At 38.8% G+C, this 57,671-nt stretch carries 43 protein-coding genes, 2 tRNA genes and 2 riboswitches (1 of these 47 running past the window's edge); of the genes, 22 read left to right on the top strand and 23 right to left on the bottom strand.

Annotation, left to right across the window (positions count from 1 at the left end; genetic code table 11):
• The 7 genes from metH to VKY50_RS06145 form a co-directional block, all read right to left on the bottom strand.
• Positions 1-1,889, bottom strand: partial view of a methionine synthase gene (gene metH / locus VKY50_RS06175; RefSeq protein WP_324299944.1) — the 5' portion only. The gene continues 814 nt to the left of window position 1, outside the view; only the first 1,889 of its 2,703 coding nucleotides appear in the window; it begins with the start codon at positions 1,887-1,889; the stop codon falls past the left edge of the window.
• A gap of 42 nt (positions 1,890-1,931) precedes the next feature.
• A complete protein-coding gene (locus tag VKY50_RS06170) occupies positions 1,932-2,945 on the bottom strand; it encodes a homocysteine S-methyltransferase family protein (RefSeq protein WP_324299942.1) in 1,014 nt (337 codons plus the stop codon).
• Positions 2,946-3,055: 110 nt separating this feature from the next.
• Positions 3,056-3,172, bottom strand: a riboswitch (SAM riboswitch).
• A 168-nt stretch (positions 3,173-3,340) separates the two neighbouring features.
• Positions 3,341-4,396: an NAD(P)/FAD-dependent oxidoreductase gene (locus VKY50_RS06165; protein WP_324299940.1), complete on the bottom strand. Its 1,056-nt coding sequence runs from the start codon at positions 4,394-4,396 to the stop codon at positions 3,341-3,343.
• 50 nt (positions 4,397-4,446) lie between these two features.
• The gene (locus VKY50_RS06160; RefSeq protein ID WP_324299938.1) at positions 4,447-5,034 is read right to left on the bottom strand and encodes a precorrin-2 dehydrogenase/sirohydrochlorin ferrochelatase family protein; all 588 of its coding nucleotides are present in this window, start codon (positions 5,032-5,034) and stop codon (positions 4,447-4,449) included.
• Positions 5,035-5,052: 18 nt separating this feature from the next.
• Positions 5,053-5,814: a uroporphyrinogen-III C-methyltransferase gene (cobA, locus tag VKY50_RS06155; RefSeq protein ID WP_324299937.1), complete on the bottom strand. Its 762-nt coding sequence runs from the start codon at positions 5,812-5,814 to the stop codon at positions 5,053-5,055.
• A complete protein-coding gene (locus tag VKY50_RS06150) occupies positions 5,801-7,909 on the bottom strand; it encodes a nitrite/sulfite reductase (protein ID WP_324299935.1) in 2,109 nt (702 codons plus the stop codon). Before VKY50_RS06150 ends, cobA begins: the two co-directional genes overlap by 14 nt.
• Before the next feature lie 280 nt (positions 7,910-8,189).
• Complete coding sequence (locus VKY50_RS06145; RefSeq protein WP_324299933.1) at positions 8,190-9,224, bottom strand: glycosyltransferase; 1,035 nt, start codon at positions 9,222-9,224, stop codon at positions 8,190-8,192.
• A gap of 476 nt (positions 9,225-9,700) precedes the next feature.
• Here VKY50_RS06145 and glf point away from each other — a divergent pair, with 476 nt between their 5' ends.
• Positions 9,701-10,807 carry a UDP-galactopyranose mutase gene (gene glf / locus VKY50_RS06140; RefSeq protein ID WP_324299931.1) on the top strand — a complete coding sequence of 369 codons (1,107 nt, stop codon included), beginning with the start codon at positions 9,701-9,703 and terminating at the stop codon, positions 10,805-10,807.
• Positions 10,808-11,004: 197 nt separating this feature from the next.
• Here the strand turns inward: glf and VKY50_RS06135 are convergent, their stop codons facing one another.
• The 3 genes from VKY50_RS06135 to metK form a co-directional block, all read right to left on the bottom strand.
• Positions 11,005-12,174 (bottom strand): trans-sulfuration enzyme family protein, encoded by a 1,170-nt coding sequence (locus VKY50_RS06135; protein WP_324299929.1) that lies wholly within the window; start codon positions 12,172-12,174, stop codon positions 11,005-11,007.
• Between the two features lie 98 nt (positions 12,175-12,272).
• A complete protein-coding gene (gene thrA, locus VKY50_RS06130; protein WP_324299927.1) occupies positions 12,273-15,668 on the bottom strand; it encodes a bifunctional aspartate kinase/homoserine dehydrogenase I in 3,396 nt (1,131 codons plus the stop codon).
• 136 nt (positions 15,669-15,804) lie between these two features.
• Positions 15,805-15,933, bottom strand: a riboswitch (SAM riboswitch).
• A gap of 105 nt (positions 15,934-16,038) precedes the next feature.
• Complete coding sequence (metK, locus tag VKY50_RS06125; protein ID WP_324299925.1) at positions 16,039-17,313, bottom strand: methionine adenosyltransferase; 1,275 nt, start codon at positions 17,311-17,313, stop codon at positions 16,039-16,041.
• A gap of 393 nt (positions 17,314-17,706) precedes the next feature.
• Here metK and VKY50_RS06120 point away from each other — a divergent pair, with 393 nt between their 5' ends.
• From VKY50_RS06120 to VKY50_RS06110, 3 genes are all read left to right on the top strand, one after another.
• Positions 17,707-18,321, top strand: coding sequence for a deoxynucleoside kinase (locus VKY50_RS06120; protein ID WP_324299923.1), 615 nt, complete (start codon positions 17,707-17,709; stop codon positions 18,319-18,321).
• 409 nt (positions 18,322-18,730) lie between these two features.
• Positions 18,731-19,390, top strand: a complete 660-nt coding sequence (locus VKY50_RS06115) for a hypothetical protein (protein WP_324299921.1) — start codon at positions 18,731-18,733, stop codon at positions 19,388-19,390.
• A 90-nt stretch (positions 19,391-19,480) separates the two neighbouring features.
• Positions 19,481-20,194, top strand: a complete 714-nt coding sequence (locus tag VKY50_RS06110) for a pirin family protein (protein ID WP_324299920.1) — start codon at positions 19,481-19,483, stop codon at positions 20,192-20,194.
• 98 nt (positions 20,195-20,292) lie between these two features.
• Here VKY50_RS06110 and kynU read toward each other — a convergent pair whose 3' ends face one another.
• Positions 20,293-21,558, bottom strand: coding sequence for a kynureninase (gene kynU / locus VKY50_RS06105; protein WP_324299918.1), 1,266 nt, complete (start codon positions 21,556-21,558; stop codon positions 20,293-20,295).
• 331 nt (positions 21,559-21,889) lie between these two features.
• On the opposite strand from kynU, the gene VKY50_RS06100 reads away from it, so the two are divergent.
• Positions 21,890-22,555 carry a M15 family metallopeptidase gene (locus VKY50_RS06100; protein WP_324299916.1) on the top strand — a complete coding sequence of 222 codons (666 nt, stop codon included), beginning with the start codon at positions 21,890-21,892 and terminating at the stop codon, positions 22,553-22,555.
• A 25-nt stretch (positions 22,556-22,580) separates the two neighbouring features.
• On the opposite strand, the gene VKY50_RS06095 is transcribed toward VKY50_RS06100, so the two are convergent.
• Positions 22,581-24,101 (bottom strand): GH3 auxin-responsive promoter family protein, encoded by a 1,521-nt coding sequence (locus VKY50_RS06095; protein ID WP_324299914.1) that lies wholly within the window; start codon positions 24,099-24,101, stop codon positions 22,581-22,583.
• A gap of 38 nt (positions 24,102-24,139) precedes the next feature.
• Here VKY50_RS06095 and VKY50_RS06090 point away from each other — a divergent pair, with 38 nt between their 5' ends.
• Positions 24,140-24,946, top strand: coding sequence for a DUF2797 domain-containing protein (locus VKY50_RS06090; RefSeq protein ID WP_324299912.1), 807 nt, complete (start codon positions 24,140-24,142; stop codon positions 24,944-24,946).
• 28 nt (positions 24,947-24,974) lie between these two features.
• Here VKY50_RS06090 and rpsU read toward each other — a convergent pair whose 3' ends face one another.
• Both rpsU and VKY50_RS06080 read right to left on the bottom strand, forming a co-directional pair.
• Positions 24,975-25,169: a 30S ribosomal protein S21 gene (gene rpsU / locus VKY50_RS06085; RefSeq protein ID WP_324299910.1), complete on the bottom strand. Its 195-nt coding sequence runs from the start codon at positions 25,167-25,169 to the stop codon at positions 24,975-24,977.
• Positions 25,170-25,228: 59 nt separating this feature from the next.
• Entirely contained in the window at positions 25,229-25,423 is a 195-nt protein-coding gene (locus VKY50_RS06080; RefSeq protein WP_324299908.1) for a cold-shock protein, read from the bottom strand.
• Between the two features lie 379 nt (positions 25,424-25,802).
• Between VKY50_RS06080 and VKY50_RS06075 the strand changes: the two genes are divergently transcribed.
• Positions 25,803-26,279, top strand: a complete 477-nt coding sequence (locus VKY50_RS06075) for an ankyrin repeat domain-containing protein (RefSeq protein WP_324299906.1) — start codon at positions 25,803-25,805, stop codon at positions 26,277-26,279.
• 19 nt (positions 26,280-26,298) lie between these two features.
• Here VKY50_RS06075 and VKY50_RS06070 read toward each other — a convergent pair whose 3' ends face one another.
• Positions 26,299-26,997, bottom strand: coding sequence for a Crp/Fnr family transcriptional regulator (locus tag VKY50_RS06070; protein ID WP_324299904.1), 699 nt, complete (start codon positions 26,995-26,997; stop codon positions 26,299-26,301).
• Between the two features lie 78 nt (positions 26,998-27,075).
• Between VKY50_RS06070 and VKY50_RS06065 the strand changes: the two genes are divergently transcribed.
• The 8 genes from VKY50_RS06065 (at position 27,076) to VKY50_RS06030 (ending at position 35,569) form a co-directional block, all read left to right on the top strand.
• Positions 27,076-29,445, top strand: coding sequence for a heavy metal translocating P-type ATPase (locus tag VKY50_RS06065; protein WP_324299902.1), 2,370 nt, complete (start codon positions 27,076-27,078; stop codon positions 29,443-29,445).
• Positions 29,446-29,507: 62 nt separating this feature from the next.
• Complete coding sequence (gene ccoS, locus VKY50_RS06060; RefSeq protein ID WP_324299900.1) at positions 29,508-29,693, top strand: cbb3-type cytochrome oxidase assembly protein CcoS; 186 nt, start codon at positions 29,508-29,510, stop codon at positions 29,691-29,693.
• Between the two features lie 12 nt (positions 29,694-29,705).
• Positions 29,706-31,916 (top strand): cytochrome-c oxidase, cbb3-type subunit I, encoded by a 2,211-nt coding sequence (gene ccoN, locus VKY50_RS06055; protein WP_324299898.1) that lies wholly within the window; start codon positions 29,706-29,708, stop codon positions 31,914-31,916.
• Positions 31,913-32,101 carry a CcoQ/FixQ family Cbb3-type cytochrome c oxidase assembly chaperone gene (locus VKY50_RS06050; protein ID WP_324299896.1) on the top strand — a complete coding sequence of 63 codons (189 nt, stop codon included), beginning with the start codon at positions 31,913-31,915 and terminating at the stop codon, positions 32,099-32,101. Before ccoN ends, VKY50_RS06050 begins: the two co-directional genes overlap by 4 nt.
• Positions 32,098-32,970: a cbb3-type cytochrome c oxidase N-terminal domain-containing protein gene (locus VKY50_RS06045; RefSeq protein WP_324299894.1), complete on the top strand. Its 873-nt coding sequence runs from the start codon at positions 32,098-32,100 to the stop codon at positions 32,968-32,970. Before VKY50_RS06050 ends, VKY50_RS06045 begins: the two co-directional genes overlap by 4 nt.
• Positions 32,971-32,982: 12 nt before the next feature.
• Positions 32,983-34,404: a cytochrome c oxidase accessory protein CcoG gene (gene ccoG / locus VKY50_RS06040; RefSeq protein WP_324299892.1), complete on the top strand. Its 1,422-nt coding sequence runs from the start codon at positions 32,983-32,985 to the stop codon at positions 34,402-34,404.
• 11 nt (positions 34,405-34,415) lie between these two features.
• Entirely contained in the window at positions 34,416-34,865 is a 450-nt protein-coding gene (locus tag VKY50_RS06035; protein WP_324299890.1) for a FixH family protein, read from the top strand.
• A complete protein-coding gene (locus VKY50_RS06030; protein WP_324299888.1) occupies positions 34,862-35,569 on the top strand; it encodes a sulfite exporter TauE/SafE family protein in 708 nt (235 codons plus the stop codon). The genes VKY50_RS06035 and VKY50_RS06030 overlap by 4 nt, the downstream gene beginning before the upstream one ends.
• Before the next feature lie 20 nt (positions 35,570-35,589).
• On the opposite strand, the gene hemN is transcribed toward VKY50_RS06030, so the two are convergent.
• The 6 genes from hemN to VKY50_RS06000 all read right to left on the bottom strand — a co-directional run bounded on the left by hemN (position 35,590) and on the right by VKY50_RS06000 (position 47,300).
• Entirely contained in the window at positions 35,590-36,948 is a 1,359-nt protein-coding gene (gene hemN / locus VKY50_RS06025) for an oxygen-independent coproporphyrinogen III oxidase (RefSeq protein ID WP_324299886.1), read from the bottom strand.
• A gap of 130 nt (positions 36,949-37,078) precedes the next feature.
• The gene (locus tag VKY50_RS06020; RefSeq protein ID WP_324299884.1) at positions 37,079-38,770 is read right to left on the bottom strand and encodes a SusD/RagB family nutrient-binding outer membrane lipoprotein; all 1,692 of its coding nucleotides are present in this window, start codon (positions 38,768-38,770) and stop codon (positions 37,079-37,081) included.
• Positions 38,771-38,780: 10 nt separating this feature from the next.
• On the bottom strand, positions 38,781-41,915 hold the full coding sequence (locus VKY50_RS06015; RefSeq protein ID WP_324299882.1) for a SusC/RagA family TonB-linked outer membrane protein: 3,135 nt from the start codon (positions 41,913-41,915) through the stop codon (positions 38,781-38,783).
• Positions 41,916-42,240: 325 nt separating this feature from the next.
• Positions 42,241-43,353, bottom strand: coding sequence for a putative glycoside hydrolase (locus VKY50_RS06010; protein ID WP_324299880.1), 1,113 nt, complete (start codon positions 43,351-43,353; stop codon positions 42,241-42,243).
• Between the two features lie 13 nt (positions 43,354-43,366).
• Positions 43,367-44,437: a carbohydrate-binding family 9-like protein gene (locus tag VKY50_RS06005; protein WP_324299878.1), complete on the bottom strand. Its 1,071-nt coding sequence runs from the start codon at positions 44,435-44,437 to the stop codon at positions 43,367-43,369.
• 166 nt (positions 44,438-44,603) lie between these two features.
• Positions 44,604-47,300: an AsmA-like C-terminal region-containing protein gene (locus VKY50_RS06000; RefSeq protein ID WP_324299876.1), complete on the bottom strand. Its 2,697-nt coding sequence runs from the start codon at positions 47,298-47,300 to the stop codon at positions 44,604-44,606.
• 454 nt (positions 47,301-47,754) lie between these two features.
• Here VKY50_RS06000 and VKY50_RS05995 point away from each other — a divergent pair, with 454 nt between their 5' ends.
• The 3 genes from VKY50_RS05995 to VKY50_RS05985 all read left to right on the top strand — a co-directional run bounded on the left by VKY50_RS05995 (position 47,755) and on the right by VKY50_RS05985 (position 50,786).
• On the top strand, positions 47,755-49,869 hold the full coding sequence (locus tag VKY50_RS05995) for a ribonucleoside triphosphate reductase (RefSeq protein WP_324299874.1): 2,115 nt from the start codon (positions 47,755-47,757) through the stop codon (positions 49,867-49,869).
• An 85-nt stretch (positions 49,870-49,954) separates the two neighbouring features.
• Positions 49,955-50,116 carry an anaerobic ribonucleoside-triphosphate reductase gene (gene nrdD / locus VKY50_RS05990; protein ID WP_324299872.1) on the top strand — a complete coding sequence of 54 codons (162 nt, stop codon included), beginning with the start codon at positions 49,955-49,957 and terminating at the stop codon, positions 50,114-50,116.
• Positions 50,076-50,786, top strand: coding sequence for an anaerobic ribonucleoside-triphosphate reductase activating protein (locus VKY50_RS05985; RefSeq protein ID WP_324299870.1), 711 nt, complete (start codon positions 50,076-50,078; stop codon positions 50,784-50,786). The genes nrdD and VKY50_RS05985 overlap by 41 nt, the downstream gene beginning before the upstream one ends.
• A gap of 33 nt (positions 50,787-50,819) precedes the next feature.
• Here VKY50_RS05985 and sppA read toward each other — a convergent pair whose 3' ends face one another.
• Positions 50,820-52,583: a signal peptide peptidase SppA gene (sppA, locus tag VKY50_RS05980; RefSeq protein WP_324299868.1), complete on the bottom strand. Its 1,764-nt coding sequence runs from the start codon at positions 52,581-52,583 to the stop codon at positions 50,820-50,822.
• 124 nt (positions 52,584-52,707) lie between these two features.
• Between sppA and folK the strand changes: the two genes are divergently transcribed.
• Positions 52,708-53,868 (top strand): 2-amino-4-hydroxy-6-hydroxymethyldihydropteridine diphosphokinase, encoded by a 1,161-nt coding sequence (gene folK / locus VKY50_RS05975; RefSeq protein ID WP_324299866.1) that lies wholly within the window; start codon positions 52,708-52,710, stop codon positions 53,866-53,868.
• A 146-nt stretch (positions 53,869-54,014) separates the two neighbouring features.
• Here folK and VKY50_RS05970 read toward each other — a convergent pair whose 3' ends face one another.
• Positions 54,015-54,545 carry an RNA methyltransferase gene (locus tag VKY50_RS05970; protein WP_324299864.1) on the bottom strand — a complete coding sequence of 177 codons (531 nt, stop codon included), beginning with the start codon at positions 54,543-54,545 and terminating at the stop codon, positions 54,015-54,017.
• A 237-nt stretch (positions 54,546-54,782) separates the two neighbouring features.
• Here VKY50_RS05970 and mutS point away from each other — a divergent pair, with 237 nt between their 5' ends.
• From mutS to VKY50_RS05955, 3 genes are all read left to right on the top strand, one after another.
• Positions 54,783-57,350: a DNA mismatch repair protein MutS gene (mutS, locus tag VKY50_RS05965; RefSeq protein WP_324299964.1), complete on the top strand. Its 2,568-nt coding sequence runs from the start codon at positions 54,783-54,785 to the stop codon at positions 57,348-57,350.
• A 134-nt stretch (positions 57,351-57,484) separates the two neighbouring features.
• A tRNA-Gly gene (locus VKY50_RS05960) sits at positions 57,485-57,557 on the top strand.
• A gap of 25 nt (positions 57,558-57,582) precedes the next feature.
• Positions 57,583-57,668 (top strand) — tRNA-Leu (locus VKY50_RS05955).
• Positions 57,669-57,671: the final 3 nt, after the last annotated feature.

The raw sequence follows: 57,671 nt of genomic DNA, 5'->3' as shown, positions 1-57,671 counted from the left end.
TCCCAGGATCTAAAAAATGGCGTCCAATCAATATAAGGCAATAATTCTTTTAAATCGAGTTGAATTTCTTTCACCCCAATAAAATTGGGTTTAGGTACAGCATACGCCTGCCAATCAAGTTGCATCTTATTTGCTCTGGCCTGCTCGAGGGTTAAATAATTCTTTATACGAGTTCGTTTCAAAAACCCTGCTCTTACTGTGTCATATTCCTCTTTTAAGTCAGCTTTATACTGCTGATTTATCTTTGGATTTAATAGATTACTAGCCACACTTACAGATCTTGAAGCATCACTCACATGGACAACTGTCTTGGAGTACACTGGAGCAATCTTCACGGCTGTATGCGCTCTAGAGGTAGTTGCACCACCGATCATCACGGGGATGCTTAGATTGAGTTTTTCTAATTCCTTGGCCAGGTATACCATCTCATCCAAAGAAGGAGTAATTAATCCACTCAGTCCTATTAGATCCGCTTTTTCATCTAACGCAGTTTGAATAATTTTCTCGGGCGGAACCATCACACCAAGGTCTATGATCTCAAAATTATTACATGCCAATACTACTCCTACAATGTTTTTACCAATATCGTGTACATCTCCCTTTACGGTAGCCATGACAATTCTACCTGCAGAACTGGAGTTTTCCTCCTTGGTAGCCTCGATAAAAGGAAGTAAATAAGCAACAGCCTTTTTCATCACTCGAGCCGATTTCACCACCTGGGGTAAAAACATCTTTCCACTACCGAATAAATCACCTACCACATTCATTCCCTTCATCAGATTGACCTCAATAACTTCAATAGGCTTGTCTGCTAATTGACGGGCTTCCTCTACATCTTCCTCAATGAATTCTAGGATTCCTTTAACCAGTGCGTGAGTGATTCGATCTTGAAGACTACCACTTCTCCACTGGAGTTGTTGTTTCTCGCTCCCTTTGGTATTTCCTTGGACAGTCTCGGCATAATCCAATAGGCGTTCGGTTGCATCGTCCCGGCGATCTAAAAGCACATCCTCAATATACTCTAAAAGCTCTTTATCAATTTGATCATACACCTCCAGCATTTCTGGATTGACAATACCCATGGTCATACCATTTTTAATTCCATGGTATAAAAACGCAGCGTTCATTGCCTCACGTACCGTGTTGTTCCCACGGAAGGAGAAGGAGACATTACTAACACCTCCACTGATTTGTGCATGAGGTAAGTGCTCCCTTATCCATTTTGTAGCACGGAAAAAATCAACCGCATTTTGACGGTGTTCCTCCATACCTGTCCCCACTGGAAAAATATTAGGGTCAAATATAATATCTTGTGGCGGGAATCCTACCTTATTTACAAGGATGTCATAGGAGCGTTTACATATATCGATTCTTCGTTGATAATTATCAGCCTGTCCTTCCTCATCAAATGCCATCACGATGACTGCTGCCCCGTAGCGTTTAATGAGTTGGGCATGATGTATAAATTCAGCCTCTCCTTCTTTTAAACTTATTGAATTTACAATTCCTTTACCCTGAACAACCTTTAATCCCGCCTCAATAATCTCCCATTTGGAGCTATCAATCATTATAGGAACTCTTGCAATATCAGGCTCCGCGGCAATTAAATTTAAAAATTTCACCATGGCGTACTTGCCATCAAGCATCCCTTCATCCATGTTGACATCGATAATTTGGGCGCCTCCTTCTACTTGTGCCCTGGCAACTTCCAAAGCCTGGTCGTAATTCTCTTCCTTAATCAGACGAAGAAATTTTCGAGATCCTGTTACATTGGTTCGCTCTCCAACATTTACAAAATTTGTATTTTCATCAATAATTAATGGCTCTAATCCAGATAATGCCAAAGGCAATCGTTTACTTCGCTCTTCTATATTTTGTTGGTCAATCATTTTTTTCTACTTCAAAGATCAATAATGCTAGGGGATAACTTTTTAATTCGCCAGACTTGTATTGGGTAGCTTTCTAGGGCTGAACTCCGCAGCGAATTCAGCAATTAAGCCAATATGTTCTGGGGTCGTTCCACAACAACCACCTATAATATTTACCACGCGCTCTTCGAGGTATTTTCGAACCAAGCTTTGCATTTCTTCTGCAGTTTGGTCGTACTCCCCAAAGTGATTCGGTAGCCCAGCATTCGGATAAGCTGAGATATAAAATGGTGATTGATCGGATAATCGCTTAACATAAGGAAGTAATTGATCTGCTCCAAGAGCACAATTAAACCCTACACTCAGTAAGGGTATATGGGAAATGCTAATTAAAAAAGCTTCCGCTGTCTGACCTGAAAGTGTTCTCCCAGAGGCATCGGTAATTGTTCCACTAACCATAATAGGGACGTCTATACCGCGAGCGTCTTTAACCTCTTCTATGGCAAACAATGCTGCCTTGGCATTTAGGGTGTCAAAGATGGTTTCAACTAGTAACAGATCTACTCCTCCATCAATCAAGCCTTCGATTTGCTCGGTATAAGCCAAGCGCAGTTCATCAAAGGATATTGCTCGAAAGCCTGGATCATTGACATCAGGTGACATACTTGCCGTACGATTCGTAGGACCCATTGCACCAGCGACAAAACGAGGTTTGTCCGGCTGCTTTGCAGTGAACTCATCTGCTACCTTTCTTGCAATTTTTGCAGATTCGAAATTCAGTTCATACACCAAATCCTCCATGTGGTAATCGGCCATTCCAATACGAGTACTAGAGAAGGTGTTGGTTTCAACAATATCAGCACCCGCCTCAAAATACTTGGCGTGTATCTCAGCAATAGCCTGGGGTTGGGTAATCGATAGAAGGTCGTTATTTCCTTGAAGTGGATATTCAAAGGTTTTAAATCGCTCGCCACGAAAATCTTCCTCGGTAAATTTGTAACGCTGCAGCATGGTTCCCATTGCGCCATCTAATACCAAGATTCGTTTTTCTAACGCCTTTTCAATATCCTTTTTCATATCATTTCTGTTAATAATTATTCGATATATTTACGTGTCCCTTTTATTTTTATTTAAAAAAGGTCGTGTGTATTATGCGGTAAGTATCAAGAAAAAAAAGAAAAGTCTTTTAGTTATCTTTCCACTATACATGTGGTAGAACGTAGCACCTTCTCTAATTTTCCATCGAAAATAAAAGGGTTGCTAAGGCTTCTACGGGTCTATCCCTTCACCTTTCTTGATAACACACAGTACAATTAAGGAACTTATAAGCTGCAAATATAACGTAGATTTTAGTGGTAAACAAGCTGAGCCTGATTTAAAACCACTGCGCTTTAACCACTATAAAACTTATAGGGTATATTAAGTAAAACAACCTTAATATACCCTATGAATTTATTACTATATCGGGTGGGTTAAACGATACTTTTAACCACTTCCTTTTTGGCTTCTTTTTTGGTTCCATCAAACCCTTCTACCCCACCTACAGTGGTGTATTTCATGATGTATTTCTTATCAGGGAAAATTCGCTGATAAGCACTCTGACACATCACTGCAGCCTCATGAAATCCAGAGAGAATTAATTTTAATTTTCCAGGGTAGGTGTTCACATCTCCAATAGCATACACCCCTGGTATATTGGTTTGATAATCATAGGAATTATCAACCTTAATGGCATTTTTTTCAATCTCCAAGCCCCAATCGCCTAATGGCCCAAGCTTTGGCGATAATCCAAAGAGCGGAATAAAATGATCCACCTCAATATAAGACTCCCCATTTTTAAGATGTTTTACAGTCAGGGCTTCTAAGTGCTGATCACCGTGTAATTGGGTCACCTCCGCTTCGGTAATGAGTTCGATCTTCCCTTTCTTAGATAGTTCTGCTACTTTTTCTACAGAATCCAGGGCACCTCTAAATTCATTTCTGCGGTGTACTAGATAAACCTCTGAGGCCACATCCGCCAAAAATATAGACCAATCTAAGGCAGAATCTCCCCCTCCAGCGATGAGTACTTTTTTATCTCTGAATACCTGCGGATCTTTTATCATATAAGAAATCCCTTTGTCTTCAAATTTGTCGATGTTTCCCAGTTGTGGTTTTCTAGGTTCAAAACTTCCTAGGCCACCAGCGATCACCACTACGGGAGCATGGTGCTTGGTCCCTTTATTGGTGGTCACAATAAAAGTCCCATCTTCCAATTTATCCAAGGTCTCTGCGCGCTCACCCAGGGTATAACCCGCATTAAATGACTGAATCTGCTCCAGCAAATTCTTCACCAAATCTCCAGCGAGAATCTCTGGATATGCTGGAATATCGTAAATGGGTTTTTTAGGATAAATCTCCGAACACTGTCCCCCAGGTTGTGGTAGAGCATCAATTAAATGACACTTGAGCTTCAACAATCCTGCCTCAAAGACCGTAAAGAGTCCCGTAGGTCCAGCTCCGATAATTAATATGTCTGTTTTAATCATAACCAGGTGTGTTTTAGTGCTTTTCTAAGCCTAACATTGTTTTTTCTTTTTCACTTTTCTGATTTAGAAACTAAACTTTTGGTAAACTCATTTAGTTTCTCAACTTTTTCCCCAAAATCTCCTTTGATGGTTTTTCTATAGCTATTTAAATTCTTGACTAATTCATCGATATTATCTGGGATAACCTCTTCGAAGAATTGTCGAAGTCTTTTTGCGGTTGTCGGTGATTTTCCGTTAGTAGAAATTCCGATTTTCACATTTCCTTTGGTCACAATCCCGCCCATATAAAAATCACAATAAGGCGGATTATCTGCAACATTGATCAAAATATTTTTTTCTCTACAATCTTTATAAATCTGTATGTTGACCTCTGGATCATCCGTGGTGGCAATAACAATATGCGCTCCGCTGAGATACTTTGAGTGGTAGGTATCGTGTATTAATTTCAAATTCTTCTGCGATGCCATCTCGATGACCTGAGTGTCAAATGAAGGAGCTACAAGACGCACCTTGGCATTTGGACTGGATTTCAAGAGGAAGCCTAGCTTTTCCAATGCAACTTTTCCACCCCCTACTATCAGGGTTTCCAAGTTGTGTACCTTTAAAAATACCGGATATAATTCGTTGCGCTCCTCCATTTCTACTTCACCGGTCTGTTAAACCGCCTCAACCTTTTGTTTTACTTTCAATAATATTTCTCGCTCTCTTACCACCTCACCGATCACAATAATAGCAGGATTACTCAAGCCTTTTTCGCTTACCACGTTTTCGATGGTCGCTACTGTTCCAATTCCAATTTGTTCGTAGGTCGTGGTACCATTTTGAATGATCGCCACAGGCATTTGATCCTTTTGCTGATTTTTAAATAAGCTTACAATTTCGCCCAATTTGCTCATCCCCATCAGTATGATAACTGTGGCGTTAGACTTTGCTGCCATAGCCACATCTTTTGAGAGTTTATGCTCTTTGGTGGTACCGGTGATGACCCAAAAACTCTCTGATATTCCTCTTTGGGTAAGAGGAATATTTTGCGAGGCTGGTACGGCTAGTGCCGAGGATATACCAGGAATAAATTCTGTAACTATCCCTTTTGATAAGGCAAATTCTAATTCCTCGGATCCTCTTCCAAATACAAATGGATCGCCGCCTTTTAGCCGTACCACATGTCCATGGGACTTGGCGCGACTTACAATAAGCTCATTAATTTGATCCTGTTGATAGGCATAGCAACCCTTTCGTTTACCAACAAAGATACACTCGGCTTGAGGGGCGTACTCCAAAAGCTTTGGATTCACCAGTGCGTCATATAAGACTACATCAGCGGTCTGTAAAGTTTTCATACCCTTAACAGTAAGCAAATCCGGATCGCCCGGACCTGCCCCTATTAAGGTCAGTTTTGGTTGGTTATTTGTCTGCATCTGCTAATTCTAATGTTCTAAAGGCCTTTGCTTTTTCATAGAATGCCTTAGCATCCTCCATATACAATTTTGCGAATTCCTTAGAGGGTTTATTCCTATTAATCTGATAAACGTAATCAGGAAAGGTTGTGGTGTTTAATGAAATTCTCCCGTTTGCGACAAATAATTCTTCAAACTGATTTATAATTTCTACTTGGGTGTTGGTTTTTTTATTTTCACTAATCAATAACGCCTTAGCAGTATTGATCATAGAGGAATAGGAGTTATAGATACTATGAGCCCAATTTCCTTCTTCCCATGAGACGAGTGCTTTATCTGTTTTCTCTTCACTCTCCAGAAGAAGGGTTGCTACCAGGTCAATTACAACCCCTGCACATTCTCCTACTCCGATTTTCTGTTCGTATTTCTCTACATTACCCCAATCCACAAAATCCTCAGCGGTAAGATCTTCCGCGCTCGATAAATGTTTTAGGTAATCGTAAAAATAGGTTTGTTCTTTACGATCGTAATAATTCATAAAGTTCTCCCCCTCTTGTTTGTTTTTCTGGTAATCATCAAGAATCAAACGAAGTGCTTGTGGACCTCGCTTGGAAGGTATTTTCACGACTTTATCCGCAAATCTTCCTTCTCCATTTCCAAGAGCCCCTCCTCCAAGCAACACCTGCAAAGCGGGTGCTACTCGCTTATCAGGGGTTCTCATAGTCATCCCTTGAAAACCAATGTGAGCCATATTGTGTTGTCCACAGGCATTCATACATCCGCTAATTTTAATATAAATATCACGGTTGTTTTTATATTGAGGATATTCTTTATCAATCACATCTTCTAAAACATCGGCAATCCCAGTACTACTTGCAATTCCTAAGTTACATGTATCTGTACCTGGACATGCAGTAATGTCAGATGTTGCATTAAAGCCTATTTCCGTAAAACCAAGTTCTTTAAGCTCCAGGTAAAACAAAGGAAGTAGTTCAGTCTTTACGTGACGTAAAAGAATATCCTGTCGAAGGGTAAATCGAAGCTCATTGGCGGCATATTCTTTAATAAGATTGGCAAGTTTTCTTGCTTGAGGTGTATAGAAATCCCCCAAACGCACCTTAATACCTATGGAATGTAAGCCAGCTTGTTTTTGATCAAACACATTGTGCTTGAGCCATTGCTGGTAACCTTCGACATCTTTAATGTCAATCTTAGGCACTTTAATGCCATCAACCACTGAGCGGTCAAATTCAAAACCTTCTTCGCTAATAGGGTAGGACTGGTACGCTAGTGCTAATTTTTCTTTTTCAACTAAGTCTAAAAACGCTTCCAGTCCAATATCTTTTATTAAAAATTTCATTCGAGCTTTCATTCGTTTAGAACGTTCCCCGTAACGATCGAAAACACGAATAACGCCCTCTATAAAGGGTATAATTTGATCTGTTGGCAAAAAGTCGTGTACAAGCTCCGCTGATCTAGGTTGGGATCCAAGCCCCCCACCAACGATTACCTTAAAACCTTTTTGTCCATCTTTTATTTTCGCAATCAATCCCACATCGTGAATGTATGACAATGCAGTATCTCGGTCCGAGGAAGAGAACGAAATTTTAAACTTTCTTCCCATTTCCTGATTCATAGGATTACGCAGCAAGTACTTAAAGGTAGCATGCGCGTAAGGTGTAATATCAAATGGCTCCTCAGGATCTATTCCAGCTTCTGGACTCCCTGTGATGTTTCTTACGGTATTACCACAGGCCTCACGGATGGTCACATCATCTTTGTCTAATTCATTCCACAGCTCAGGAGTTCTATCCAAACTCACATAGTGAATCTGAATATCCTGACGTGTAGTAATGTGTAACCTTCCTCTTGAATACTCATCGGAGACATCACATATACGCAACAATTGATCCCCTGTTACACGTCCAAAGGGCAATTTAATTCTCACCATTTGCACCCCAGGCTGACGTTGTCCATAGATCCCTCTGGCCAAGCGTAAGCTCTTAAACTTGTCTTCATCCATTTTCTCATTACGGAACAATCGAATCTTACGGTCTAATTCAATGATCTCTTGCGAAACAAATGGATTCTCGATCTCTGATCTGAAGCTTTGCATACTTTACTTTTATTTTTTGTTCTTTTGGACTCGTTCCACTACCCGAAGGCAAAAAACATTAAGACATGTATTGGTCAATAATCCAGTCTTTGGTTCTAAACACCTAAAGGCATACCATATAGTACTACCTATGATGACATCCTAACAGTCTACTAAATCTATAGACTAATAGAATTATGAAGCGAAAGTACTATTTAATTCTAAAAACACAAATGAATTTGTGGATTTTTAACTAAAATATCACATCGAAGAGCATTATATCACAATCCACCATGCGCTTTTAAAGCTCGAATTTTCCAATAGCCGCTTTAAGGAATCCTCCAGTGGTAATTTTCTCTCTGAGTTCTATAGCGCGATTGTTCATTGATTGATAGTCCTCTAGTGTCAAGTTCTCTAGGATGTCATCGAGTTGTAGTAATGATGAAATTGCTATTCCAGCGCCTTGAGAAACTATATAGGGTGCAATGGCTGCTTTATCCCAAATAATGATGGGAAGGCCACATAATAAGTACAGGGAGGTTTTATGTGGGTTATTGTACTTAAGGTATTCTCCTAAAATACCACTACACTTCTCCACAGAGTTTCCTCCCCAGACCAATCCGAAATGACCTTTTAAATACTGGGCCACCTCATCAGGTGGAAAGCTTCCCTGGTAGTGTAATAATTTCTTCTGCGGATCTAAATTTTCCTTTGAGAACCCATTTCCATATAGGTTGAAAAAATAATTTTTCACCTTTTGTTGCTGCATCTTATAAATAAAGGCGCTCTTATCAATGGTAAGGCCTCCAGCAACAACTAATTGGTAAGGCTTTTGAAGTTCAGTTTTTCGGTCAATCCTCAGATCCAACGTATTTAGGTAATCAAATAACTCCAGTGTCTTTAAGGTGGCGGTACAACCTTGTTCCTCAAACCAGCTTTTCATGGCATCGTTATGAACAATAATCTTATCGGCAATATTAAAGCGCTTCATTTCTTTTTCTACAGCTAACTTACCTTTCATTAGCGAATGAACATCATGAATTACTAGTAGGATTTTACTTCCCTTTACCCGAGCCCCCCATGTGATATAGTTGTAATACTTACTAAGCGGATATTGCACCACAAGATAGGATTTTGAGGGCAAAAGCAACAATCCTTTGGTAATACTCAAAAAACTAATAATAGCTCCTAATGCAGAGCTCCTGATACGAGATTGTTTTAGTCCTAAATTTCGGATCCCCATCGAATCCAGGATATGTTCAATATCCGTTTTAGGCTTGTTGGCAGCATTGTTTGTGGGCCGGTAATTTCTCGATATATAAAAAATATTGTTCAAAATTCTAATGTTTACACCTTTGCTAGCGGTCAAAGTATAATTACTCCTGTTGACAAATATAGGATTTTACCCTTCATCCTTATGGTCGAATTCAAAATTTAAATTTGATTGCTAGGAGCCTGTGACTCTTTTTGTACTAAACATCAGTGAAAAAACGAACGACGTTCATACCATCCCAAATAAGGCGCAAGGTAAGAGACACTACCACCAAAAATTAAACACCCGCTTATCCTATGAGCGTGTCCAACTTCAGCACTTGTTGATTTTAAAATGTTAAGAATAGGTGGTGAGCACAGGGCAACAAAATTGCTATTTCAAAGAATTGGGAATAAACACCATAACTAAAAGACAAGGGTCTAAAATTAAAAAAACATTGGAAACAAAAGAACCTTCCCTTCATCTGCCTTTTTAAAGTAGCCTAGGTTTTAGTCCAAAAGTAATATCTTTGTCCTACAGCGCACAGAAAACTGTAGTTTATGGAATATGACTTTTTAATTGTTGGAGCTGGCCTTTTTGGTTCCGTTTTTGCACATCAAGCCAAAAAGGCTGGAAAAAAATGTCTTGTGATTGACAAAAGGGAACATTTAGGAGGGAATATCTACTGCGAGAATGTTGATGGGGTGAATGTTCATAAATATGGCGCACACATTTTTCACACCAACGATAAAGAAATATGGGACTTTGTAAATAGTTTTGCTGAGTTTAACCGCTACACCAACTCACCCATTGCATCGCATGAAGGTACATTGTACAATTTGCCTTTTAATATGAATACCTTCTATCAACTATGGGGCACAAGAACACCGCAGGAGGCTCAAAAGATCATCAATGAACAAGTTGCACAGTACGGATTTCAACAGCCAAAAAACTTGGAAGAGCAAGCACTTTCATTAGTTGGGAAAGATATTTATGAGAAATTAATAAAAGGGTATACTGAAAAACAGTGGGGCTGTCCAGCTACCCAGTTACCAGCCTTTATAATCAAGCGCCTTCCATTGCGATTTACATTTGACAATAACTATTTCAATGACAAGTACCAAGGAATCCCGATAGGTGGTTATAACAAAATCACCCAAGGTTTATTAGAAGGTATTGAAACGAAAACTGGAGTAGATTATTTTAAAAATAAAGAAACCTTGGATTCCAAAGCGCAACACATCGTATTCACTGGTAAAATAGATGAATATTTTAATTTCCAGTACGGAAAGCTTTCCTATCGAAGTCTTGAATTTAAACACCAAACACTTCCTATGGAGAATTATCAAGGAAACGCCGTGGTGAATTATACTTCTTCCGAGGTACCGTTCACCAGAATTATCGAACATAAACATTTTGAGTTTGGATCCCAAAAAAGCACTGTAATTACAAGAGAATACCCATTACAGGGTTCTACTTCTAATGAACCGTACTACCCTATTAATAACCAAGACAATAACAATTTATATGTAAAATACAAACAACTCGCTCAAGCAACGCCTAATGTTATTTTTGGTGGTCGGCTGGCAGAGTACAAATATTACGACATGCATCAAGTCATTGGTTCAGCCCTGAGCAAATCCAAGAAAGTGCTGAGCTCGCTGTAAATAAACTGAAGGCTTGATAAAACTACTTCCAAGCACGAGCTAAATGTTGGCGATAAACAGAATTCAATCGTTAGAATCTGCCTTGATAAAATTCAACTACTGTTTCTATCTACCTAAAAAGGACTAGTCAAATAGCATTTCAAAGGCTATTTTAGATTTTAAAATGGCCTTTGAAATGGCTTTCTAAACTGCTCAAATTAAGCCTCCAAGGCTTGTTTAAGATCAGCAATAATATCTTCTTGGTGCTCGAGTCCAATGGACACTCTTACTAAGCCGTCAGAGATCCCTACCTCTTGACGATCTTCCGCCGAGAGCTTACTATGTGTGGTAGAGGCTGGATGGGTCACTATGGTTCTAGTATCGCCTAAATTGGAAGTCAAAGAGCATAATTTAATAGCATTTAAAAATTTTCTCCCTGCTTCCACTCCACCTTTGATTTCGAAAGCTAATATGCTACCACCTTGGCTCATTTGTTTTTTAGCAATTTCATACTGTGGATGGGATTTTAAAAACGGATATTTGACATAGTTCACCTTTGGATGTCCTTCTAAAAACCTGGCAACCTTTAAGGCATTAGCGCAATGACGATCTATCCGTACCGCTAGTGTCTCCAAGCTCTTGGACAACACCCACGCATTAAACGGAGACATTGCTGGACCTGTATTTCTAGAAAATAAATATATCTGGTTTACTAACGCCTCTGAACCTACTGTAATTCCACCGAGTACTCTTCCTTGCCCGTCCATTAATTTAGTTGCCGAGTGAATAACAAGATCAGCACCAAACTCAATAGGTCGTTGCAGATACGGGGTTGCAAAACAATTATCGATAATCAAGATTAAGTTATGTTCTTTAGCAACCTCACCCAAATAGGCTAAATCTAGGATATCAACCCCAGGATTGGTCGGTGTTTCGGCAAATAATATTTTAGTAGTAGGACGAATTAAGCTTTCTATTTGCGCTGGTTGATCTACATTAAAATAGCTTGTTTCGATATTCCATTTGGGAAGATACTTGGTAAATAAAGTATGTGTGGATCCAAAAACGGATCGAGCAGAAATAATATGATCCCCACTATCGAGCAAAGCGGCAAGAGATGAAAAAACAGCAGCCATTCCTGTTGCAAATGCATAACCTGCTTCTGCGCCTTCCATTTTGCATACTTTCTCTACAAATTCAGTAGTATTTGGATTGGTAAACCTACTGTATATATTACGTGGATTTTCACCCGTAAAAGCGGTACGCATTTCTTCAGCATCGTCAAAAACAAAACTCGAGGTAATGTACATCGGAGCGCTGTGCTCTAAAAATTCAGTTCGGCTAATCTGCGTTCTAATCGCGTCGGTTTCAAAATGCTTTGTACTCATGTGTTGATGTTAAAGACAATTGGGCTTGAAAACCCTGGTTTAAAATTCAGTGATTGGTATTTCTTATGTTTTATAAATGCATTGCTTGCTTTGTACTTTTATCCCTTTTCGGTAAGTTTGAGAATATCACCGAAGACACCTCTGGCGGTCACAGCTGCTCCTGCACCTGCACCTTGTATAACAATAGGGCGATCACCATAGGATTCGGTGTAAATTTCAAAAATAGAATCCGCTCCCTTGACTTGTCCTAACACACTATTGGCTGGTACAGAGACAAGTTTAACATCTAGTGTTCCTTTTTCCTTTTGCAAATCACCGTGAAGATCTCCCACATAACGCAGCACATGACCTTCCAATTGTTGCTCTTTAAGTGCTTGGTAGATAGGATTAAATTCTTCTAAATTTTCCAGGAAGGCTTCCACACTTTTATCCCTAAGATGTTCCGGGACGAGGTTTTCTATATTGACATCTTCAAATTCATTCTGAAGATCCAGCTCCCGGGCCAGAATTAATAATTTACGACCTACATCATTACCATAGAGGTCTTCTCTTGGATCAGGCTCCGTAAATCCTTTGGTAATAGTTTGTTGTAACACTTCACTAAAGGGTACTTGTTCGGCTGAAAATCGGTTGAACAAATAGCTTAAAGTCCCTGAGAATACACCTCTAATTCTGGTGATATTTTCTCCTGATAGGTGCAAAATGCGAATGGTATCAATTAAAGGTAATCCAGCTCCTACATTGGTCTCATACAAGTATTGCTTTTGGTTCTTTTCTAAAAGTGCTCGCAGGTTTTTGTAAAAATCGAAACTAAGGGTGTTAGCAATCTTATTTGAAGACACCAAATCGAACCCATTTTCAATTAGCAATTTGTAGTTTTCAACAAACTGTTCACTTGCGGTATTGTCAACTGCAATTAGGTTTTCTAAATGATGTGCCTTGGTGTAATTAATCAATGTTTCTATGGAAGAGACCGTTTCACTATTCTCAATAGCTAACTTCCAATTGACATCAATACCTTCGCTGTTCAATAATAGCTTTTTGGAATTCGCTACCGCAAAAATGTTGAGTTTTATTTTTTTGCGATCTTCTATATTTGACGCCGAATCAAGGATTTGATTTATTAAAGTTCCTCCAACTAAGCCGTGACCAAATACGGCAATGTTGATCTTTTTAGATATTTCAAAGACCTCACCATGAATTACATTCAAAGCCTTGTGAAGTTCCGATCTTTTCACAACCAAACTCACATTTTTACCAGTTACAGTGTTGTTGAACAATATCGGCACAACTTGGTTTTTGATAAGTGCATTATATGGTTTATGGAAACTACTCAGGTCAAGTCCAATGATAGAGATCACTGAAACATCATCTACCACCGCAATTTTATTTACATCTTTGGAATAGAAATCATATTCAAATTCTCGCTCCAGGGCAATTACCGCTTCTGTAGCATCCTTCGCATTTACTACAAGTCCAATTCCTCTTTCGGAGGATCCTTGAGAGATAATACTAACACTTATTTCTCGTTTGCCTAAGGCATTAAATATACGAGCATCCACCCCTGCTTTTCCCAAAAGCCCTCTTCCTTCTAGGTTCACCAGAGCCATATTCTCAAAAATGGAAAGTGATTTCATGCCCTGCTTCTTCGGTGTAGCAGTTATTAAGGTCCCACTACAATCTGGATTAAAAGTGTTAAGGATGCGAAGTGGTATGTTTTTCTCAATTAGCGGTATGATGGTTTTAGCATGTAGGATAGTTGCACCAAAATTAGCTAATTCATTTGCCTCGTTAAAAGACAGTTCTTCTATGCGTTGCGCCGTTGGGACTAAATCAGGATTGGCCGTGAATATACCATCCACATGGGTAAAATTTTGAAGCTCTCCAGCATCCAAGAAATTTGCCAATAGAGCGGCCGTATAATTACTCCCGTTTCTTCCCAGGGTGGTGGTTTCATTTTTTTCATTGGATCCGATAAACCCAGTGACTATATTTACCGTATTCCCATTATGAGTAGCAAAATGTTTAAGCACCCTTTCTTTAGACACTTTCTCCAATGGTTGGGCATTTCCAAATTTTTCATCTGTCACAATCAGTGCTCGTGAATCGGTAAAATTTGCTGGAATCCCCCTTTTATTAAGAATCTGAGTCACAAGTTTAGCAGCGATGAGTTCCCCTTGTGCTAGGATCTCATCCTTGATTTTTTGGCTATAATCACCCAATAGATGTACTCCCGAGAACAATTTTTCAAGTTTATCAAACTCACTCGATAGATCTACATATGGAAAATCTTGCAACTGATACTTCTTAAAAGCATCTAATAAATGTACATAATCCTGCTTGGATGCTGCAGTCTCCAAAATATTCTCAAGTTCATTGGTGGCGTTATTTCTAGCAGAAACAACTACGGCAATTCTTTCCTTGTTCTGAACACTTCTGCTTATGATCTCTACCACATTGGTAATCCCCTGGCCATTGGCTAGAGACTTGCCACCAAATTTTAATATTTTCATTTTATTTTTATTTAGAGAGGATTCAAAAACCCCTCCTATGAGTTTTTCTAATTGTTCAAATTCTATTAAAAAGGCATCATGTCCGTGTACAGACACTACCTCTCCATAGCGAACTCTATCACTTGAACGTGCTAGTTGCTTATAGGTTTCTCTATTTTCTTCTGCTGTAAAAAATAAATCCGAACTCACCCCAATAATGTGGACATTGGCCTCGATGGTTTCCAATACATTAAAATGTTCTGGTCGATCCCTTGTTACATCAATGGTTTTGAGCAACTGGTTCATTAGTTTGTAGGCTGAGAGCTGAAAGCGTTTTTGGAGTTTTTCACCATGATGCAAAAGCCAACTTTCTACGTTAAATACCTGTAATTCTTCGTTGGTACTTCTTTTAAAACGTTCTTTAAAAGAAGCTGGTGTACGGTAACATAGCATGGCATGCATTCTCGCATCATGGACTGGTTGTTTGGAATTGAGCAAAAATTGCTCTTGTATCTGACAGTTGGCGATGAGCCAATCTGTAGATTTCCAATCCGTTGCCACTGGAATGAGGTTTTGTGTGATTCTCGGTTGTAAAGCCGCCATCTCCCACGCGATCCCGCCTCCAAGTGACCCTCCTATAAGGGCGAATAATCTCTTTATTCCAAGATACTCCAACCCTCTCAAAAAGATGATAGCGATATCTCTTGCAACAAAATCTTTATAATTTTCGATAGTAGTTCCATCATATCCATTTCCAGGAATATTAAAGGACAAGACGGTATAGTTCCCTGTATCTATGGCTTTTCCTTCTCCGATAAGGTCCTTCCACCAGCCATCTTCCCCACTGACATTCGAATTTCCCGTAAGTGCATGATTAACCATCACAATTGGTGCACTGTGTAAGGGTTGACCAAATAATTGATAGGATAAGTTAATATCCTGGGTTACCCCACTAATGGTAGTGTAGGACTTTAATTTAATATGTAACAACTCTTCTTTCAACTTCTTAAAGTTTAAATGCTTTCTTATTGGTTTATATGACCCAGCAAATTACTGGTTTCGCCAGGGATGATACCGCTGTCGACAATTCAAAATGTTATCGAGAAGGTCTAAAAAATTCTAAGGAAGGATCTTATAGGGGTTATCTATCTGCAATTTTCACCGCAGTAGAATGTAGCACCTTCTTGTTGTGTGAATTGGAATTTCCATTCACTAAGGGTTGCTAAGGCATCACAAGGTCTATTCCTTCCGCCTTTCTTGATAACAATCACATTAAATTTTTGAACTTTAGTTCAATTTTTAGAAAACGCTTTTTAGTTCTCAAGGTATAAACTAGGTTACCATTGGTATTTTTTACGCCATTATAAGCACTTTATTTCTGTGCAAATTCCATTAATGAGAACGCTTCTTTAACTTGTTCTACATAATCTAACTTTTCCCAGGTAAATAACTCAACTTCGCGTTCCACTCTACCATTATAGGGAGATTCGAACACTTTGGTAATGGTTACTGGGTCTTTACCCATATGCCCATAGGCAGCGGTCTCCAGATATATCGGATTTCTGAGTTTAAGTCTTTCTTCAATGGCAAAAGGTCGCAAATCAAATAACTCCAGGACTTTTGCTGCGATTTCTCCGTCGGTCAAATCTACTTTAGAACTACCGTAGGTGTTTACAAAAACAGACGTAGGTTCCACTACCCCAATAGCGTAACTAACTTGGACTAAAATTTCGTCTGCTACTCCTGCCGCAACTAAATTTTTTGCAATGTGTCTCGAGGCATAAGCAGCACTTCTATCCACTTTACTTGGGTCTTTACCGCTAAATGCACCTCCCCCGTGCGCTCCTTTTCCACCATAGGTATCTACGATAATTTTTCTTCCAGTCAAACCTGTATCCCCATGTGGCCCACCAATAACAAATTTACCTGTTGGATTGATGTAGTATTTAATATCATCATTAAAGAGGAGTTGTATTGCCGGAGGCAACTGGGCAATAACTCTTGGAATTAAGATTTCCAACAAGTCCTTTTTAATAGTCGCTAGCATCACCTTGTCATCTTTATCAAAAGGATCGTGTTGTGTTGAGATGACAATCGTATCGATTCTCAAAGGAACATTATCATCTGAATATTCAATGGTGACCTGAGCTTTGGCGTCTGGTCTTAGGTAAGAAATCTGATCTGCTTCTCTGCGAAGCTGTGCCAAGGTATGCATTAATTTATGCGATATATCCAGGGCCAAAGGCATATAATTATCAGTTTCATTAGTGGCATATCCGAACATCATTCCTTGATCACCAGCACCCTGTTGTTCTTTAGTAGCTCGATCAACCCCTTGGTTTATGTCCTGAGATTGCTCATGGATCAAAGAGATCACCCCACAAGAATCACCGCTAAATTGGTAAGCACCTTTGGTGTACCCTATAGTGTTAATGACGTCTCTAGCAATGGATTGAACATCGAGATAGGTTCCACTTTTCACCTCTCCTGCCAAGACAACCTGTCCAGTGGTAACAAGGGTTTCACATGCAACCTTACTCTCTGGATCAAAAGCTAAGAAATGATCTAATAAAGCGTCGCTTACTTGGTCAGCAATTTTATCTGGATGTCCTTCACTTACGGACTCCGATGTAAATAAATATCCCATAATACTAAAAAATCTAAACTATTATTCTTTGGAAAGTATGCTGCCGAGAAAGCCTAAAGAAGTAAATTACTGCTTTAGCGCTTTTTTTACGAGGTGGCAATCAGTCAAATCTTTCCTCAAAATTCTGTGGACAAAGGTACACATTAGATTTAAATTGAAAAACCTTTCGATACTTTTTTCACCATTAGGCTTGGAAAAAAAAAGAAATGGGTAAATTTCTTAAATACAATGGTTAATTATAATGCTTTCTCCTTGGAGATTGCATCCCCTTTTCTTCTTTTGAAATCAACTGGGAAAACCCCTAAAAAAGCTTCCTCTAAATTAATTTTTATTACAAAGGCTATAACTTGTATATTTACCCCTGGATATTAGTTTCACTTAAACGATTTTGATATGCATGTTGCAATCGCTGGGAATATAGGCGCGGGAAAGACAACCCTCACTAGGCTGCTTGCCAAACACTTCAAATGGGAACCTCAATACGAAGATGTGGTGGACAACCCATATTTGGATGATTTTTATACCCAAATGGAGCGCTGGAGTTTTAACCTTCAGATCTATTTCTTAAACAGTCGATTTCGGCAAATTTTAGAGATTCGTAAAAGTGGAAAAAAAATAATCCAAGATCGAACCATATACGAGGACGCATATATCTTTGCACCCAACCTTCATTCAATGGGTCTAATGACCAATAGAGATTATGAAAACTACACCTCGCTTTTTGAGTTGATGGAAAGTTTGGTACAATCCCCTGACCTTATGATCTATTTACGAAGTTCAATTCCTAACCTGGTGAATCAAATCCACAAGAGAGGTCGCGAATATGAAAACTCTATTTCGATAGACTATTTAAGCAGGTTAAATGAACGCTATGAAGCATTTATACATACCTATGACCGTGGAAAAATGCTTATCGTAGATGTCGACAATTACAACTTTGTAGATAATCCAGAAGATCTTGGAGAGATCATAAATAAAATAGACGCTGAGATTAACGGTCTTTTTTAACAAGGCGTAAAAGAAGCTAAAAGTACGTCTTATTTCAACCTACTCTTAGCTTCCCAAAACTACCCCAAGTCGGTTGCTATCCTATCGGGAAACAACCAACAGTTTCTAGTTAAAGTTAACTATATATTTTTGGTTTACAAAAACTTAATTTCATAAATTGACTTTCCCTATCTACTCTCTGTGAGGCATTCCATTTGAAATTTTTAATCTCTTATTACAGTTGAACACTATAAACGCTAACTGATTTTTTCGTATTATTGTAGTAGAAACGCATCCCTTCAACCTGAATGTTGTCGGGCACACCACTCGGTAAATCACATAGGATAATGGTACAAACCGCTCAAATTATGAATTACCTAGGTTGGATCAATATAAACATGCCCTTGTCTAATTGTTCAATATTTTAATTATGAAATCATTTCACCTACTATTATGTGCTCTTCTAGTAATTAGCTGTCAAAAAAAAGAAGAGAAAAAGCCTCTTAATGCATTAGAAAAAGTTGCCTATGCTCATGGAATTGAGCATTGGAATAACGTAGAGGAAATCCAATTCACTTTTAACGTAGATCGCGATACTACACACTTCGAACGAAGTTGGGAATGGCGTCCCAAGAAAAATGAGGTAACGCTAATTAAAGATGGTAAGCGGCTGGATTTTAATCGCGATCGTATTTTAAGTGATCAAGAGTTAGCCGCAGACAAGAACTTTATAAATGATGTCTATTGGTTACTTGCTCCTTATAAACTCCTTTGGGATGATCATAAATCTTTCAAGGAACCTGTGATGGCTATAGCACCTCTTAGCCAGGACAGCCTACAAAAACTAACCATCGTATATGAAAATCAGGGTGGATATACCCCAGGAGATGCCTATGACTTCTATGTTGATAAGAACAACATGGTGAAGGAATGGGTTTATAGAGAAGGCAACTCTACTTCCAATTGTATGATCACTACTTGGGAAAACTATAAAGACTTCGAAGGTTTAAAAATAGCCACCATGCACCAGAATGATAATGGGGTGTTTAAACTGTATTTTACGGGTATTAAAGTCAATGTATCAGGGTAAGATTCCGCTCCAGTGAATTCATTTTTCCTGGGTTTGCCAAGTGTAAGATATCTAAGGTTTCTACGTCTAAAATAGTTAAATAAAAAAATCATGAAAACAGTTTTACACAAAGCAGATTCTAGAGGTCACGCAAATCATGGATGGTTAGATTCTCATCACACTTTTAGCTTTGCAAACTATTATGATCCCGATCGAATGAATTTTGGTGTCTTAAGAGTTCTTAATGATGATGTAATTGCAGGTGGAAGAGGTTTTGGAAAGCACCCTCATGAAAATATGGAGATCATTTCAATACCACTCTATGGAGATCTTGAGCATGAAGATAGCATGGGTAACAAAGAGGTTATCAAAGAAGGTGATATTCAATCCATGAGTGCAGGGACTGGTGTGTTTCACAGTGAATATAACAAAAATGAGGATAAAGAAGTTCACCTACTTCAAATCTGGATCCTTCCCAAGAAAAGAAATATTGATCCAACCTACAGTCAAATCAGTATGAAGTTGGAGGATCGAAAAAATAAACTTCAGCAAATTGTTTCTCCTAATAGAGAGGATGCGGGAGTTACTATCAATCAAGATGCTTGGTTTAACATCACAGAACTCGATAAGGGTAAGAGCATACAATATACACTACATGACCCAACCAATGGCGTCTATGCTTTTGTTATTGAAGGAGATGCAAGTGTAAACGAACAAGAACTCAACCGACGAGATGGTCTAGGGGTTTATCAGGTCGATACCATCGATGTTAAAGCTGACACCAATTCGAAAATATTAATTATGGAAGTTCCGATGCGTTTTTAATTTTTCGTTAATAGTGATAAGGGTTGTACTGCAATGGCAATTTTTTAATAAATAAGTGACCAAGCAGTACAACCCTTCGTCTATAAAACGCAATGACTTTAAATTCCAGCTTTCAAAATTTGACCGAATTCATATAAATCCTCAAAGGAATTATAAAAGGGAACAGGAGCCAAGCGAATCACATTGGGCTCTCGCCAATCCACAATGACTCCGTTTTCCATTAAATAATCAAATAATTCTCTTCCTTTACCATGTACAAATAAAGAGAGCTGACACCCACGATCTTTTGGGGTAATAATCTCTATGGCCTTTTTCTGATTACTCTTTATATTTATGTCATCCAATATGAATTCTAGGTATGCTGTTAGTGTTTTGCTTTTAGTATGTAAGGCTTGCATACCTACCTTTTCGAACATTTCTAAGGAAGCTAAATACGGTGCCATGGTCATCACAGCAGAATTACTAATCTGCCATGCATCTGCATTTTCCATCGGCTCAAATTCTGGCTTCATCTGAAACCGCGTTTCTTTTTTAGTACCCCACCAGCCTTCGAAACGTGGAATATCTTTACGATTGTGATACTTTTCATTAATGAACACTCCAGAGGCATTCCCAGGGCCACTATTCATATATTTATAGCTGCACCACGCCGCAAAATCTACTTCCCAGTTATGCAGCTCAAGAGGGATGTTACCAGCGGCATGAGCAAGATCCCAGCCAACCATAGCACCTGTTTGTTTTGCTGCCTGTGTAATTGTTTTTATATCGAATACCTGACCGTTATAATAATTAACACCTCCGATAAGCACCAGGGCCAATTCATCCTTGTGTAACTTGATCTTTTCTATAATATCAGAAGTTCTCCAGTGGTTTTCTCCTGGCCGTTTTTTTAATTCAATAAGGGCATCGTTAGGATCAAGTCCATGTGTTCGAAGTTGACTCAAAAACATATACTGATCCGACGGAAAAGCTTTTTCTTCACATAAGATTTTATAACGGTTTTTTGTGGGATTGTAAAAGCTTACCATCAGTAAATGAAGGTTGACCGTTAAGGTATTCATGACAGTAACCTCACTGGGTTTTGCACCGACCACTTTAGCTAAAGGCGCTGCTAAACGTTGGTGATAATCCCACCACGGTTTTTCTGCATAGAAATGACCTTCTACCGCTAAAGTTCCCCAGTCATTTAATATCTCATCGAGAAAACCACGGGTTCTTTTTGGCTGAAGCCCTAAGGAATTCCCTGTAAAATACAACACGTCTTTATTATTGAACTGTGGAAATATAAACTGCTTTTTATAGGAACGTAAAACATCCTTGGTATCGAGCATTTGGGCAAATTCTCTTGTATTTTTAAATTCCATATTCTCTAATTGGTTTAAACTCTTCTGATGAACTATTGGTTGCTTTTAGAACCAAAGCTCCATTCTTACCAACTGGCTTCTACTGCTTGCGATTCTAGTATAGAAATGTAATTATTATGACCTTCACAAAGGTATCATAAAAAGTTTAGTATTCTTTTTTTGCCTCGAAGTATTTCCATCTAAAGGGGTTGTAGAAACTATCCATTTCGAAGTAAACTCTCCTTAACCATCAACTTCAGTCCACTTATAAATTGTATCTTTATCTCAAACAACATCAATTATTTTGAAAACATCTTTTCTATTTTTTATTTTCTGCCTAGTCATTAGTCATATGTCATGCCTAGCACAAGAAAACTACTCTATTGAGGTCTTAACAGGTAAAACTTCCCTAGCCCTATTTGGTGATGGAATTGGTTTACAAAAACAAGCCTACGATGCCTTTATAAAAATGAAAGCTGAGGCCGAAAAACAAGGGATTGAAATTCAAGTAGTCTCAGGACATCGCGATTTTTCTAGGCAAAAATCCATATGGAATCGAAAATACAAGGCTTATACTGCTCAAGGAATGAGTCCCGTGGAAGCTATGGACAAAATCATTGAGTATTCTACCTACCCTGGAACCTCTAGACACCACTGGGGAACTGATATCGATATTATCGATGCTGCAGCAACTTATAGTGGTAATGTGTTGGTTCCCGAAAAATATGAAGGAGATGGCCCGTTTTGCAAACTCAAAGAATGGATGGATGAAAACGCTCAGAAGTTTGGGTTCTATCTAGTTTACACTGACAACCCAGATCGAAAAGGTTTTTATTACGAACCATGGCATTATAGTTATAAACCTATCTCCAAACCCATGTTAGAGGCTTATCGAAAATTAGATATTGCCCATATCATTAAATCGGAAGACCTTCTTGGAAAAAACCATATGACGACTGAATTTATCAATACTTATATTGAAGAAAATGTGTTAGGGATCAACCCTGACTTAAAATAAAGATACTTGCTAATAGAAGGCCGTATTAATTTTCGTTGTTCATTTTTAGTAACTCCTCTAAGTAATGCCTATTACTGGAGAGCCTAGGAATTTTATGTTGTCCTCCTAGCTTATCGTATTTCTTTAACCAGTCATAAAACAAATCTTTTCTGCCTACGTGTAGGATTGGTGGATTCAAAGTCATATTGTTATAGCGCTTGGCCTCGTAATCCGAATTCACTGCCTGTAGCGCAAGATCCATTTCCTTGCGGAAGTTATCCAAGGACTCCGGCATTTTTCTAAATTCGATGATCCACTCATGACCTCCTTTGTCCTTTCCTTCCATAAATACTGGCCCAGCTGTATAATCAACAATCTCGGCTCCTGTTGCCTTACAAGTTCTTTTTAAAGCTTCTTCGGCATTCTCAATAATTAATTCTTCACCGAAAACATTGATATGGTGTTTTGTTCGTCCAGTGACTTTTATTCTGTAAGGATCCTTGGAGGTAAATCTGACAGTGTCCCCAATAAGATAACGCCATAATCCAGCATTGGTCGTAATTACGATGGCATAATTGGTATCTAAAGTCACCTCCCATATGGGCAATACTTTTTCATTTGGAGTACCATAGGTGTCCATAGGAATGAACTCAAAGAAAATTCCATAATCCAACATCAGTAACAACTCATCCGAATCGTTTCTATCTTGAATTGCAAAGAAACCTTCAGATGCATTGTATATTTCGTAATACCGGAAACTTTGACGCGGTAATATACGCTGGTATTGTTCTTTATAAGGATGAAAACTCACCCCTCCGTGAAAGTAAACTTCAAGGTTTTCCCAGATCTCAAATAAATTAGACTTCCCTGTATCTTCTAAGACTTTGTTTAAAAGCACAAGCATCCAGGAAGGAACACCAGCCAAACTGGTGACATTTTCCCCTACGGTTTCTTGAACTATAGCGGAAAGCTTGTTCTCCCACTCACTCATCAAAGAAACCTTATTACTGGGAGTACTACTCATTTCCGCCCAAAACGGCATATTATCAATGATAATGGCCGATAAATCACCAAAAAAAGTTTGGTTGCTTTGATAAAGCTCCTTACTTCCTCCCAAACGTAAACTCTTCCCATCAAAAAGTTTAGATTCCTCATTATTATTAAAATAAAGGGATAACATGTCTTTACCGGCCTTAAAGTGACAATCCTCAAGGGACTCTGTACTTACTGGTATAAACTTACTCTTCGCGTTGGTGGTTCCGCTACTTTTAGCAAACCATTTAATAGGTGTGGGCCAAAAGATATTCGACTCCCCTTTTCTGGAACGCTCAATCATAGGCTCAATATCTTCATAGCGAACAATGGGCACACGTTCGGTGAAGGTTTTATAGGAGCTGATTTCCGAGAATCCGTATTGTTTTCCAAGCTCTGTATCGCTGGATCTACTCAGTAAATGGTTCAGCACTTCAGTCTGCACCTCAGCAGGATATTTTAAGAACAATTCCATCTGATGGAACCGCTTCTTTAGAAACCAGGAAGCAATAGAGTTAATTAGTGGAAATGACATATTTTGATTTATATTTGCTAAAAATAGCAAAAACTTTTATGATGTTCGAAGGTGTACTGACCAAAATGCGCACAGAAAATACCAAACCCGTTAGTTACTACTTAGTTTTGGACACCAACTATATTCATTTCAATCAACTGCTCAATAAAACCATCCGCATAAAATTTTTGAGATTTGCGTGCTTGAGTTGCCATAACGATAAGCCTATTTACAGACAAGGGTTTTGCAGAAGTTGCTTTTTTGAAACTCCTAAAGCCGCAGACTGGATCATACGCCCTGAATTAAGTCAAGCACATTTAGAAATAGAGGACCGGGATTTAGCTTATGAAAAAGAAATGCAATTACAGCCACATATCGTATATCTAGCAAATTCCAGTAGCATCAAAGTCGGTGTAACTCGAAAAAATCAAATCCCTACGCGATGGATCGACCAGGGTGCTCATGAAGCATTAGAAATTCTTGAAACACCTAATAGATATCTCGCTGGTATTGCAGAGGTTGCGTTAAAGGAACATGTATCGGATAAAACCAACTGGCGAAAAATGCTTCAAAACGACATCAAAGATGAGGATCTAAAGGCTTATGGGGCTGCATTAAAGAACTATTTGCCAGAGGAAGTAAAACCCTATTTTATAGAAGATAATTCAGAGACCAATATTGAGTTTCCAGTAGAGGCCTACCCCGTGAAACCTAAAAGCTTAAACCTTCTTAAAACACCAGAATATCAAGGCGTCTTAAAGGGAATTAAGGGACAATACTTAATCTTCGAAGACCAAACCGTATTTAACGTCAGATCTAATGAAGGTTTGGTGGTGGCCATTGATGTGATTGTAAATAAAGACTAGAAAATAGTTAAATAAAAAAGCTAGATGATTATTCCTCTAGCTTTCTTTGGTATTCTTGCTTGTAAATTGCTTTAGCAATCTGCACTCTACGCTCTTGTGACTTCTTAGTAAATTGTTGATTGTCACGTAGATTTCTAAGCTGTTGTGTTTTACGGTATTTTTGTTTGTAACGTTTCAAGGCACGATCAATATTTTCGCCTTCTTTAATGGGTATTATCAGCATATTATATATTTGAGATTAAAAAAACCATCTATTTTGTAGATGGTTTTCATTTTTTTGTCTTAGTCTATTACTTCAACGTTTACAGCGTTCATTCCTTTTCTACCTCTTTCGGTATCAAATTTAACGCGGTCGTTTTCGTTGATGTTATCTATCAAACCAGTTTCATGTACAAAGATATCTTCTTTAGTGTCTTCTGTGGTGATAAATCCAAACCCTTTTGTTCTGTTGAAGAACTTAACTGTTCCTTCTTTCATATTAAAATATTTAAAAAATGTATAAAACTCGATACCCATTAAACAACTATCAAAAGAGAAGTTGTCTAAGATATCTATGGAATAAAGTCAAAAAAGATGAACTGAAAAATATCGGATGGATAAATAACACCAAATTTTATTAGGCTTCATAACACTGCTGCAAAGTAACGTCTTTATTTTAAAACTAACTATTTATTTTCCGATTATTTTAAATTCACAGAAGTACTCTGCCTGGTTTTACTACTTTTCGTGGGCTTTAGTATACTAAGATAATGTGAAGATTGAACTTTCAAAGATTAAAATCCCTAAAAGATTTAGGCAAAAGTTGTATTTTTGAGTTGAAAGTTAAAAATTTTAAAAAACAATACTGCAACCCTTTATGAAAACAGAAGAATTTTTTGAAGCCATTCGAACTGGAGACGTCGCTAGGGTTTCTGCATTTTTACATGAAATTCCAACACTTACCAACCTTAAAGATGCTAGAGGATCAACCCCTTTACTTCTAGCAACTTATTACGGACACAAGGAGGTTACACAAACCATATTAAGCTTTGAACCAGATGTCAATATAAAGGATGCCTCGGGCAATACTGCTCTGATGGGAGTGTGCTTTAAAGGGTATACAGATATTGCAAAATTATTGATCGAACATGGCGCGGATGTCAACTTAGCCAACGGAAATAAAGGTACCGCCTTGATTTATGCAGCAACCTTTGGAAAGACAGCTATCGTAGAATTACTACTTTCAAATAATGCCGATCCATCATTAAAAGATGCCAATGGATTAACAGCCTTAGATCATGCTAGAATGCAAAACCTTACGGAGGTAATTAACATATTAGATAATCACAACTAACCCACATTTTATTGGCGGCTTACTCTTCCGCTATTTGTTTAAGCTTCACTTGATCGATGATACCCACATTCTTCCCTGTCAATTGAATGAGTCCTTCCTTGGAGAAATTGGCGAACATTCGAATCATGGACTCAGTGGCAGTTCCGACAAGATTCGCATACTCTTCCCTGGAGAGCTTTAAACGAAGATTTTTATCCTTATCCTCACCAAACTCCTCTTGTAATTCTAATAAAATGGTGGCAAATCGAGCACGCACCGTTTTATGGGCCATTCGCACAATTTGATGATTGGCTAACTTTAGATCGTAACAGATATCATTGATAATCTCATTGGAAAAATTGGAATTCTGTTTAAAGACTGTTAGAATATCGGTCTTAGGTATAAAACACACCTGCATATCTTCTACCGCGATGGCGCTTAAACTAACCGCATCATCGCTAACAATACTACGCTGACCTAGAAGATCGCCTCTTCTTATAAATCGAACGATTTGATTTCTGCCATTGGAAGATAATTTAACTAATTTACAAACTCCAGACTTAACACAATAGACTCCTTTTAGGTGATCACCTTCATTAAAGATATAGGAACCTTTCTTAATTGTTTGCCCCGTTTTGCACTCGGACATATACATTAGTTCCGATTTATCAAGGGTTTTTAAAGCGCTAAATTTCCGCACAATACACTGACTACATTTACTCATATCCAACTCTTGCATAGGGCTCCATTTTTATGACAAATATCATAAATTTTCCGCACTTCTTTACTGAAATTTGCACATCTTTCATGGGAAATTATGGGTAAATCTTGTTTTCATTGTGGTATTGAGTTCGAGAACGAACCTTTTGTAGTGGACCAAAAGGATTTTTGTTGTAATGGATGTAAAACGGTCTATGAAATCCTGAGTGAGCACGATTTACATTCCTACTACGATATGGAGAAAAATCCAGGGATCTCACCTGCACAATTTACAGGCAAATATGACTATCTTGATAACAAAGATATTTCGGATCAGCTACTCGAATTCAATGAAAATGGCATTCAGATTGTCAATTTATTTATTCCAAACATACACTGTAGTTCATGCATTTGGGTTTTAGAACAAGCCAATAAACTCAACCCCCATATAAAAGATGCTCAAGTAACCTTTCCTAAGAAAACGGTTCGCTTGGTGTACAATTCCAATTCCCTGTCGTTAAAGCAGCTTGTGATACTATTGGCCTCTATCGGTTATCCGGCCAAAATTAACCTAGAGAACAAGCATACCGAAAAACAAGTAACCGATCGTAGCTTACTCTACAAAATTGGGGTCGCAGGATTTTCGTTCGGAAATGTCATGCTACTGTCTTTCCCAGAATATTTTGAGGTAAATGAGTTTTGGTTAGATCAATACAAACCGCTGTTTCGATGGCTGATGTTTGCCTTCTCCTTACCCGTTGTTTTTTATGCGGCATCGGATTATTTTATTTCAGCCTACAAAAGTTTAAAAAAAGGCATTTTAAATATAGACCTTCCGATTGCTCTTGGGGTTTTTGTATTATTTACCAGAAGCACCTATGAAATTATAGCGCAAACGGGACAAGGGTTCTTTGACAGTCTTACGGGCTTACTGTTCTTTCTTTTAGTGGGGCGTTATTTTCAACAAAAAACATACGCCTTTTTATCCTTCGAGCGCAGTTATAAAAGTTATTTCCCTATTGGAGTCACCCTTATAAAGGATGGAAAGGAAGAGAATATACAGGTTAAAGAGGTGAAAAAAGGAGATCGTATACTCATTAGAAATGAAGAAATTATCCCAGTAGATTGCATTCTTTTAAAAGGGAACGCTGAGATTGATTACAGTTTTGTCACTGGTGAGTCTAACCCTATTCACAAAAGTCTTGGTGAGAAAATATATGCTGGGGGAAAACAAAAAGATCAGCCCATTGAGATCCAAGCTCTGCGAAGTGTTTCTCAAAGTTACTTAACACAACTTTGGAGCAAAGACACCATGAAGCACCAAGAGAAATCCCAGGATTTTGCACTGACCAATAAAATCAGTAAGTATTTTACATTAGTAATCCTTGTGGTAGCCTTCTCGACCCTAGGCTTTTGGCTATGGTGGGATGCAGGGTATGCCGCCTATGTTTTTTCTGCCGTATTAATAATTGCATGTCCATGTGCACTAGCTCTTGCGGAGCCTTTCACCTATGGCAACCTTCTGCGTATTTATGGCAAGAGGGGTTTTTATCTAAAGAACGGACAAGTGATAAACCGAATGGCTGAGATCAGCAGTATTATCTTCGATAAAACAGGAACCATTACCGCTAATGATCAAAGTAAAATCCAATATCATGGAATGGCGCTAAATGCGCATGAAGAGGCCTTATTAAAAAGCACCCTGCGCGGATCAAATCACCCTTTGAGCAGGCAACTCTACCACATGCTACGTTCTCAAAACATCCTTACCATGGATGACTTCAAGGAAACAGCTGGCAAGGGAATAGAAGCCACTTTTGAAACGGATACTGTAAAAATTGGTTCAGCCTCATTTTTAAATCACAAAGCATCCTCAGGTATTGAAAACACCGCTGTACACATAAGTACTAACAGTAATTATAAAGGAAAGTTTGTGGTGCAAAATAAATATAGGGAAGGTGTTTTTGAATTATTTAAAAACCTTAGCAAGCACTATGAAATAGCCATCCTTTCCGGAGATAATGCCCAAGAAGCGGAGCATCTAACAAAGCGTTCTCCTGGGGGAACAAAAATGTTCTTCAATCAAAAACCAGAGGATAAATACAACTACATCAATGATCATCAAAGAGAGGGTACAAAAATGCTCATGGTCGGGGATGGTTTAAATGATGCGGGAGCGCTTAAAGAGAGTCATGTAGGTATTGCAGTTTCGGAGAATGTGAATGTTTTTTCGCCTGCCTGTGATGCTATCTTGGATGCTTCCAAACTTAAAAACCTTGATAAATACCTTCATCTGAGTAAAAAAGGAGTTCGAATAATTCACCTGAGTTTTGTGATTTCCTTTCTGTATAATGTGATTGGATTATCCTTTGCCGTCACGGGAAATTTATCCCCTGTGGTAGCGGCTATTTTAATGCCATTGAGTTCCATTAGTATTGTTGCATTCACGACCCTTAGCACCTATTTGGTCAGCCGTAAATTAACATGACATTTATCATAATTTAAATGATTTGGTCATCCTAATTTTGCAACGTAAAGAAAGCTATTGCTATGAGTGTAATTTACATCCTGATATCCCTTAGTATCATTATTGCAGTTGTCTTTTTCACTGCTTTTATCATTGCGGTGAAAAATGGCCAATTTGACGATAGTCACACCCCCGCTATTCGAATTCTATTTGATAGCGAATCCAAGCAAAAACAAACAAATAAACACAATAAATTACTGAATAAATAAGAGTCTTGAACTATGGAAATAGAACAGTTTTACTATGACAATAAAATTGTCAAAAAATTCCTTTATGCGACCATGTTTTGGGGTCTCATTGGAATGGGTGTTGGTTTGCTCCTGGCCTTTCTATTTGTTTTCCCACATCTGACCGATGGGATCTCGTGGTTGAGTTTTGGAAGACTTCGTCCATTGCATACCAACGCGGTGATTTTTGCCTTTGTTGGTAATGCTATTTTTGCAGGGGTATATCATTCACTGCAGCGGTTGTTAAAGACCCGAATGGCGAGTGACTTTTTAAGTAACTTCAATTTCTGGGGTTGGCAGCTCGTTATTCTATCCGCTGCGATCACCTTACCTCTTGGGTATACATCATCCAAAGAATACGCCGAGTTGGAATGGCCAATTGATATCCTTTTAGCCCTAGCATGGCTTGCTTTTGGAGCCAATATGATTTGGACTATTTTAAGGCGAAGAACACGCCACCTCTATGTGGCAATTTGGTTCTATTTGGGGACCTTTGTGACTGTAACTGTACTACACATCTTTAACAATATAGAACTTCCTGTAAGTTTTATGAAGAGTTATTCGGTATATGCTGGAGTTCAAGATGCACTGGTTCAGTGGTGGTATGGGCATAATGCTGTGGCATTCTTTCTAACCACACCCTTTTTAGGTCTGATGTATTATTATGTCCCAAAGGCGGCCAATAGACCCGTGTATTCCTATCGTTTATCCATTGTTCACTTCTGGTCTCTGATCTTTATTTATATCTGGGCTGGACCACATCACTTATTGTATACTGCCTTACCTGAATGGGCACAAAACCTTGGGGTAGCCTTTTCAGTGATGTTACTTGCGCCTTCATGGGGAGGAATGATCAACGGATTATTAACCCTTAGAGGAGCCTGGGATAAAGTACGGGTTGATCCGGTATTAAAATTCTTTGTCGTTGCGATCACCGGTTATGGGATGGCTACATTTGAAGGACCACTTTTGTCCTTAAAAACGGTCAATGCCATTGGACATTACACTGATTGGATTATCGCACACGTTCACGTAGGGGCCCTAGCATGGAACGGTTTTTTAACCTTTGGTATGATCTACTATCTAGTGCCTCGATTATTTAAAACAAAACTATATTCTATCAAGTTGGCCAACACCCATTTCTGGCTAGGAACTCTTGGTATTATCCTATATGCCATCCCTTTATATGTGGCAGGTTTTACACAGGCATCTATGTGGAACCAATTCAATCCTGATGGAACTTTAGTTTATGGAAACTTCCTTGAAACCGTTACCCAGATCATCCCTATGTATGCGATGAGAGCTGCTGGAGGAACCCTTTACTTACTTGGTGCGGTTATCGGAATTTACAATGCTATTATCACCATCCGTAAAGGTGTGAAATTAGAAGATGAATTAGCTACTGCTCCTCCACTTGTAAGGGTATCAAGGCGGAAACTCGCTGGGGAGACCTTCCACGGTTGGCTAGAGAGAAAACCTGTACAGTTAACCATTTTGGCTACCATTGCAATTTTAATAGGTGGAATTGTTCAGATCGTGCCAACTCTTATGGTCAAATCAAACATTCCTACCATAGCCAGTGTAAATCCATACACGCCCCTAGAACTTGAAGGACGCGATATTTATATACGAGAGGGTTGTGTGTCTTGTCACTCTCAAATGATACGCCCTTTTAGAAGTGAGGTGGAGCGCTATGGCGAGTATTCTAAAGCTGGAGAATATGTCTATGATCACCCATTTTTATGGGGAAGTAAGCGAACTGGACCTGATTTACATCGTATCGGTGGTAAATACAGTGACTCTTGGCATTTCAATCATATGTACGACCCGCAAAGCACCTCTCCAGGAAGCATCATGCCTGCATACCAATGGCTGATTACCGATGAGCTTGATCGCTCCCACACACAGGACAAAATGAAAGTCATGGTAAAACTAGGGGTCCCTTATACCGAGCAAGAGATCGCTAATGCCCAGGAGGATATGGACGCCCAAGCATCGAAAATAGAAGAGAATTTATATCAAGATCCTAGCTTTAAAGAATCCTATGAGGCCGATAAAAGAGCAGCTGCGGTACGTGGTGAGGATTTTGTTGAAATGAGAAACCGTGAAATCGTTGCCCTAATAGCCTATCTACAACGATTAGGTACTGATATAAGCATCGATTTTGAACAAGATAGTCAACAGCCTAAAAAGCAATCATTATGATGAAGTTTGTCAAAAATTATATGGATTCCATTGATGGGGTTGCCATATATCCGATCATCTCACTACTAGTGTTCTTTATATTTTTTGTTCTTCTTTTTTGGTGGGTTGCCACTGCTAAAAAGGATTACTTACAAAAAATGAGTCATTTACCCTTGGATATCAACGATAAAACTGACAAAAAATGAGAACATTTACATCCTATCTTAGAGTATTACTTATCCTAACAGTCGTTTTTATATTGGCAGAATACTTTATTGATTCAGGGGATATTCCAGCCTTTATAAAGTACCCAGAAGTCGCACTATTCTTAGGGCTTTTTGTGGTGCTCCTCATTGGCTTAGAGATCATGATAGCCGCAATGAACTCAATTACCCAAGCAATTTCTCCACAAAAAGACCTAGCGCAAGAAAAGGAGCATGAATTTGCGTGGTTTAAGAAGATTGTGGATAAACTCATGGATTCAACACCTTTAGAAAAGGAAGCAGAAGTCATCATGGATCACAATTACGACGGCATACAGGAGTTGGATAACACCTTACCTCCATGGTGGAAATATGGCTTTTACGCCTCCATAGTATTTGCGATCATTTATTTGGTTCGTTTTGAAATCCTAGGAGCCGATAATCAATATGTGGAACTTGAAAAAGAAGTTGCCGCGGCCACCATAGCCATTGAGGAATATAAGAAAACCGCTAAGGATCTTATCGATGCTGATAATGTCGTTTTATTAACAGAGGCATCCGATTTAAAAGCTGGCGAAGGTATTTATAACACACTCTGTGTCGCATGTCACCGTATGGATGGTGGCGGTGGTATTGGCCCAAACCTAACCGATGAGTATTGGATTCTAGGGGGCGGTATTAAGAACATCTTTAATACCATTTCTGAAGGAGGTCGTAGTGGAAAAGGGATGGTCTCTTGGAAACAATCCCTAAAACCTTCAGAAATTCAACAAGTAGCAAGTTATGTAATGAGTCTTTCAGCGAACAATCCTGTGGATGGTAAAGACCCAGAAGGAGAAATTTGGAATGATGATAGCGCAGCTATAGAATAATTCATTAATGAGATGAGCACAGAAAAAGAAAGTTTTAGGGACACCATAGGAACCATCAATGAAGAAGGGAAAAGAGCTTGGGTTTATCCTAAAAAACCTTCTGGAAAATTTTATACCTACCGAAAATATGTCAGTTATGCACTGTTGCTATTCCTAATTACCGCTCCCTTTGTAAAGATCAACGGCGATCAATTCTTGTTATTTAATATCGTAGAGCGTCGGTTTAATATTTTTGGTTTTCCTTTCTGGCCTCAGGATTTTTATCTATTTGTATTATCGATGGTCATAGGGGTAGTCTTTATTGGATTTTTCACAGCCGCATTTGGGAGGATCTTTTGTGGATGGATATGTCCTCAAACGATCTTTATGGAAATGGTCTTTAGAAGGATCGAGTACTGGATTGAGGGGGATCGGGGAGCCCAAATAAGGTTGAGCAGACAAAAATGGGATGCTGAAAAGATCCGTAAAAGAGTCCTGAAATGGATCATCTTCTTTATTATTTCCTTCCTCATTGCCAATGTATTTTTGGCTTACTTAATCTCAAGCGATACACTGATTCAATATGTACAAAGTAATCCTTTAAACCACCTTTCCACTTTTATCTCGCTGCTGATTTTTACCGCGGTGTTCTATTTTGTTTTTGCTTGGTTTCGTGAACAGGTATGTATCATTGCGTGCCCATATGGTCGTTTACAGGGTGTTTTACTAGACACCAAATCAATCGTTGTGGCCTATGATCACAAGCGTGGGGAACGTGAAAACGGTCGAAAAAAATACAAAAAAAATGAAGATCGTGGTGCTTTAGGATATGGGGATTGTATTGACTGTATGCAATGCGTCAATGTTTGCCCTACTGGAATTGATATTCGAAACGGAACACAATTAGAATGCGTGAATTGTACGGCTTGCATCGATGCCTGTGATGATATCATGGACAAGGTCAATTATCCAAGAGGGCTTATTCGCTATGCAAGTGAGGAGAACATTGAGAAAAAAATGCCTTTTAAATTCACGCCAAGACTTAAAGGATACTCCGCTGTATTGATCATTTTAACCGGTTTATTAATCGGTATGCTATTTTTAAGAAATGATGTGGAAGCTTCCATTTTGAGACTTCCAGGTCAGTTGTATCAAGAAAAAGGAGAATTTACCATCAGTAATGTGTACACTTATAAGGTAATTAACAAAACAGTGAATGCCATTGACAGCGTTCGCTTTGAACTGATTGAACCTAAAGGAAAGATCTCCACTGTCGGCAACAGCAGTTTTAAAATCGATAAAGAAGGACTTGCTGAAGGCACTCTCTTTATTGAGATCGACAAAGCCTTGCTGGATTATGATAAGAATAAGGTAAAAATAGGAGTCTATAATGGTGATGCTTTAATTGAAACAACCACCACCACCTTCTTAGGGCCTAGAAGTTTTAGTAATTAAAAAATAACCGTATGAAATTCAACTGGGGGACAGGAATCGTTATAGCCTTTGTCATGTTTATAAGCTTTATAGGCTTCTTAGTTATTAAAATGAACACCAATGAGATTTACCAACATGACTTGGTAACCGAAGATTATTACAAAAAAGAACTTGAGTTACAACAGAAAATTGACAATGCTGCAGCAGCAGCTGCGATGGACTACAGTATTAAGGTAAAACAGCTTTCTGAAGGGCTATTGATTCGTTTTCCTGATAATTTACATGATGAACAGATCAAAGGCTCTGTGTATATGTACAATCCTTCAAATAAAAAACTGGACTTTACCACAGCCATAAATCTTGAGCAATCACAAATGCTCATACCCTCTAAGTACCTTGTGGAAGGGCGTTGGGATGTAGAGATAAACTGGCAGGCGAACCAGCAACCATATTATTTCAAAACAAAATTGATGTTACAGTGATATTTTCTGGTCTGCTATTGGGGTTATTAGGAAGTCTGCACTGCGTAGGGATGTGCGGTCCAATTGCATTTTTGCTACCATTGGATCATCAAAGTCCCGCCAAAAAGCTAGCTCAGATTTTCCTGTATCACTTTGGACGCTTGTTAACCTATGGAGCCCTCGGTGTCTTATTCGGATGGTTCGGGAAAGGGCTTTTTGTAGCGGATATGCAACAGCGCTTATCGATTGCTATTGGTATTTTGATGATTTTAGCAGTGCTTATTCCCATGAAATTTCTTCAAAAAAGCAAGATATCACAATGGAGTTTCTCATGGATGTCTAGAGCCAAAACGGCTCTTGGAAAACAATTAAAGAAAAATAGGACCTCAGCCCTATTTTCCATCGGCCTTTTAAACGGTCTTCTACCTTGTGGTATGGTATATATGGGACTCTTCGGAGCTTTGGCATTTGCCAGTCCCCTGCAGAGTGGCTTGTATATGCTTCTTTTCGGTGTGGGTACGATACCTCTAATGACCACAGCGGCCTACTTAGGTAATTTCCTATCGGTTTCCATGAGGCAAAAAATAACCAAAGCTATACCAGTGGCTGTAGTTGTTATCGGACTATTATTTGTTATGCGTGGTATGGGTCTTGGAATACCTTATATATCACCTTCGAATCTACAACTCTTTATCAAAGCTGATCCAAACTGCATCGTACCATAACCAATGTTCTTTAGCGCCTTTTATACCGTCAAGGAAAACAACTGTGTTTCAGGTTTATTTTTGCGAAGGTACACATCAAATGCCATACAGATATTACGGATAAACGCTCTGCCCAGATCAGTCACTTGTATCCCTTGGTTTATAAAATGAAGCAGTCCGTCATTTTCTAATTCCTGCAAGGAGTCTATAACTTCGTCTAACTCCGCAAACTTCATGGCATTATCCTGCCAGCTAGTTTGAAATTGACACATTAGATTTAGAATATGCTTTCTAAGAACCAAATCGTGATTGGATAATACATGACCTTTAAAAACTGGTATTTCTCCTTGATTAACTAAATCTTTATAAGTATTGATGTCTTTTTCGTTTTGAGCAAACGCCGACCAACTATCGCTAATACTTGAAACCCCTAAACCAATCATTAAACTGGTGTTTTGCATGGTGTATCCCATAAAATTTCTATGCAAACTTCCCTGTTTCATAGCGATGTACATAGAATCGGTTTTAAGGGCAAAGTGGTCCATTCCAATTTCCTCATACCCAGCATCGGCCAATAGTTTTTTCCCTAATTCGTAGAGTTCTCGTTTCTCATCTCCATTTGGAATGTCTTTTTCATCAAAACCTCTTTGACCATTTCCTTTAATCCAAGGAACATGTGCGTAACTATAAAAAGCAATCCTATCAGGCAATAGTTTAGCAGTCTTTACGATGTTATCTAAAATATGTTCTTTTCGTTGGAAAGGAAGTCCAAAAATAAGATCATGACTTACCGAGGTATAGCCTATTTCTCTGGATTGTTCGGTGACCCTTTCCACGTTTTCAAAGGGCTGTATTCTATTGATCGCCTTTTGAACGCGCGGATTGTAATCTTGAACCCCATAACTCACTCGTCTGAAGCCAAGGTCAAATAATACCTGGAGGTGGTCCCTTTTTGTATTGTTAGGGTGTCCTTCGAAACTGAATTCCACATCTTGTCCACGCTTGGCTATTTTAAAAATTCCATCAATGAGCTCCTTTAGGTTTTCAGGGGAAAAGAAGGTAGGCGTGCCTCCTCCTAGGTGAATTTCCTTTACAACAGGAGTGTCCTTAAAAAGGTTAACATACAACTGCCATTCTTTTAGCAAAGATTCGATATAGGGTGTTTCCACTTCATGCCTTTTGGTGATGCGTTTATGACATCCACAAAACGTACAGAGGCTCTCACAAAATGGCAAATGGATATATAGACTTAGTTCCTTTTGATTTTCATCAAAAGCGCATTTAACAGATGTTTTCCACTTTTTCGAATCGAAGGTTGTTGAATCCCAATAGGGAACCGTCGGATAGCTTGTGTAGCGCGGTCCTGGAACGTTGTACTTTTGAATTAGACTTCCACTCATTTTCCTAGCATTTTAATCCTATAAAATTAGCAAATTCCAGTGGAGCAAAAAATGACAATTATCAGGTAATCAACAAAAAGGGCCGTTCCTTAGAACGACCCCTTTAACAATCTAAACTCAAACTTTCGCTTTATTTTGCCCACCACAATTTGGTACCTTGTGTATCTGGACCCTGTTGACCTACGGCCTGGGCGTAATTCGGATTCGCTTGGGCCCCGGATCCATAACGAAGTCGTTGTGGGTAATCCCCATTAAGAGTACCAAGTCCAAAGATTACAGGATTTGAAACCCCTGCAGCCAAACCAGAAGGATATCCAGTATCCCGTACGATAGCCCAGGCTTCAAAACCATCAGTGTAGCTTGCCAGCCAGCGTTGTAAGGCGATTTTTTCTAATTTTTCCTCCATTGTACCCACGGAAATATCTGCCAGGGCACTGGTTGAAATGTAGTTATTCGCATCCCCTTCTGAGATATCCCATAGTTTCATAGCCTCTATAATTCCTTTTTCCATAAGATCTTGTGCGTCTCCTGATGTAAGACCACGTACAACTGCTTCAGCTTGTAAAAAATAAGACTCTGCACTACTTAGGATAATTTCAGGATATCCAGTAGCCTTCTCCCCACGTGGCTGTATGATGGCATCACCAGGGGTACTGAACATCTCATAACGAACATAGGGCATAATATCAGCATTAAAACGAATAGGTTGACCGATATACTGTCCTGCGGGAACATCAATTATAATATCATCTCCATCTTGAGTTAAAGTATAATCTGCTTGTGCTTTAATTAAAGTAGATTCGATAAAATCAACGCGTTCTTGGTAATTTGGATCAGTATACGATCCCCCTTCCTTTATATTGGTAAACACAAAAGATCCTCCAGGTGCTGGATTGGCGTAGATGGCAAGACGCGGATCATTATGATCGTCTAACATGTTTATAAGCTCCTCACTTACAGTCCACTTAGATCCTAATCCGCCGAAATCATGCCAAACATCCCCGTAGGATGAAGAGGTCCACTCACTGATTACAAAATCCTTACTCATGGTCACACTTCCAGTTACCTCATCTAAAAGAGGCTTGCTTAATGCCTCTGTGATGGTTGCCTCGGCAAAATCAGCCCCAGGAGCACCTAAAGCTCTCATCCCTAAACGAAGTTTTAAGCTATTAGCCATGGTTTTCCAAAGTTGAAGATCACCACCACAATACACATCATTTTCACCCACATCATCAATTCCTAAACCAGTACGTTCCGCATCACCAATAATAGCCATTGCCTGATCCAAATCCGCAATAATCCCTTTATAGATATCGATCTGTGCGTCGTATTTTGGCGTTAAGATACCTTCCACCCCAGCTTCAGAAAAAGGAACCATTCCGAAGGTATCGGTGTACATCTGGAAATATAAACTTTTCATTATCAAAGACATGGCATACATGTACTGGTTTTCAAATTCTCCACCTTCTTTGGTAAAGTCTGCGAAGGATTTAATATTTCCAAAATAACCAGCCAGCCAACCATAGGCCGCATCTGTATAACTTACATCGTAACTATAGCTTAATTCATCGGCCCACCAGCATTGATTAAAACCAAAATTAAAATGCCCCGCAAAACGGTCCGCATGGATTAAATGTGCTCTCCAATACTCAAACCTACCTGGGGCATATAAACCTACCTGGGAACTGGTTAAAAAGTACTTAGCACTCACCTCATCTGAACTAAATCCCTGAGGGTCTCTGTTAATTTCTTCAAAATCCTTTGTACAACCCACTGCAATAAGGAGGCTTAAAAGGACTGTTATATATGATATTTTTTTCATCGGTACAACTTTAAAATTTTACATTTAAACTAAGTCCTATACTTTTTGTAGTAGGAAGTGCGTAATACAATACTCCTTGCCCTAGGTTGGTGGTAGAGTAAGAAGATTCAGGATCAAAGTTGTCAGCCTCCTTGTAGAAGAAGAATAGGTTACGACCTACCACGCTTAGGGAGAGATCCGTAAAGAAGCTCCTATCTAAGAATTTTGCTGGTAAGTTATAGGTTAAACTCAATTCTCTCAAACGTACATTGGTTTGTGAAAAGACATACTCGGAACCAACTCCACTGACTGATCCCCAATAATCCTGAGCAGAAATTCGAATTGAATTCGGCGAGAAATTACCCGCTCCATCATCAATTACCCCAGGCACAACCACGCCATCTTCTCTGTATTGTAAGGAGCGCTTGGAAACACCACTAGCGTCTAGGCCTGCATCAGTTGCTGAGAATACCTCTCCTCCTATCCTGAAATCCACTAGCGCATTTAAGGTAAAATCCTTATATCGGAATGTATTGGTGAATCCTCCAGTGTAATCAGGTTGATAGTTACCCATCTTAATACGCTCTGCGGTTGCTTGAGGTCGACCTTCCGCAGTCAAAATAAGTTCACCAGCGTCGTTTCGAAGCCAGTCTGTGGTGTAAATATCACCATAACCACCTCCGACTTCGGCTCGTACATCAACAATTCCGCTATTACTAGAACTAAATGTGAAATTGTCCTGTCCATCGATAAGACTTACCAATTCATTTTCATTTTTCGACAAGTTCACTGAAGTACTCCATGTGAAATTGGCATTGTCAACTGGGGTTCCGCCTACTAATATTTCAAACCCTTTGTTGGTAATCTCTCCGACATTCTCTCTAAAGAACCCATAACCTGTTCCTGGATCTACTGGGACATCAAAAATTAAATCCTTACTGCTGATTTGGTAATACGCAAAGTCAGCATAAAATCGATTCTTAAATGCCTGTAATTCTAGACCAACCTCATGAGAGCTTACATCTTCAGGTTTAAGACTTTCACTAAACTTAATATTTTGACGGGTGATCTGCGTATTTCCAAGGTAGCCATTTGCTGCTACTTTAAAAACATTAACGATCTGCTGAGAATCCGTGTCATTACCTACACTTGCCGTACTTGCCTTCAATTTTAGCAGGTCGATGTTCGCATTGTCTAGATTAAATATCTCATTGAGCAATACACTCACACTGGCGGAAGAATAAAAATATGATTGATTTTCCACTGGTAATGTAGAAGACCAGTCGTTTCTAGCAGTCACATCCAAATATACCATATCATTGTATGAAAATGAAGCAGATCCATATAAGGAATTGACGCGTTTTTCAATTTTATCAGTTTGAAAAGCAGTTAACTGAGTCCCATCGGTATTATCTAAGAAATAGCGTCCAGGAATTTTAAAATCGTAGCCGTTGGTTCCATTTGATTTATAAGTGGAGTGTCTCATGTTACCACCAGCATTAGCACTAATATTAAACTTAGAACCGATTTCCTTGTTGAACATTAATAAGAAATCATAATTCGTCTCTGTATTGTCATTTTGACTAAAGCGAATTCTTCCATCGTAAAAAAAGTGATGTCCAGTAGCCTCATAGCCTTCTGCTTCTACCGAAACCGCATCGGTCCCTACTCGTGCAAATGCAGAAAGCCAATCGTTGATTTGATAGTTTAGTTTCGCAAATCCCGTAATCCGTGTCCTAAAATCCGCATTGTGATCGTTGTGTAACATCCAATAAGGATTTCCTCCGTTGGATGTCGGGGCAACCACTGCATAAGGTTGCGTTGGATCTAACGGATTGCTTAGGTTTTGATAGGTCTTTAGGTCGTTGATATTGACATTTCTAACCAGTGGCCAAATATAAGCAACAACCCCTTCGGTACCTTGTGCTGGTCTGTTATTGGCTTCTTGCTTAAAATAGGTCACTTTCGCATCCAGCGATAGTTTGTCAGAAAGATTTGCGGTCCCTCGTAAGTTAAAATTATTACGACTTACCGAGGAGTTCGGTAAAATGGATTCTAAATCCGAATTCGTGTAGGAGAAAAACACCGTCGCTTTATCAGATCCTGCCGTTAAAGAGATATTATTCACATAACTTGACCCTGTTTCAAAAAAGTCTTTCACGTTGTTAGGTTGCGCCTGATAAGGTCGCATCTGTCCGTTATACGCCAGCCGCATAGATCCATCAAAACGCGGTCCCCACGAACTGTGACTCTTTACAGTGCTAACGCGTGTATTTAAATCTGCCGATTGATCAATTTGTGGAAAATTACCATCGGTTCCCCTACCATATTCATTTTGGTATTTTGGCAATACCAAAGGCGATTCGAAGGTAACACTCGAGGTATAAGAAATTCCCAAGCCCTTGGTAGGTCGCCCACTTTTGGTAGTGATAATAATCACCCCATTACTGGCTCTGGATCCATATAAAGCAGCCGCATTCGGACCTTTTAAGATCGACATACTTGCGATATCATCTGGGTTAATATCAGAAATTCCATTTCCCATATCTGGGATGGAATACTCTGAACCATTAGAGGACTGTAGTGCGGTGTTGTCTATAGGAACTCCATCAACCACATAAAGCGGTTGGTTGTTTCCAGTAATGGAATTGTTCCCTCGAATGACAACCCTTGTTCCACCTCCAACACCAGAGGTAGATTTAGAGACCACCACTCCAGCAACCTTACCAGCAAGTGAACTGGCAACGTTGGATTCCTTCACTAAGGATACACTTTCTCCATCAACCTCCGTAACGGAATATCCTAATGATTTACGTTTTCTTGTAAGACCTAAGGAGGTGACCACCACCTCTTCAAGTTGTTGGGTATCTGCGCTAAGGGAAATTGTAAAGGAATTTCTACCCGCTACAGAAACTTCCTGCGTGCTAAACCCTATCATAGAAATCACTAAAACAGCCTGTTCTGACACCTGGTCTAGGGTAAAGTTACCATCAAAATCCGTCGAAGTCCCCATATTTGTTCCTTTAATTGCTACTGTAGCACCAGGTAGGGGAAGACCATCCTCTTGACTTGTAACTGTACCAGAAATGCTTCGTTGTTGAGCATTGAGCTGAATACTGAATAACAGCCAAGAAAACATCGTAAAAAATAAAAGTCTCTTACGCATAAAATTGAAGTTTTTAGTTAGTTTTTATATTTAATTGTTGCTAGCCTTATAAAAATAAGGATAATATAATCTATATAAATGTTAAAAAATACTTAACAATTTCTAAATTATTTCGACCAACTGCAGTGCTTTGAAAACAAACGACAACAAATGCCACACAAAGCCATTTCAATTTCTCATAAAAGGTTTTAGTAAAGATAAAATAAGGGATTATCAGAGGTTACTTTTTAGGCTGATTTAAAATTATTTAAGGTTAATTTCACTTTTATTTCAGGCATCACTGGAAAGTATCATTGAGATTTAAATCTGCTAGATGTGAAATGTTTTAATTACGGGATGTTTTTATAGCAGAAAGCTGTTGCTGCGTTAAAGCACTCCCATCGAAAAAAGAAATCCCGTTGGCTCCATTTTCTTTGGCGAGCTTTATAGCTTGTTCTATCTCTTGAGCGCTCATTGGAGGTACGAAAATTCCTGTATGTAATTCTGTTGGTTTTCCTTTAAGATCAGCTACCCCTTGTTTTGTGGCATATCCAATCCAATCAATTTCTTCATTATAGAAATTGTGATAGATCATCGGAAGTACCATATCGATATTCCATTTATCCCATCGCTGACGAACCATATGATCGGCCATCTCGGGATATGGAAATACCGCAGCACTCAATTTCTTTCCATGTTTATGCACTATATCATAGGCATCCTCTACCACTGCTTTAATTTTGTTCAATCGAAATTGCTTCCATTCCATATCAATGGCAGGATTGGTAAAATTACGTGGGTTTTTATGGTGAATTTTCTCAAACTCCTCGACGCACACATCACAATAGCAAAAATCAAATTCGGGAAGTTCCGAGTCTTGCGTTAAGTCATATTTGGGCAATAGTCCAACGGGGAGGAAAATGTCAGAGTACCGTATGTAATCCAAATGGACTGTTTCAATCCCCTCTACCTTGGCCAATTGTTCCACTAGATTCAATACATGCTCCCTGGCTGGTTTTCTAGTCGGACAGAGCCATTGGTAGTACTCCACATAAGGCCTTTTGTTAAAGCAAGAGTTTCCATCCCTACTTACCGCATACCACTCTGGATGCTGCAAGGCTACTGAATCTCCTGGACGATTCATCGCCATAATCCATGCATGCACTTCCAGTCCTTGTGCCTTTGCAAGCGGGGTAAGCCTTTCTAATATCTGTGGATCTGTATGAGTATTAATAAGTACCGCATCAATGCCATGATTTTTATAATTTAAAAATTCTGCCACATAAGAGGAGTCACTTCGTTTCTCATCTGCAGTGATCCAAGTCCAATATTTAAATGCTATCAGATCGGTGAGACCTTCCTCTTGAGCAGGCATCTCTTGAGAGGGTTTAGATTGCTTGTCTTGGCATCCAAGTAGCACCAAGGCGATTAGTAAATACAATAGGCGGCTTGTTTTCATAATTTGGTGAATTTTAATGAATTGTTTTAGTTGTAAAATATCCATCTTCTCGAAGGGTTAATATATTAGAAGTAAAAGGACTCTGAATAGTAATGTTATATCCTGTATCGTGTAGCTGTAATTGTGGTTTTAAAAGCACCCCATCTACCGTTAAGGATTCAAAGGTTAAATCCGATATACTAGCTGCCCATCGCTGGTGCACGTGGTAATAGGATTTTTGAGTTCTATAAAGCTGGTACATTTTCCATTTTATGTTTTCATCCATAGGGATTTCAAAATCATGGTGTTTGTGTTTAGATACCAGAATTGTTGAAAAATACACATAACCCCAATGCTCGGGTTCGTGCATATTAACCACGCCTTGAGGCGACCAGACCCAATTGCATTCATCTAGGTAATTGCCCGCGGAGTCTCTCTTTCGCTGGTATCTTTTTTGCTCTAAATCAAATTGCCATTGTACCCTAGAGAAATTGATCCGCCAAAAGTTATTTGCTGGGATCGAATCTCCTGCTTCTGTTAGTGATTCCCAAGGAATGGCCATCTCTAAACTCCAAGAGGTATCAACATCCGATGGATCATTTAAAGTGCCCTTATAGCTTACCGCGGAAATAAGACCTTTTATATCCCAGTTGTCCAAAATCTTTCCCCCCTCTCGATAAGGTTTGGTTAAAAACAGATCCCATACGGTATTTAGGGCATTAATTTCAAGTTCTATATAATTATGAGTATCTCCATCGGGATCGATAAACATTTCAAAATCATTATTGTAAAAAATGATGGTATCGCGCTTTTTTAAGGTACCCCAAATGTGAGGTTCCTCTATATTTGCATAAACATAGAGATACTGCGCATCCCAAAGCATTTTAAACCGCGTATTATAAAGAGGCTTCTTTTTACCTTTAATAGCTACAAAATCACTTGACCATGGAGCATCACTCCACGATTTTTCCTTTGCTAAGCCATCAATTTCCACTGGACGATTCACCTTATAGGCTGTGTAAGTTTTTGGAGGGTTGGTTTGCGCCCTTACCTGAAGGGACAAACACATAAGCAATAGCATTAGAACAAAAAAAGACTTTGGCATGGGTGGTATTGGTTGGTTTGTTTGAATGTTAAAAAGGACAGTATTAAAATCTACTGTCCTTTAAATATTCTTATTAATATCCAAATAATTAAATTATTTAGACCACCAACGCCCTCAAGCATCCCAACACCTTTAAATTGTAGATGTTCAACACTTTATTATTTTCTTAGTTCGCCGTATCCTTCTCTTTTTTGCCTAAAAGACCCTGAAGGAGCTTTCCAGCTGTGTTTTTAATCTGGTCGTTTTTTGAAGGTTGTACAGAGTCGCTTGTGGCAGTTGTGATACTGTCGGTTGCTTTATCACCTCCTAAAATACCCCCCAAGGCTTCTTTAATTTTATCACTTCCTTTACTGAGAAGCTTTTGCTTTTGCTGTTCGACAAGTTTTTTACTAAACTCACTGACCATCGACCCAAGGTCTGTAGAGATTGTAGGATTATTATACGAGCCGCCTATGGTTGCGGTGACTGGCACCCCCAAATTTTCTGCCTCTGGATCATTTAATTGCGCTAAAAGTTTAGAAACATCCTCTCCGAGATATTTTGCAGGAACATCAAAGCTAATATTATAGGCCATGGATTTATCAAATCCATGAGATCCAACAACATTTACATCGATATCTTGCACCTTGAAGGAGAACGGTTTTACATTGACTTTTCCATTATCAAATGAAAGTGCCGCCTTCACATCTCTGGGTTGCTCCTGCGTGGCGTTTAAAAAATCAATCTTTTGACTTAATACGCTTAGAAGTTTTCCTTTCTCAGGATCAACTCCATTAATTATTGCCTCGGCTAAGGCATTACCTGAGATCGACAATAGGTTAGGCGTAAAATCCGAATTTAAAGTTCCTTTTATATCGAAGGAAGAATTTAAAGTTCCAGTCAGCGCATCAGCAATGGGCACAATAGCCTGTAAAATTTCCAAGCCTTGGAATGATTGCGCAATGCTAAAGTTATTCATCCCAAGATCTAAATTAAATTCAGGTACTGATTCTTTGGTCGAAACAGCCCCATTTAAGGCTAGGGAACCACCAAATATACTAGAGGTCACGTTCTTTAATGATACCGCCTCATCCCGTACCACCAAGGTCCCAGAGACATCATTTAAAGTCAAGTTATCATAGATAACTTTGTTGGCCTTGGCATTAATAGTCGCATCTAAAAAAGATGGGATTTTTATCTCCTCTTCACCGCTTTGTCCTGAAGGTTGTTCAGTTTTTGGAGTATTCTTAGTTTGTGTTTTGGACTCCGATGCACTTTCTTCATCGTTAGAGACCATCATAAAATCGTTAATAGCGAACGTGTTGGAATTTAAGTCAAAGTTTCCTTTTAAGGTTTCTTTGTTAAACATATACCCCAACAAATTCTCAATGGTCCCTGTAGCAGAAAGGTCAGTTTGTCCTGTCTTAGCCATAAAACTATTAAGCGTTACATCCCCTGCAGAGAATGTCATTGAAGCGTTATCAATCGCTACAGGATTTTTAAATTCTTCAGAGGTGTACTCAAAGCCTTTTAAAGCTAGGCTTCCATTATTTTTGGTATTTTGATAGTGACCCTTTTCAATAGAGTTCATATCAAAAGTGGTGTTTATATTAGCATCCAAAATCCCTTTTAAAGGCACTTCTAAATCAAAGGGATACGCTTGGGAAAGATTCGCAAGATTGATTCTCCCCTCTAGGGCTGCATCCACTAATGGATTAGCCATGATGTTTTTTATTTGTGCCTGTGCACTAAAGATATCCTGTGCAATTTGAAAATTCAACGTATTAATTGCCACAAAGGTATTTTCTAGAATCCCTGTCTGATTGGCTAATCTAGCATCTATATTGATATTTTTAACCGTTTGTGGTAGATCGGGGTACTTAAATGAGGCATTATCCGAGGCTATCGAAATATCAAAAGTCGGAATATGATCTTGGTCAATGATACCGCTTAATTCTCCTATAACACTAAAATCACCAGTGGTTTCTACTTTGGAAATATCCTTTGAGTATTGCTTTGGAATAACAGCTAAAAAGTTTTTAAAATCCGTGGAAGGTGTTTTAAAGTTAATATCCACTTGTTGGTTATCCTCATTGACTTGTACAAAACCATCAAAAACCAATTCGAGTTGATTGATAATAGCCTTGTTATCTAGAAAGGTGTATTTATTCTGATCTAAATCCACACCGATCACTGCATCAAGCTTCAGCGGATTCTTATCCAAGTAATTGACACTATCCATTTCAAATGATATCAGGGTAGAAGTTTGAGTGTCCAGCTCCGATATGCTAGTGGATAGATCTCCCTGGCCTGAATGATTCAGCTCATCGAGTTCAAAATACATCTTTCCAGGTTGATCGTAATATGTTATCTTAGAATCTGTAATCTCATATCGCTCCACAGAGAACGAAATGGCTTGATCGCCTTGGGAAGTTGAAGCACTTTCTTGTTCTTGTGGTGTAGAAGGACTTTTATTTTCTGACTCTTTGGCTATGTTGTAATTAACATTCCCATCGGCATCAGTTAGTATATTTACCACCGCGCCATCAATTTCAAAACTATTGATACTATAAGGCTCTCCAGCTTTGTTGAACAGTTGCATAAAGGGTACACTTAAACGAGCTTTATCAGCATACACTAGGGTATCTCCTTGAAAAGGGGCATTGTTAATGACACTCAACTGATCTATCCCTACAGAAACATTCGGGAAATTGCGAACTAAACTGATATCTGCATCCTCAAATTCAAATTTTGCATTAATGTTCTCATTTACGGTGTGTTTCACAATTTTGATGATTTTCCCCTCAAATAAAAATGGGGCGATCAGCAATAAAGCAACCATCACTGCGATTATTATAATAGAGATTTTAAGTATCTTTTTCATTTTATTACTTTTTTGGGGGGTTCATTATGTGTTTACACAAATTTGCAGCATTTCCCCTACACTACACAAGAATTTAATAAAAGTTTAATGTTTTCATCTTATATACGCATAGAATCCAGCTACAGATTAGTTCTGGTATTGATTAATCCAACCCCCTAATCTTGGATTCGGATATAAATCGCTTATATATTTCGCTTATTTCAGATAACTATCGGCCACCAATTTTATGCGATGTTGTGCTGTTTTTTTCATTTAGATTTGCTGCTAGAACGGTGATAATATAGGTTCTACGAACTTATGAACAAAATAGGGGTTTAACTGTTAATATCGTTTTCAACTAAAGTTGATAGTAGATTGTTAATTAGTATTTTATAAAATCGGACAAAATAGTCTTATTATTTATAAATTTGTCTAACCAGCACCATACTAACGGTAACTCAACAGAAAGAATCTCATGAAAAACGTAGTTGTTAAAAGGTCAGGCGCCTATGTGCCTTTAGAAGGTTATAAAATACTCATCGCTTTGGATAAAGCCTTTAGTAGCGTTCAACAGACTACCGATACCCAGCTCTACAATCGTTTGATGCGTAAAATTGAACATAAATCCGTCCTATCTGTGGAAGATATTCAAGATGCCATTGAACGGGAGCTTTTTGACGCTGGTTACTTTGAAGTATTGCGATCTTTTACACTTTACCGATATACCCGTAAAATGCAGCGGGAACACAGCGAGGGATTTAATCCCTTTACCACCTATGTAGACAGTTCGCAGGCGGTGGCAGAGTATATCGAACAAACCGATTGGAGAATTAATGCCAATGCAAACACCTCCTACTCCAATGCAGGCCTTGTCAACAATGCTGCGGGCAAGTTAATCGCGAACTATTGGTTGGATCGAGTTTACTCCAAAATAGAGGGACAGGCGCACCGTTGCGGTGATTTGCATATTCACGATTTGGATTGTTTAACTGGATACTGCGCTGGTTGGAGTTTAAGAGTGCTACTGGATGAGGGGTTTAATGGTGTTCGTGGTCGCGTAGAGAGTCGTCCACCAAATCACCTTAGAGAAGCCTTGGGTCAAATGGCAAACTTTTTGGGGATCTTACAAAGCGAATGGGCTGGAGCACAGGCCTTCAGTTCCTTTGACACTTATTTAGCACCCTATGTTTTTAAGGACCAACTTAACTTTGACCAGATCCTAAAGGCCATTCGCAGCTTTGTATATAACCTCAACGTTCCTGCGCGTTGGGGACAATCCCCCTTTACGAACATTACCTTGGATTGGGTGGTGCCTGAGGATTTAAAAACACAAATTCCTACACGCCAAGGAAAGCATCTGTTTGAAGGGGTGAATGACCAACAATTGTTAGTGCTAGCCAAAAAAAGAGGTGTAGATGAACTGACCAAGTTACGGTATGAACATTTTAGTCAGGAAATGCAACTAATTAATAGGGCTTATTATCAAGTAATGACCGAAGGAGATGCTTCTGGACAGCCATTCACCTTCCCTATACCAACAGTGAATATTACTGAAGATTTTGATTGGTATGGCCCTAATACGGATATCTTGTTTGAGAACACTGCAAAGATAGGATCCTCTTACTTCCAAAATTTTATAGGAAGCCAGTATATAATCAACGATAAAGGTGTGCGTGTTCCAAATCCAGAGGCCTATGCTCCCAACGCTGTAAGGAGCATGTGTTGTAGACTTCAACTGGATCTTCGTGAATTATTAAAGCGCGGTAATGGTCTTTTTGGAAGTGCAGAAATGACTGGTAGTCTTGGTGTAGTCACCCTAAATATGGCTAGATTAGGTTTTCTTTACCCTGGAAAGAAAGAAGCACTTTATCAGGCTATGGATCATTTACTGGATCTGGCCAAGTCAACTTTAGAGAAAAAACGGGTCTTTATTCAACAGATGTTTGATCGGGGCTTATATCCCTATACCAGTCGATACCTAACACATTTTAGAAATCATTTTTCCACCATTGGCGTGAACGGGATGAATGAAATGGTACGAAACTTTACAAGGGATCGTCATGATCTAACAGATAATTCCGGGCATGATATGGCCATAGAAATCCTCGACCATATACGAAAACGCCTAAAAACTTTTCAAGAAGATACTGGAAATTTGTATAATCTTGAGGCTACCCCGGCAGAAGGGACTACCTACAGGTTTGCAAAGGAGGATCTAAAGCGATATCCGAATATTATACAGGCTGGAACACCTAAAAACCCCTATTACACTAATAGCTCACAACTGCCTGTTGATTACACGGAGGATCCATTTGAAGCCCTCCTAATGCAGGATGAGTTACAATGCAAGTATACTGGTGGAACGGTGCTTCACCTATATATGAATGAGAAAATCAGTTCCGCGGAGTCATGCAGAAGATTTGTAAAAACAGTTCTGACAAAATTTAAACTTCCTTATATCACTGTCACCCCTGTTTTTAGTATTTGTCCTGTTCATGGGTACCTCAATGGGGAGCATGAATATTGTCCACATTGTGATAAGGAGCTCTTGGATACTATGGAACATGAATCGCAGGTCTTGACCAGTTAAACTGATAAGGCCCAGGCTAATTTAATTTCATAAACTAAATATATCAACCGTCTGAGAGGAATCAGACCTTAAAATTTCAAACAAAATGAAACCAATCGCACAACAAGATTTAGACCAACTCAATGAATTAAGAACTAAGTGTTTGGTGTATACCCGTGTAATGGGATACCACAGACCTGTTGAAAGTTTTAATATTGGAAAGAAAGGTGAACACAAGCAACGTACACATTTTAAAGAGAACTGCTAAAAATATTTATTCAATTACCCCCTTTACCCTACTCGATTTCCCAGGGCATCCTGCCTGTATTTTTTGGTTTAGCGGTTGTAACATGAGGTGCTTATATTGTTATAACCCTGATATCGTTTTAGGCAAAGGTTCCTTAAGGTATAACGATGCCCTAGGATTTCTAAAAACACGGATAGGTTTATTAAATGGGGTGGTAATGAGTGGCGGTGAATGTACCATGCATCCTTATTTTATAGAATTTATCGCCGCTGTTAAACAGTTAGGATTTTTAGTAAAAGTAGACACCAATGGTAGCAAACCTAAGGTGCTTCAAACTTTACTTGAGGATACATTAATCGACTATGTCGCCCTTGATTTCAAGGCTATGCCTGAAAAAGAAATTGCTATTACAGGTGGTCGTTTCTTTGAGGAGTTCTCAGCTTCACTAGATCTTCTTCTCTTTTATGATATACCTTTTGAGGTCCGAACTACCGTACATCAGAGCCTACTTACCTCAGCTGATATCTTATCGATGAGTGGATTTTTAAATCAAAAGTCCTACAAGGGCGTTTACTATTTACAAAATTTTAAAAGCGGTGTTCCTACATTGGGTAATATCAAATCAAATAGAGCTTCCTTAGACCATGCGGCCCTTGAAAGCTCTTTGATTCCCGTTGTCATTAGAAACTAATTTTTTAAATCGAAATGATGCTTTGTCATGCTACTAATGGATGTTGATCTCAAAAGGTAGTCTTGCTTGGACTCCTTTTTTTGTACCCACTGCTTTTAATTGTTGCATTACCTTATAAAACTCCTCTCCGAGCTCTTCTTTTAGAAGTGCTTCTTTGGTTTCTGCAAAGCCAAAACCAGACAAACCTCTAAGGAGTTCTTCAATGGAAGTCTCATAAACGGGATAGTTTTCAATACTATAAGAACTTATCCCAGTTGAACTAGCGGCATAAGCAATAGCTTGGTCAAGACCGCCAATTTCATCTACCAATCCTTTTTCTACGGCTTGCTCTCCAGTCCAAACACGACCTTGGGCTACAGCATCCACCTCTGAGATGGTCATAGATCTGCCTTGTGCTACTTTCTTTAAAAAGGTTTGATAAAAGTCCTCGATCCCCATCTTCATATAGTCCTTGAAATTTTCTGAGGCTGGCTCAAAAACACTATAAGCGGTAGCGTTTTTATTGGTGTTAACTTGCTCGGCATTAATCCCCCAATTGCTAGCTAAATTACTCACATTTGGCAAAGCAGCAAAAACACCTATGGACCCTGTAATGGTACTTGGTTCAGCAAATATTTTATCCCCCGCTACAGCTATATAATATCCTCCTGAGGCCGCTAGATCTCCCATAGAAACAATCACTGGTTTTATTTCTTTTGTCACTTGTATTTCTCGCCAGATGATATCTGAGGTAATGGCCATTCCTCCTGGTGAGTTAATTCGAAGGACAATAGCTTTAATACGATCGTCTTCACGGGCTTTTTTAAGGGATTTAAACATGATGTCTTGTCCTATATAATTGTCATTTCCCTTACCATATCCTATTTCACCTTGAGCGTAGATTACTGCAATTCGGTCAGGCTCCTTAGTTTTTATGACTTTGGAAGCGTACTCTGCATAATCTAAAATATTAATATGATTGAAATCTTGGTTCGATGAAAGTCCTAATTGCTGTTTAATAGAACTTATGTATTGATCCATATACACTAGACCATCTACAAAGTTATTTTCAAGTGCAAGAGCTGGGGTTCGAGTGGCTAAATTATCCGCATAGGTATTGAGCTCTTGTTTGGTCATAGATCTACTTTGTCCTATGTCCTCAAGGTAGGTATCCCATACGGAAAGTAGGAGCTCCGTAATCTGTTGCCTGTTTTCAGGACTCATGGTATTAGACAAAAAGGGTTCTACAGCACTTTTGTATTTTCCATGTCTGATCACCTCCATTTTGATCCCTGAATTTTCTTGAAGCTCTTTAAAAAATAACACTTCAGAAGAAAGTCCTCGAAAATCTAATGTTCCTGTGGGGTTTAAAAACACGGAATCTGCCACAGAGGCTAGGTAATAATCTTTTTGCATATACATATCACCATAGGCATAGACAAATTTGCCTGATTCCTTAAAAGCTAATATGGCATCTCTGATCGATTTAGTTGTTGCTGCACCCGTAGTAAGAAAGGAGCTATGAATACTAATCCCTTTTATTTTATCGTCTTCAGCCGCATTTTTTATGGCAAACAAAACGTTATTTACCCCATTATATTCCTCAAACTGATAATCCAAATCAGTAAACTTATATTTTCCTCCGTAGTCCTTTAGGGGTTGATCGAAGCTAAGTTCTAATACAGAATTGTCTTTTACTACAATGGGTTGTTCAGCACTACCTGCAATGGTGGCGATTATAAGGAAAAACATAAACGCTATTCCAAAAGCAATTAAAGTACCTAAAATTGCCGCTAACAAATTTCTTAAAAACTTCATATTTTTTATTCTCAATGATAGTCAAAGATAATTGCCTATACCAAAAAAACAAATATTTATAACACATTAAATCGATCCTGAATATGACGATTGTTTATAAATATTTTTCAAAGCACCATTTTTAATGACCCCTCTTTTGTTTCTTTGCAAGGTGGAACATTTAGTCAAACGCGCATATCTGTCAGTAGGAAGTAATTTAGGTGATCGCCAAGCCAATTTGCAAAAGGCCATTGAACTCCTAAACGAAAAAGGAGGGACCATTACTTCCTGTTCTTCTATATACGAATCTCCTGCTTGGGGGTTTGAAAGTGATGATTTTTATAATATCTGTTTAGGTATTGATACCGCTCTCAACCCTGAAGAATTGCTAAACTGTATGCTACGCATTGAAACCACTCTTGGCAGGACTCGGGATCCCAAGTCGGAGCACTACGCAGCGCGTACCATTGATCTCGACATCGTGTTTTACCACGACTATATCATAGAAAACAAGCATCTAACAGTACCTCATCCCGCTATGCAGCTCAGGCGTTTTGTCCTAGAACCCTTGGCGGAAATCATACCAGGAAAAATACATCCTGTTTTTAAAAAATCTGTCAGTGAACTCTTGGAACAATGCGAGGATCAAAGTTCAATTGTAAAAACAACGCATGAGCTCCAATTCAAAAAAAACAATTTCTCTAAATATAGATTTATTGCCATTGAAGGAAATATCGGGGCTGGGAAAACGACACTAGCAACTAAAATTGCAGAGGATTTTAACGGACAACTTATTTTGGAACGGTTTGCAGATAACCCGTTTCTTCCAAAATTCTATCAGGATCGAAATCGGTATGCCTTTACCCTTGAGATGTCTTTTCTAGCCGATCGTTATCAGCAATTTACCGCCGACACTTCTAAGCCGAACCTCTTCCATAACTTTATGATTAGTGATTACGATATCTTTAAGTCATTGATTTTTGCCAATGTCACTCTTCAAAAAGAAGAGTTCGATTTGTACCGGAAACTCTTTAACATCATGTATAAAGAGGTGGTCAAGCCAGATGTCTATGTGTATTTATTTCAAAGCCATGAGCGTCTTTTAGAAAATATTAAAAAGCGTGGTCGCCACTACGAACAACAAATTGACCCTGGCTATTTAAAAAGTATCAATTCGGCGTACTTACAGTTCATTAAGTCTCACCCGGAAATAAACCCTATTGTTATAGATGTCACTGAGTTAGATTTTGTTGAGCACCAAAATCACTATCAGTTAATCATTGATAAAATCCATGAAAACGGTTAGACCCTCTTAGGAATTTTTAGAAATATTTAAGAAATATTTTGGTTTATTGCCTAATCTTCACTTAATTCGTGGGGCAATTTTATGGTAGGAAACTAGCTAACTTTACTTAATATATTTCCTGGGATTCGTTTATCGGGTCCCTTTTTTTAGCGCGCTAATTTTGAAAACAGATCCCAGATTACAACCCCAGCACTTACCGAAATGTTTAATGAGTGTTTCGTTCCAAATTGAGGTATTTCCACAACATGGTCCGTGCTACTTACTATTTCTTGTTGCACTCCTTTAACTTCATTTCCAAATACAACGGCGTATTTTCTAGAAGGATCCACCGTAAATTGATCTAACATGGTCGCATTTTCTGCCTGTTCAATAGCGATGGTAATTATTCCTTGGTTTTTTAAAGAATCGATCACCTCCCCAGTATGCTCCATATATTCCCACGCTACACTCTCTGTTGCACCCAAGGCGGTTTTATGAATATCTTTATGGGGTGGTGTGGCCGTAATCCCACACAGGTAGATCTTTTCAATTAAAAATGCATCTGCAGTACGAAAAACAGAACCGATATTATTTAGACTTCTGATGTTATCTAGTACTATGACAATAGGAGTTTTTGGAGCCTTTTTAAAAGCTTCTACTTCCAGTCTATTTAACTCGCTGTTCTTTAATTTTCGCATTTTTCCTATTTTAGGACAAAAGTAACCAAATATCATCGGTAAAGGCAAATGGCCTCTAAAAAGAGAATTAATAGGAGAAGTCTAGATTAGAAGAAATTCTTTGAAAGTGATTTTTTAGAAGATTACACTGAAAACTTCCTTTAGAAATGGAATTTCAGCATAAAAAATAATACTTTCGTCAAAGAACATAAAAAACGTATTTTGGCAGCTTATAAAACTAAAAAAGTAACTCCTTTAATGAATCAATACAATAGCATTAAGGCAAAGTATCCTGACGCCTTACTATTGTTTAGAGTTGGTGACTTTTATGAAACCTTTGGCGAAGATGCCGTGGTGACCTCCAAAATATTGGGCATTGTTCAAACGCACCGAAATAATGGAAGTGATAGAACGGAACTCGCGGGCTTTCCCCATCATTCATTAAATACGTATTTACCCAAATTAGTAAAGGCTGGTAAACGGGTAGCTATCTGTGATCAATTAGAAGATCCTAAACTCACTAAAACCATTGTAAAAAGGGGAGTTACTGAACTCGTTACCCCTGGTGTGGCACTGAACGATGATATCCTTGCTGCCAAATCCAATAACTTCCTTTGCGCTATTCATTATGATAAAAAGTATTTGGGAATTTCTTTTCTAGATATCTCCACTGGGGAATACCTCACTGCTGAGGGTCCTAAGGAGTATATTTCTAAATTACTTCAAAACTTTTCTCCCAGTGAGGTGTTGGTTTCAAAGAAATTTAAAATGCAATTTAGAGCGGACTTCACAAAAGAACTTCACGCTTTTTTTGTGGAGGATTGGGTGTTTCAAGAAGATTATGCTAATGAAACCTTGAATGAGCACTTTCAAACCAAGTCGCTGAAAGGATTTGGCATTGATCAACTAAAGTACGGGATCATCGCCTCAGGCGCGATTTTGTATTATCTCTCCGAGACTCAGAATAAAAAACTGGATCATATTACATCTATATCACGCATTGCAGAGGAGCAGTATGTGTGGATGGATCGTTTTACTATTAGAAACTTAGAGCTCTACAACACTGGGCACACTAATGCGGTTAGCTTATTAGATGTGATTGATAAGACCATTTCCCCGATGGGTGGAAGATTGCTTAAGAGATGGCTGGCTCTTCCACTTAAAAACATCCAAGATATTAAGCGAAGGCATCAGATTGTAAGTTTCTTTAAAATTGACCAAAACCTTAGGAACTGGTTTCGGGAACAAATAAAGCAGATCAGTGATTTAGAACGCTTGATTTCTAAAATTGCCACCGGGAAGATAAACCCGAGAGAAGTGGTTTATTTAAAAAATTCCCTGGATGCTATCGAGCCTATAAAAAAAGCTATTGATGAGAGTAAAAATGAGGATTTAAAAGCTTTGGGAGCTCAAATAGATATTTGTAAAGCGCTTCGCAACCGTATTGAGCAAACCTTACATCCCGAGGCACCCACCAATATCGCTAAAGGAGTTACCATTGCAGAAGGGTTTTCTGAAGAACTTGATGAATTGCGTGAATTGGCTTATTCTGGAAAGGACTACCTGGATAATATGCTCAAAAGAGAGACTCAAAATACGGGAATTAGTTCGCTTAAAATTGCCAGTAACAACGTTTTTGGGTATTATATCGAAGTAAGGAATTCTCATAAGGATAAGGTTCCGGAGCATTGGATACGAAAACAAACCTTAGTGAATGCAGAACGTTACATCACCGAGGAATTAAAAGAGTATGAGGCTAAAATATTAGGAGCAGAGGAAAAAATAGCAAGCCTGGAACTTCGGTTGTTTAATGAGCTTATACTTTGGATGCATTCTTACATCGAGCAGGTACAAAAAAATGCATCTATCATTGCTCAATTGGATTGCTTATGTGGCTTTGCACAGCTCGCACAGGAGAATAACTACAATCATCCCGAATTGGATGAGAGTTTTGATATTGATATTGTCAATGGGAGGCACCCTGTAATTGAAAAACAATTGCAGCCTGGGGAATCCTATATTGCAAATAGTACTTTTTTAGACAGGAAAGATCAGCAGATCATTATGATCACTGGACCCAACATGAGTGGTAAGTCTGCTATCTTGAGACAAACAGCGCTTATCGTGTTATTGGCGCAAATTGGAAGTTTTGTTCCTGCGGAAAAAGCGCGCATTGGAATTATTGATAAAATCTTTACACGCGTGGGTGCAAGTGACAACATCTCTCTTGGTGAATCCACTTTTATGGTAGAGATGAATGAAACTGCGTCTATACTAAATAACAGTTCTGAACGCAGTTTAATTCTGTTGGATGAAATAGGTAGAGGAACTAGCACTTATGATGGTATCTCTATAGCATGGGCTATTGCAGAATACATCCACGAACATCCACACCGGGCTAAGACATTATTTGCAACACATTACCATGAGCTTAACGAGATGAGCTCCACATTTGACAGAATTAAGAATTATAATGTGTCTGTAAAGGAACTCAAGGACAATGTACTGTTTTTAAGAAAATTAGAGCCCGGAGGTAGTCAGCATAGCTTTGGAATTCATGTTGCTAAGATGGCAGGTATGCCTCAGCAAGTGATCCATAGAGCGAATAAGATTCTAAAACAATTGGAAAAGTCTCATAGTAATGAAGAGCTGACAGATAAACTTAAAACAACCCAACAGGATATGCAACTGAGTTTCTTTAATCTCGATGATCCATTATTGGAAGAGATCAAAGAGGAAATATTAGGAACAGATATTGACACCCTTACCCCTGTAGAGGCACTAATGAAATTAAATGAGATTAAAAGAATGCTGGGAAAGAGTTAGTTAAACTCTGAAAAAAATGAATTCTATTCTTTTTCAAATAAATGCTTTGCTTTTTGAAGAATTGTATTAAATTTGCATCCGCATTGAAGAAAATATAAGGGTAGAAACTTGTATTTACAACGTTCATAAAAATCGCGAAAATAGCTCAGTTGGTAGAGCGCAACCTTGCCAAGGTTGAGGTCGCGGGTTCGAATCCCGTTTTTCGCTCAAGTATACCAATTAAAAATACTCTGCTCGAGTGGTGGAATTGGTAGACACGCTGGACTTAAAATCCAGTGGGCAGCAATGTCCGTGCGGGTTCAAGTCCCGCCTCGAGTACTT

Source organism: Galbibacter sp. (assembly GCF_035306585.1).
Classification (GTDB): Bacteria; Bacteroidota; Bacteroidia; order Flavobacteriales; family Flavobacteriaceae; genus Galbibacter.
The sequence above is the reverse complement of the archived record's forward strand: the minus strand, read 5'-3'. Positions and strand labels throughout refer to the sequence as shown.

Coding starts and splice junctions, on each gene's coding strand:
- VKY50_RS06075 (WP_324299906.1), top strand. CDS start 25,803: ATGAAAACAGAAGAATTTTTTGAAGCCATTCGAACTGGAGACGTCGCT.
- VKY50_RS06065 (WP_324299902.1), top strand. CDS start 27,076: ATGGGTAAATCTTGTTTTCATTGTGGTATTGAGTTCGAGAACGAACCT.
- VKY50_RS06090 (WP_324299912.1), top strand. CDS start 24,140: ATGATGTTCGAAGGTGTACTGACCAAAATGCGCACAGAAAATACCAAA.
- VKY50_RS06035 (WP_324299890.1), top strand. CDS start 34,416: ATGAAATTCAACTGGGGGACAGGAATCGTTATAGCCTTTGTCATGTTT.
- nrdD (WP_324299872.1), top strand. CDS start 49,955: ATGAAACCAATCGCACAACAAGATTTAGACCAACTCAATGAATTAAGA.
- VKY50_RS06135 (WP_324299929.1), bottom strand. CDS start 12,174: ATGAGTACAAAGCATTTTGAAACCGACGCGATTAGAACGCAGATTAGC.
- VKY50_RS06070 (WP_324299904.1), bottom strand. CDS start 26,997: ATGCAAGAGTTGGATATGAGTAAATGTAGTCAGTGTATTGTGCGGAAA.
- sppA (WP_324299868.1), bottom strand. CDS start 52,583: ATGAAGTTTTTAAGAAATTTGTTAGCGGCAATTTTAGGTACTTTAATT.
- VKY50_RS06020 (WP_324299884.1), bottom strand. CDS start 38,770: ATGAAAAAAATATCATATATAACAGTCCTTTTAAGCCTCCTTATTGCA.
- VKY50_RS06160 (WP_324299938.1), bottom strand. CDS start 5,034: ATGGAGGAGCGCAACGAATTATATCCGGTATTTTTAAAGGTACACAAC.
- glf (WP_324299931.1), top strand. CDS start 9,701: ATGGAATATGACTTTTTAATTGTTGGAGCTGGCCTTTTTGGTTCCGTT.
- VKY50_RS06120 (WP_324299923.1), top strand. CDS start 17,707: ATGCATGTTGCAATCGCTGGGAATATAGGCGCGGGAAAGACAACCCTC.
- VKY50_RS06080 (WP_324299908.1), bottom strand. CDS start 25,423: ATGAAAGAAGGAACAGTTAAGTTCTTCAACAGAACAAAAGGGTTTGGA.
- kynU (WP_324299918.1), bottom strand. CDS start 21,558: ATGGAATTTAAAAATACAAGAGAATTTGCCCAAATGCTCGATACCAAG.
- folK (WP_324299866.1), top strand. CDS start 52,708: ATGACCCCTCTTTTGTTTCTTTGCAAGGTGGAACATTTAGTCAAACGC.
- VKY50_RS05995 (WP_324299874.1), top strand. CDS start 47,755: ATGAAAAACGTAGTTGTTAAAAGGTCAGGCGCCTATGTGCCTTTAGAA.
- metK (WP_324299925.1), bottom strand. CDS start 17,313: ATGGGATATTTATTTACATCGGAGTCCGTAAGTGAAGGACATCCAGAT.
- VKY50_RS06050 (WP_324299896.1), top strand. CDS start 31,913: ATGATGAAGTTTGTCAAAAATTATATGGATTCCATTGATGGGGTTGCC.
- VKY50_RS06015 (WP_324299882.1), bottom strand. CDS start 41,915: ATGCGTAAGAGACTTTTATTTTTTACGATGTTTTCTTGGCTGTTATTC.
- VKY50_RS06010 (WP_324299880.1), bottom strand. CDS start 43,353: ATGAAAACAAGCCGCCTATTGTATTTACTAATCGCCTTGGTGCTACTT.
- ccoS (WP_324299900.1), top strand. CDS start 29,508: ATGAGTGTAATTTACATCCTGATATCCCTTAGTATCATTATTGCAGTT.
- VKY50_RS06150 (WP_324299935.1), bottom strand. CDS start 7,909: ATGCAAAGCTTCAGATCAGAGATCGAGAATCCATTTGTTTCGCAAGAG.
- VKY50_RS06005 (WP_324299878.1), bottom strand. CDS start 44,437: ATGCCAAAGTCTTTTTTTGTTCTAATGCTATTGCTTATGTGTTTGTCC.
- VKY50_RS06165 (WP_324299940.1), bottom strand. CDS start 4,396: ATGATTAAAACAGACATATTAATTATCGGAGCTGGACCTACGGGACTC.
- rpsU (WP_324299910.1), bottom strand. CDS start 25,169: ATGCTGATAATACCCATTAAAGAAGGCGAAAATATTGATCGTGCCTTG.
- VKY50_RS06000 (WP_324299876.1), bottom strand. CDS start 47,300: ATGAAAAAGATACTTAAAATCTCTATTATAATAATCGCAGTGATGGTT.
- VKY50_RS06045 (WP_324299894.1), top strand. CDS start 32,098: ATGAGAACATTTACATCCTATCTTAGAGTATTACTTATCCTAACAGTC.
- VKY50_RS06100 (WP_324299916.1), top strand. CDS start 21,890: ATGTCATGCCTAGCACAAGAAAACTACTCTATTGAGGTCTTAACAGGT.
- VKY50_RS06095 (WP_324299914.1), bottom strand. CDS start 24,101: ATGTCATTTCCACTAATTAACTCTATTGCTTCCTGGTTTCTAAAGAAG.
- hemN (WP_324299886.1), bottom strand. CDS start 36,948: ATGAGTGGAAGTCTAATTCAAAAGTACAACGTTCCAGGACCGCGCTAC.
- cobA (WP_324299937.1), bottom strand. CDS start 5,814: ATGCAGACAAATAACCAACCAAAACTGACCTTAATAGGGGCAGGTCCG.
- ccoG (WP_324299892.1), top strand. CDS start 32,983: ATGAGCACAGAAAAAGAAAGTTTTAGGGACACCATAGGAACCATCAAT.
- mutS (WP_324299964.1), top strand. CDS start 54,783: ATGAATCAATACAATAGCATTAAGGCAAAGTATCCTGACGCCTTACTA.
- VKY50_RS06110 (WP_324299920.1), top strand. CDS start 19,481: ATGAAAACAGTTTTACACAAAGCAGATTCTAGAGGTCACGCAAATCAT.
- VKY50_RS06170 (WP_324299942.1), bottom strand. CDS start 2,945: ATGAAAAAGGATATTGAAAAGGCGTTAGAAAAACGAATCTTGGTATTA.
- ccoN (WP_324299898.1), top strand. CDS start 29,706: ATGGAAATAGAACAGTTTTACTATGACAATAAAATTGTCAAAAAATTC.
- VKY50_RS06115 (WP_324299921.1), top strand. CDS start 18,731: ATGAAATCATTTCACCTACTATTATGTGCTCTTCTAGTAATTAGCTGT.
- VKY50_RS05970 (WP_324299864.1), bottom strand. CDS start 54,545: ATGCGAAAATTAAAGAACAGCGAGTTAAATAGACTGGAAGTAGAAGCT.